This is a genomic window from Paraburkholderia sp. RL17-373-BIF-A, assembly GCF_046030175.1.
Lineage (GTDB): Bacteria > Pseudomonadota > Gammaproteobacteria > Burkholderiales > Burkholderiaceae > Paraburkholderia.
Window position 1 is genome coordinate 1 of record NZ_JARESO010000062.1, and the last position, 49,322, is coordinate 49,322.

The following is a 49,322-nucleotide window of genomic DNA, read 5'->3' on the forward strand; positions in this document are numbered from 1 at the left end:
CTGTGGGGGGGCGGCCGCCCCCCCTCGGGGCCCACCCCCGTTTTCCCCCCCGGCAGCGCGGCCGGCCCCGCGCGGCGGGTCGTGTCGTGGCGAATGCCGTGCTGTGGGTACTGACAACCGGCGATTCCTGGTCAATGTTGCCGAGCCACTATCCTTCGGCGCCGACGTGCCGGCACCGCTTCGAGGCGTGGCGTTCGAGCGGCGCTCTCGCGGAGATGTACCAGATTCTTTCAAGCACCGGACGCAAGTTTCGGTGCGGTCCGCAACTGACACTGGAACGCCGCGACGCCCTGACGCGCGGCATCGACCGCCAGACTCGGGACGCAGGTTTTCGCCGGGTGTTCTGGCGAGATCAGGCGTCGTGGCAAACATCGCGCGAGACATGGCAGTCAGGCGAAACGGCGGACACATTCAGGGATATCGCGCGGCAACTCCCCAATCCCGACAATTCCGCGCATGCCGTACCCGAGCGCGTCGAATCCCGCGCGCCGGTGACACCCTTACATTCGATTCATCGAACTGCCTCACCGTGGATGGGCCTCGCGTCGAAAGGCCAAACCGAATCCGACCCGCGCGGCTACGTCATCTACATTGCCGCCGACCGGCTGGCAAACACCCGCTTCCGAGGATGGGCCGAGATCGTGCGTGACGAAAGGCGAATCGCGCGTTCCGGGCTGATCGGTCCGAGCTTCAAGAACTGCGAGACGGCACAGCAATACGCGCTCGAATGGGCGCGGCGCTGGATCGACGAGGAAAGCAGTGAGGACAGCGACGCCGCCGAACTGGACTGCGGCGTCCCGCAACAAAAAGCCCGCTCCCGGTGAGCAACGCGTCGACGCGGCGGATGCCCCGGCGCGTCTGACGAGTCAATGCACCACGCCGAAGATCGCTTTGACGCCCTCTGCCGGCGTCAGACCCACATCGAAATAACCTTCCAGCCTCAAAGCGGTCGCGTCGTCGAGTATGAAAGGCGGCCTGATGAAGCCAGTCGCAAACGCATGGTCGTACCATTCGCTCAACCACGCGCGCAATTTCGTTTCGTGCCCCGACAGTGTCCTCAGGTTGTCTGCATTCATCGATGATCTCCTTTGTCCGGCCTCGTTCAGGTCACCCGACGAGCGGCTCGAAGCTCATTCTGCACAGGTTCTTTGCCGGCGGGAAGACGTGCCAGGTACCGTCGTCGTGCCGGAAGAAGAACAGCAGGATCGGACCATCGGGACGCCTGATTTCGACGCAAACCCGGCAAGTCAGACCGTCCTGCGAACCATGCAGCGTGAGCACACGGACCGGCAGCGTGCCTGCCGTTGCCAATAATTTCTCGCGCAGTCCGCGTAGTGAGCCTTTCGTCGCATCCACATCTGCCCCCGCACCTCAGGTTCCCATTTGACAATCGTGGGACAACGGCGGGGATTCTTCAGTCAGCAGCGCCGGATTGTTGATTCGGGAAACGCTGCTTCGAGCCTCAGGATTTCCCTAACGGCTCCGTCACTCGGTTACCAGACCGTGTCTGATCGCATATCGGATCAACTCGGCGTTGTTGTTCAGGCCGAGTTTTTGCATGAGACGCATCTTATGGGTGCTGATGGTCTTGGCGCTGAGCGAACACGACTCGGCAATCTCGTTGATGCTTTGACCGGCGGCCAGCATCCGCAATACCTGAAATTCACGGTCGGACAACACCTCGTGCGGTGGCGCGTCGCCGGAATGCGTTTCGAAGACCATCGCGTCGACCAGTTTCGGGTCGATGAACCGCCCGCCTCCCGCCAGTTTACGGATCGCCGCGAGCAGCACGTCGGGATCGCTGTCTTTCGTCACATAACCCGTCGCGCCGGCGCGCAACGCGCGCGACACGACCTGCGCCTCGTTGTGGATGCTGAGCACGAGAATCGGCAAAGGCGGCTGCTCGGCACGTACGCGCCGGATCAGATCGACTCCGCTGATGCCGGGCATCGTCATGTCCAGCAGCACGAGATCGAACCGCCTCGCGCGCAGCCGATCGAGCACTTCCGAACCCTGCGCGGCCTCGGCGGCGACGACGATATCCGTGGTCGTCGCGATAATCTGTTTCAGACCGCCACGCACCACGGCGTGGTCATCAGCAATCAGGACGTCGATCATTTTCTGCCCCGCCTGTAAGCGGAATGTGAATGGAGATGGCGGTGCCCATGCTCTGCGCACTGTCGATAGTCATCGCGCCGCCGATCAGGCGGGCGCGCTCCTGCATGCCGAGCAGTCCGTACGAATAACCCGTGCGCGCCATGTTGGGATCAAAACCGCAGCCGTCGTCACTCACGTGGAGTTCGAGCGCCGCCGCCGTGCTGGTCAGCGTCACGTCGGCCCGCGTCGCGTGCGCGTGGCGCCCGACATTGGTCAGCGAAGCCTGAACGATACGAAATACGGCTGTGGCACAAGCCTCCGGCAGCACCGGTTCGCCGCCGTTGATATGCAATTGGCAAGGAATGCCGTGGCGTCGCATGAAGTCCTCCACGAGCCACTCCAGCGCCGACACGACCCCGAAGTTCAGCGCCACCGGCCGCAAATGGTTCGCCACATTGCGGACCATCCAGATCGTCTTTTCGACGAGTTCCCGCATGTCCTCGGCTTTGCGCATGGCGTCCGGATCCTTGCCGAGGCGCATTTTCAGCAGCGAAACGTCCATCTTCAGGGCGGTCAGCAATTGGCCGAGTTCATCGTGAATCTCCATGGCGATACGCTTGCGCTCTTCCTCGCGAATCGCTTCCATATAGGCGGACAACTCGCGCAATTGATTGCGCGATTCGAACAACTCCTGCTCGATACGCTTGCGCGACGTAATATCGCTCAGACCCACGTAGATCGCCGGCGCGTCGCCGAACGTCGCCACGCGCGCGGTCGCCATGGCCCAGAACGCCGAGCCGTTCATGCGCCGCATCTGGACTTCGCTATTGTTGAAACTGCCCTCCGTGCGCAGATGCGACACGAGCCGGTCACGGTCGCCGGGATCCACATAGAAATCGACGATGTTGGTCAGCGTGCCGATGCCCGTATCGATACCGAACAGTTCTCGCAGCGGTTCATTCGCGTACAGGATCACGCCTTCGGGCATCGACGTGATGCACAGCGGAATCGGGCTGGTTTCGACAATCGTGCGAAAACGCGCTTCGCTCGCCTGCAATTTCGCCTCCGCCCGGCGGCGCTCGTCGACCTGAGCGGAAAGCCTCGCATTCGACTCCGCGAGTTGCCGCGTGCGCTGCTCGACCTGCTGCTCCAGTGCATCGCGTGCGCGCGACAATTCGGCCTCGGCCTGGTGGCGCACCGCCACCTCGTTCAGGAGTTGGCGGTTCTGCACGACAAGCTGCCGGTGCATCACGCGCAAGGCGAGATGGGTCTCGATGCGCGCCATCATTTCATTGACGCGGACGGGCTTCGCCACGTAATCGACGCCGCCGGCCGAGAAACCCTCGACCATGTCTTCCGCGCCCGTCAACGACGTCATGAAAATCACCGCGATGTCGCGCGTGCGCGCGTCCGCCTTGAGTCGCCGGCAGGTCTCGAAGCCGTCGATGCCTGGCATCTTCACATCGAGCAGGATCAGGTCGGGCTGGGAAAACAGCGCACGTTCGAGCGCCTCTTCGCCGTCGAGCGCAACGAGTACCCGAAAGCCGCGGTCCGTCAAACTCTCCACGACCACGCCGAAATTCGCCGGCGTGTCGTCCGCAATGAGGATCGTCGGCCGTTCGCCAGCCTCCACGTTGGGCTCGTTCATGACTTGGGCTCGACATTCAGATGCCGCTCGACGAGATGGAGTATGGCTTTCGACTGATAGTCGCGAGCAAGCGCGCAGAGTTGCGCCGTGAACGAGCGATAACGCGAATCGCGGGCCGCCACGTTCTCGGCCCACGCGATGATTTCATGCATATCGCCGAGGCGGGCAAGATGATGCAGTTCTTCCATCTGTTGCCGAGGCACGGCCGCAAGACTGACTTCGGGTGTAGCGGTGCGAACCGACGGCGCCGGCGATGCATGGGTCCATTTCAGCCCGAGCAGCGTAGCGATCTGGGCCAGCAGCGCTTCGAGGTCGACCGGTTTGGACAGGAATGCGTTCACCCCCGCTTCAATGCTCATCGCCTTGTTGACTCCGGATGGGCTGGCGGACATGGCAACGATCGGAACATCGGCGAACGCCTGCAATTGGCGCAGGTTGCGTGTCATTTCGAAGCCGTCCATTTCGGGCATCACGATGTCCGTGAGAATCAGCGCCGGTCGCTCGCGCTGCGCCTTCTCGAGCCCGTCGCGACCGTTTTCCGCCTCGACGGTATCGAAGCCGAGACGGCCTAGCAGATCCACAACGATCGCGCGGTTGACCTCGACGTCATCGACGACCAGCACCTTCCTGCGCGGCCCCTCATAACCCGTCACCGTGAACGGGAGCGGCGCAGGGCCCGTCGCCTTGCGCAACACCGGCGTCACGCTCGCCGCCGGCAGTTCAAAGCGGAAAGTACTCCCTCGTCCAATTTCGCTTTCCACCTCGATCTCGCCGCCCATCGCGCACACGAACTCGCGGCTGATGGCCAGGCCGAGGCCGGCGCCGCCTGCTCGCCGCTCGGCCGCGCCCAGTTGCTCGAACGGCTCGAAGATCGTATTCAACTGATCGTGACCAATGCCGATGCCCGTGTCGCGCACTTCGAAACGGACGCGGTTCGACTCGGACCTCGAGATATGCAGGCTGACGCAACCCGAATCGCTAAACTTCACGGCGTTGGCAAGCAGGTTGAGCATGACCTGCCGTAACCGTCGCTCATCGGCACGCACGCCGACGGGCGCATCCCCCGCGATTTCGCAGATGAAGTCGAGGCGCTTCTGCTCCGCTTTCACATCGATGATGTCCCGAATGACATCGACAAACCCTGCCAGCGGCACGTCACCGATTTCGACGCGCAGCTTGCCCGCTTCGATCCTCGCGAAATCGAGCGTGTCTTCGATCAACGTCAGCAGATGTTCGCCACTATTGCGGATGGCCGCCACGCGTTCGCGCTGCCGCTCGCTCAGCGTGGCATCGCGCTCGAGGATCTGCGCGTAGCCGAGAATGCCATTCAGCGGTGTCCGCAGTTCATGACTCATATTCGCCAGGAATTCGCCTTTGGCCCGGTTGGCCGCTTCCGCCAGATTGCGTGCTTCGCGTTCAGCCGCCGTGTCCTGCTCGTCGCGATACGCGCAGTACAGCCGCGCGCCCATTGCATTGAATGCGGCCGCCACGCGGTCCAATTCATCCGGATCGCGCCGTTTGCGTCGCTGGAGACTGAACGGCTGGGGCGGTTCACGGAAATCGTAATCTTCCACCGTGCGCGCGATGGCCGCGACGTGCCGCATCACAAGACGGGACAAGATGTAGACGATGAACAGCGAAACGAGAAAAGTGTTGGCGGCCTGAGTGACGAGAATCATCGCAGCGGTTCGCATCAGCTCATGGTAAAGGTCGAGCAGCGTCGCCTCGACGTACAGCTTGCCGATCTCGCGGTCCTTGCCCTGCACGTTATAGAGGAGCGGAAACTCGCGGGCAATCACGGGACCGGCTGAGCGCTGACCCGCGCTCAGGTAGGCCGATTGACCGTCTTTCCCCGCCTCGGGGATTTCCACGGCGCGAATGTCCGCGAGACGCAGAATGCCGTTCAACTCCAGTTGCAGTTGGGCGCCGTCGAGGCGCCAGAGCGCTTCCGCGAGACTGTCGCGACTGCTGCGATCAATGTCCACAAGGCGATTTTCAATCTGCTCTACGCCGCGGTAGTAGTCGCGGTAAAGCTGTAACCCGGTCAACAACACAGTGACTACGCAGCTGACGAGCAGCACCGTCACGAGAAGCCGCGACACAAGGCTACTCTTGAAGCCGCCGATCAAACTCCACCATGCATCGAACAGGTTGTGCTTCATACATCCCCGCGAGTGCTACGGTTCTTGTTTCGTCTATTCTGCACTCGTTGCCGCTGCGCGGCCCAGACCAATCGGCCGCCGCGTCGGCAGGGTGGCGATTTAATGTTTGCCTGCACCGGCCAGCCAGTCACTCTCATTTCCTGGCCTGCGCCGGCGCTCATTCCGGGTGAAACGCGCCCTGATTAATCTGACGAGAATCTACATGACGTACATGATCGGTTCGACGGACGGCGAATCGGTGATCGCCCGCGGCAGGCAGATCCGCGGATACAACAGAATCTCATCGATGCATGACGTCAGCTCGCCGAGGATCGGCCGGACGCGGCCGCCGAGGGCGTCGGGGTTCGACATCCGCAGTTCGCGCATTCCGTCCGATAGTCGCTTCACGGACGCGTATCCCCAATCCGGTAACGGCCAGCAGTGCAACAGATAGCTGAGCGGTATGACGCTTCTGCTTTCACACCAGATGTCGAACAGGCGCTCGCATGTGGTGTTGAGGAATTCAACCGCGACTTCGCGGCTTTCTGAATGACCGTTCATAACGGGTCCGCTGATATAGACGATTTCGATAAAACATCCTAGGGAGGCCTACGGAGTCACACAGTCAGGAAGCCCGGAAAAATGCACTTCCGATTTGCTGAATATGCCGTCAGGAAATCCTTAACGCCTGCGCATCGCGCATTTCAGCCGGTGTGAACACAGCATGGCTGACTTCCTGACAAAGGGATTACACGATTTGTCAGCACGGTCCGGACGTGGCACGATGAAAAACCGATCAGGCGACAATCTGCGCGGACAAGCGCCCGGTCGAGCGCGCCACTCCTGTTTCGAGAAAATATCCATTCATGCATCGCAGGCGCTTTGTACTGGCAGCGCTGAGCGCGGCGAGCGTCACGCTTCGCGCGCGTGCCGCACCTGCCGACCCTCCCGTTCACTTCGACATCGTCTATCCCCGCATTCGGCCTGCCCGCGACGTGCACGCCGCGTTTGCACTCGCGGTTCTCGATCTGGCCATGAAAACGGCCAACGCATCGTATACATTGCGCTCAGCCGACATCGAAATGGAGCGGGGTCGCGCGCTGGCGGAACTGGCCGGCACCAACAATATGATCAATCTGCACTGGACGAGCATGGAGGCGCGAGCGGAACGCGGCAGGAATGTAGTGCGGATTCCGATACATCGTGGACTGATCGGGCACCGGGTGTTCGTCATCCGAAAGGATCGCCAAGCCGATTTCGACAAGGTCGAACGCTTCTCCGATCTGAAGGCATTCATTGGTGGGCAAGGAATTGGGTGGATCGACACGGAGGTCCTGAGAGCAGCCGGCCTGAACATCCAGACCTCGACCTATGACACGCTGTTCGAGATGACCCAAGGCGGCCGGATCGACTATTTTCCACGCGGCTTAGTTGAAGCATTTACTGAGATCGATGGACGCCAGCATCAGGAGCCGGATCTCGTAGTCGAGAACAGGCTCCTGCTGAAGTATCGATCGGATTTCATTTTCTATGTCGCCTCGGGCCACGAAGCACTGGCGGAGACGATCGAAGACGGGTTCATCACTGCGTATCGCAATGGCAGCTACATGAGATTGTTCAACTCCCATCACTACGTTCAGGACGCGCTGTCGCGCGCCAAGATCGCGTCGCGGCTGACCTTCACGCTCGACAATCCCTTCCTCTCCGAACCGGACCGCAGGATTCCAGACGAGTACTGGATAAGCTGACGCAGTCCTCGGCGCGCCACGCGGTTGAAAGGGAAATGCCTGGGCCAAAATCAGGAAATCCTGACATCAAGCCGTCTGCGGCGTCGCCGTATACATGGAAAGGCGGCGCCAGTCCCGCGACGCAACTCCATTTCAAACGCAAGCGGCCCTAAGGAAAAGAAGTGAGCAAATTCGTCCACATCGTCAGGCTCGAGATCATTCATCGCGACCCACGAACGCCTGCACATGGACACTAACCGATGAAGCCGCAAACGTTCGTCCTACAGGCGCGGCTTTGCGATCGCGCCACGGCGCTCACGACGCGCATGGCCGAAGCGCATGACAAAGCGAAGGAATTGGCCCGCCGCGCGGAGGGTTGTCTCGCGGTGCTGGGTCACCTGCGGCAGGGCACGTCCGCCGCGGCAAACGTCTCTTTGGCGGATGATGCCGGACCTCTGATCGAGGCGCTATATCGGGCGGAGAGTGACTGGCAGAGTCAATTGCAGATGTTGAAGGCGCTGCTCACTGAACTCATGGATCAGAGTCAGAGTAACCGTGGCGAGATCGAGTCGCTTGCGGCGCACGCGTTTCGCTCGCAGACCACCCCTGAGGCGATTGCCGCTGCCGGGCGCGCTGTCGAAGTGCACGAGGCCCACTTTCAGGAAGTCGACGCGCAGTTGGAAGTGGCGCGGTCATGGTTCGAACACTTCGACATGCAGATCAACGCGATTGTCGCCCGCTTGCGAAAATCGTCTTGACGATTCGATCGGGTTCTCGGCTGCTACGAAGCGTCGTCGACCGGTATGCGTACGGTGATGGACGTGCCGCTGCCCGTCGCGCTGACCACCGAGATCTCGCCGCCCAGCTTCCGCGACATATTCGGCCTGGCTCCAGGCGAAGTGGCGGCAAGCCGCGTTTGCGCCTTCGACAACATGGCATTCGCCCGCAAGTGGCTGGGGGTTTACCCTCCAAAACAGCGTTAGCGCTTGCAATCTCCTCGAAGTGAAGCTCAAAATGTAAGCGCTATCATTGAGATTACTGAAGCGAAATTGCCAAGAAAATCCGATGAACAGCTCAAAAGCGCCTCAAAATGTAAGCGCTAACATGTACCACTGAACGACGCCTTCGCCGACGGTGGATGCGCAATTTCCGGCCGCCCGACATCGCATTGGCGCGGCTTGCGCACAGCAACCGAAGACATGAAACGGAGACAACGATCATGAGTGCAACACCGGGCCTCGAGCAGGCGCCACCGAGAATCCGCCGCGCCCAGATCGTGGCGCTCACGCTGCTGATGGTGAGCGGCATCGTCAACTATCTGGACCGCGGCACGCTCGCCGTCGCCAATCCGCTGATCCGTCATGACCTCGGGCTGTCGCTCGGACAGATGGGGCTGCTGCTCTCGGCGTTCTCGTGGAGCTATGCGCTCTTCCAGTTGCCGGTAGGCGGCCTCGTCGACCGGATCGGACCGCGCAAGTTGCTGGGCATCGGCCTGATCGTCTGGTCGCTCGCGCAGGCGGCGGGCGGATTCGTCTCGACCTTCGGCTGGTTCATCCTCGCGCGGATCGTGCTGGGCATCGGCGAGGCGCCGCAGTTTCCGTCGGCGGCCCGTGTGGTCAGCAACTGGTTTCCGCTGCGCGCGCGCGGCAAGCCGACCGGCATTTTCAACTCGGCGTCGCCGCTCGGCACGGCGCTCGCGCCACTTTGCCTGTCGGTTCTCGTCGTCCAGTTTCACTGGCGCTGGGCATTCATCGTGACGGGCGTGGTCGGCCTCGTCGTGGCGCTGGTGTGGCTCGCGGTGTACCGCGACCCCGTCAAGGCCACCATGACCGAAGCCGAGCGGCACTATCTCGAAGGCGACGAAGCCGACCGCAAGCCGGCACCCACGGTCACCTTCGCCGAATGGCGCTCGCTGTTTTCGCATGGCACGACGTGGGGCATGCTGATCGGCTTCTTCGGCTCGGTCTATTTGAACTGGGTGTACCTCACGTGGCTGCCCGGCTATCTGACGATGGAACGTCACATGAGCCTCATGCATACGGGCGTCGCGGCATCGATTCCGTTCTTCTGCGGCTTCCTGGGCTCGCTGACGGCCGGCTGGTTTTCCGATCTCATCACGAGCCGCAGCACGAGCCCGGTCGCGAGCCGCCGCAATGCGGTGGTGATCGCGATGCTCGGTATGGTCGCCTTCACGATTCCGGCGGCGCTCGTCGAGAGCAACACGATCGCGATCGTGTGCATCTCGGTGGTGATCTTTCTGGCGAATGCCGCGTCCGCCAGTTCATGGGCGCTCGCTACCGCGGCCGCGCCGCCGAACCGCGTCGGCTCGCTCGGCGCCATCCAGAACTTCGGCGGTTTTCTGGGCGGTGCCCTCGCCCCGATCCTGACGGGCTACATCGCGCAGAGCTGGTCGTTCGTCCCGGCGCTGCTGACGGCCGCCGGCATCGCGTTCATTGGCGCGATGAGCTACCTCCTGCTGGTGCGCAAGCCGATCGAAGACCCGTCCGCCCCAACCGAACCCGTGCGAGCGCCCGCGTGAACGCGCGCGCCGCTCCGACTCAACGAACCCTCTCCGGGAGATCACGAGCATGACCACTTCCAAACAAACCACCACGTCGATCGAAGGCATCGTCCCCGTAATGCTGACGCCGTTCGACGAGGCCGGCGCAATCGACTACGCCGGACTCGAACGCCTGATCGAGTGGTATATCGCGCATGGATCGGACGCGCTCTTTGCCGTCGCGCAGTCGAGTGAAATGCAGTTCCTGACGCTCGCCGAGCGTGGCGCGCTGGGACGCTTCGTCGTCGACAAGGTGGCGGGCCGCATTCCGGTCGTCGTCTCCGGCCATATCAGCGACGACCCCGAGGCGCAGGCCGAAGAACTCAACGTGGCCGCGGCCACGGGCGCGCAAGGCATCGTGCTGGTGACGAACCGGCTCGACCCGAAGCAGCAGGGCACGGAGACGTTCGCGGCGAATCTCAAACGACTCCTCGCGCGCCTGCCGTCCGACATTCCGCTCGGTTTGTACGAATGCCCCGCGCCCTACCGCCGCCTTCTCTCCGACGACGAATTGAAGCTGTGTATCGACACCGGCCGCTTCATCATGCTGAAGGACGTAAGCTGCGATCTCGCCACGGTCAAACGGCGCGTCGCGCTCGCCGACGGTTCGCCGCTGAAAATCCTCAACGCCAACGCGGCCATTGCGTGGGACGCGATGAAGGCGGGTTCCGCCGGCTTCAACGGCGTGTTCACGAACTTCCACCCGGATCTGTACAACTGGCTGCGCAACGATGCGGCGCAAGACCCGGCTCTCGCAGAGGAACTCGCCACGTTCCTCGTGCTCGCCGCCGTCTCCGAATCGCTCGGCTATCCGGCGCTCGCGAAGATTTACCATCAACGGATCGGCACATTCAGTTCGATTCGCTGCCGCGTGATCGACTACGACGTGCGTGAACGTTTCTGGGCGCTCGACGCGGTGCTCGACAAGATCGTAGCCGGCACTGAGCATTTTCGTGGCCGTATCGCGGCACTCGGCGCAAGCCGCTCCGTTCGCTAGCGTTTGCCGGGAGGATTTCCGGATCACAGGAACGTCCGCTGAAACTGTCACGCGCGCTCACGCTTCCCGCGCGCGCAGGCGGCGGTAAGATGGCGGGCGTTCCCCGATTCACTCTGCGCTTTCCAACCTGATGCCTGACTCCCTCGACCCGCCGGCCGCCGCCCGCACCCAGACGAACCGCGCTCGCCGCAGCACGGGCCGCAGCGTGCTTTCCGATGTCGCCAAGCTCGCGGGTGTCTCGACGGCGACCGTATCACGGGTCTACAACGAGCCGGACAAGGTCTCCGCGAACGTGCGTGAGCGCGTCGAGCATGCCGCGCTCACACTCAACTGGTTTCCGAATGCGGCGGGCCGCGCCCTCGCCTCCACGCGCAGCCACATTGCCGGCATCATCATTCCGACACTGGATGATCGCGTGTTCGCTTCACAGGTGAGCGGGATGCAGGCGGCGTTCGCGGCACGCGGCATCACACTGGTGCTCGGCTGTTCGAACTACGATCCCGCGCAGGCGCTCACGCAGGTGCGCGCGATGCTGGCGCGCGGCGTGGAAGCGATGGCAGTGGTGGGCGAAGCTCATCCGCCCGAACTGTTCGATGCGTTGCGGCTCTACCGCGTGCCGTATGCCGTCACGTACGCGTATCGCAAGGACAGTCCGCACACCTGCATCGGTTTCGACAATCACGCGGCCTATGCGGAGATCACCGAACATCTGATCGGCCTCGGGCATCGCTCGTTCGCGGTCTGCATCCAGCCGACGCGCGATAACGACCGCGTGCAGGCACGCGTCGCGGGCATCCGCGCGACGCTCGAACGGCACGGCCTCGCCGTGCGGCCGGAACATATGTTCGAAGGCGAATCGACCATGGGATTCGGGCGGCGCAGCCTGCGCACGATCTGGCAGGCGCCGGGCGAGCGTCCCACCGCGATCATCTGCGGCAACGACCATATCGCGCTGGGCGTGCTGCGCGAAGCGGAAGAACTGGGCATCGCGATTCCCGGCGAATTGTCCGTCACCGGCTTCGACGATCTGGAGATGGCGCAGGAGATTCGCCCCGCGCTGACCACGATGCGCGTCGACACCTACGAAATCGGGCGGCTCGCCGCGCAATATCTGCTCGACACACTCGACGGCAAGCGTCCGCAGCACGGACACGAGGTGCATGCCCTCTTCCAACTCAGGCACTCGACGGGACCGGCTGCGAGATAGTTCCGCGGCGGCGCTTTATCGACGGATTACAGCGTGGCTGTCACACCGCCATCCACGTAGAGAATGTGGCCATTGACGAAGTTCGAAGCGTTGCTCGCCAGGAAGACCGCGGCACCGCCGAGATCTTCCACATCGCCCCAACGCCGCGACGGCGTGCGTCCAATCAGCCACTTGCTGAAGGTCTCGTCCTTGACGAGCGTCTCGGTCAATTCGGTCTTGAAGTAGCCCGGCCCGAGACCATTGACCTGGATGCCGTGCTGGCCCCAGTCGATCGCCATGCCTTTCGTCAGCATCTTCACGGCACCCTTGCTCGCGGTGTAGGCGGCAATGTTGGGACGGCCCAACTCGCTTTGCACCGAACAGATGTTGATGATCCTCCCGCGTTGCCGCTCGATCATATGCCGCGCCACCGCTTGTCCGACGAGGAACACGCTGTCGACGTCGGTCTTCATCAGTTCCTGCCATTGTTCATGGGAGAACTGTTCGAACGGCGCCGGCGGCTGTGCTCGACCATTGCATGACCTCTCGCAGGTTGCAAGCGCTGTCTTGCGACGCGGAAAGTGTTCGCGGTAATGCCGCTTCAATGCGCAACACGATGGCACTCCGACGCCCATCAATCGCTCAGCGCGTCCCCATGATCGCCACGCGCTTTGGCCAAAGCGAAATAGGTCTGTAAGGCAGGCGCCGAGTCGTCGCTCAACGAGCAGATTCGCGCCAGCCAATCGGCCTCGGCGGGCCATTCGCCTTCCACCACGCGCGGATAGATCTGCCGCACGAACTGATGCAGCGCCTTCGCGCCGATATTGCCGCTGATGCCAAGAAGGACGTGTAAGGCTCCGTGCGTCGATTCGAGATCGCGGGCCGCCACGCTGGCGGCGAGTTGCGCCACGGTCGAGCGAATCTGCTCGATGCCGTTGAGGAACGTCTGGTCCAGCAAATCGAGCGCCACCAGTTCTTCGAGGTGTTTCTCGTCGAGCAGGGGGCCTTCCTTGATCGGCGCAGGCCTGCCCGCTTGCACGGCGGGCCTTTGTACCGGCTCGGCTTTGATCGGCGCATGCGACGCACGTTGCTGGGCAAACTGCCTAGCAAGGGACGCATAGAGGGCGCCGATCTGCACGGGCTTGATCATGACCTCGTTCATGCCCGCGGCAAGACAGGCCTGCACGGCTTTCATGTCAGATTGCCCGGTCAATGCAATGATGGGGACCTGGGCATATGAATCAGCACGAGCGCGAATCGAAGCAGTCGTTTCCACGCCGCCCATTCCCGGCATGTTCATGTCCATCACGATGGCATCGATGGGGCCCTTCTCCTCCAACCTCGCCAGCACGTCCGGCCCATGCTCGGCCTCGACGACGCGTGCGCCGCATCGCTCCAGATAACCTTTGGCAATCCGCCTGCTGTAGGTGTCGTCGTCCGCCACCAGAATCGTTTTGCCGGCAAACCCGTCGAATGGATGGCTGTGAACATGCCGATTGCCGCTTTCGAAGAGCGTCTGAAGCGCGGTGATCAGTTCCACCGCGCTGGCGGATTTGCTGATCATGTCGTCCATGCCGGCGCGGCGGGCGAGCACACGCGTCACATTGGCCGGCTCCGCCGTATAGGCGGCGATCAGCACGTTCCAGTTCGGGTCTTGATGATCGGCGCGGATCTTCTCGGCGGTGGTGTAGCCGTCCATGACCGGCATATTGATGTCCATCAGCACGAGGTCGTACGGCGCCGACAGCCGAAGCGCGCTCAACGCCACCTCGCCGTTTTCCGCTTCGCTCACGTCCGCACCCACCTTCGACAACGCACGGCGGCTTCGCGCCCGCTGAGTGGCATCGTCGTCCACGACGAGAATGCGTTTGCCGGTGAAAAACGGCGTGGCGCGCTCGAAGATCTTCTGCTCATGCTCTCCAACTTCTCTGCTGGAGACGACGGGGAATTGCAGCGTGAACTGAGTAAATTTGCCGACTTCCGAGCGGCAGGCAATCGTGCCGCCGAAGGCGCGCATCGCGCGCTGGCAATAGGCAAGGCCGAGCCCCGTACCCGCCGAATTGCCCGCGGTACGGAAAGGCTCGAACAGATGCGGCAGCAGGTCGGGCGCAATGCCGGGGCCGGTGTCATGAACCAGCACCGTTTGGCGGTCGACTGTAAGCGTAAGCGTCGCCAAAGGATGCGTGGCAATGTGATGGAGTGCGTTCTTGATCAGATTGAATAGCGTGAACAGATAGACGGTTTCGTCGACCTTGAAGATGAAATCTTCCAGCACCGCGAGTCGGACTTTGGCGCGCTCCTTCTGATCGCCGAAGCCGTATTCGTCCAGCGCTTTACGCGTGGTGGCCGCCGCGCTCAGATAGGTGAAGTGATCCGAGCGGATGGGTTTCGCACTGACTTCGTCCAGCGTCATGGCAATAATGCGCAGGCCCCGATCAATCGACAATTGGCCGTGGGCGAGATGTCGATAGAGCAACGCCGCCCTGTCATGCGACAAAGCCGGCGACGGGTTGGCCTCCGTCACCGCGGGCAGCGCCTCTTCCATGCGATCCAGTACGTGCCTCAGTTGGCTGAGAGGATTGCGCATTTCATGAGCGATCGAGCCGGCGAGCGCGCGAAACGCGACATTTTTTGCCTGTGCGACGATGCCCTTCAGGTTGCTGTAACTGAACGTAAGGCCGGCGAAAATGCCGAATGTAAAAACTGGCAGATACGTGTAGAGAAATAGCTGCCCATCCACGTGGAGGGATTGCGGAATCACGATCCTGGCACACAGGACGGCAAGGCCAATACCCAGAATCAGATTGAGTGCTAATGCAACGAAAGACGGAAATATGGCGATCAGGAAAAACACCATGCCCAGCTCGGCCATTGACCAGAGCATCGAATAGTGACCGGCAATCAGGTAGTAAGTGAAAAAGAACGGTAGCGTATAGGCTACCGTTACGAAGTAATACCACGGCAGGAAGCGCACGGCCGAAGCGGGCCAGAAACGGCGCAAAAGCAGCAGCGCACAGGCGGCTGTGCCGAAAGCGCGCATTTGCAGGCTTTCGTTGGGTTGAGGATCGATGTACGTCCACCACAGCCAGTACAGCGGATGTCCGATCGTACCGATTACGCCAACAGCCAACACGCTATAGTCCGACACCTTGGCCGAGTCGTAAACCACTCGGTTGAGGTAACGGATGCTCCCTGAAATGGCTCTCATGTCGTGCTTTATGTTTATCTATCCAGCCTCAGAATTTGAAGCTGCTGACGTTGAATGACATGCCGGCACTGCCGACCCAGCACAGCACCCGGTCGCCTCTCTTCAACTGCCCGTCGTCCTTTGCCAGTGAAATCGCAGCCGGGATCGAAGCCGACACGAGGTTTCCGGTTTCCGGATAGATGTGATACATCTTGTCGTCGATTCCGACCTTGGCGCCATAACCCTGCCATGCCGCCTTGGAGGATGCGTGGGTGAAGACGATGTCGATGTCTTTCTTCGGAACAGGCAGTTTAGTCAATACCGCGGACAGTTCGTCCGAATTCTTGTGAAGCTCATGGCCGAATGATGTGAAACGCATGTCGCCGTTTTTCCCGATCCGCTCGGTCGGGTGGCAATACCCTTCGTAGCCGGGAATCGGGATGGTGCACAGGTCCGACACTTCCGGCTTCGCGCGGAAAGCGAAGCTGAAGTTATCCGGCTCTTTTGCGACGAGCAAGGTAGCGGTCGCCGCCTCGCCTATCGTGAACGACGGCAAGGTGTATTCAATCTGAGCCTGGTTCTTCAACGCAAAATTCCCCGGATAGAGTGGACCGCCTGCAAGCATATTGAACTCGGCATTCACAATCATAGCGTTTCTGTACTGGCCCGACTTGAAAAGGCTGTCGATAATCGCCATGGCTCGGGTCCAGCTCATGCAGGCGTCGACCACATCGAAACATTCCGCATTGACGAAGCCAAGTGTGCTGGCCATCATGTGGCTGTTGCCGGGTTCGAGGAACCCTCTTCCAATGCCGACATAAATAAACAGCTCGATATGTTCCGGCTTCAGATACGTTTCCGATAGCGCCTTGCGCGTCGCCATCGCGACATGATCGATAGGCGACTCATGGCTTTCACACCAGCGCCGGTTAACCAGTCCGCTTCTGTCGAGCAACGTCTTGATGGTGCGCATCCCCCTGTCGATGTCGCCCTCGTACTCTTTGGAATGGAATCGAATCATATCGATCACTTCCTCGTTCGTAACGATCCTGGAGGGCAAGCTGACTGCTACGTTTTTAATAAGCATAAAGAATCCATGAAAAAAATTAACGCGGTGGGTAGAAGTACGTTTTGCGCCTATGGCGGCGAGTATCTGGGACGCCAGATACCCGGCCTCGCGGCGCTGGTACATTAACGCGTCCACCGCAATTCATGAAAAAAGTCCCGCTTTGGCGTGTTGCCAATGGGGTTGGGGGTGTTGGGGTGGCGGGAAGGGCCGGCGCGCCGGTGGTGGCGTTGGAGGGTAGTTCCGGCGGGAATCAGGGTGTACCGGTATTCGGGGAACGCAGCGATTGGCGGCCCCGCGAATCGGTCGTCCGGCCCGGTCTCCGACAATGGACCGGCATCCGCCTTCATCCCGCGGACGCGGCGCAGGCGCTTCCGGGAGCGACAACCCGGTCTGCGGCGCCGCGCAGGAACGCGAGAAACTCAGCGGCGGGCAACGGCCGGCTCAACAGGAAACCCTGCATCTGATCGCAGGCAAGTTCGCTGAGCGTGCGGAACTGCGACTCCGTCTCGACGCCTTCCGCCACGACCTCGATCTGCAAGGCGCGCGCGAGCGTCACGACGGCGGACAGCAAAGCGCTGCCGCGGTGACCGGCGGAGTCGAGGTCGCGCATGAACGAGCCGTCGATCTTGATCTGGTCGAACCTGAACCGCTGTAGATAGCCGAGGCTCGAATATCCCGTGCCGAAGTCGTCGATGGCCACGGTATAGCCGCGCGCTTGCAGCGCTTCGATCGTCCGGCTCGTTTTCTCGATGCTCTGCATCGCCGTGGTTTCCGTGATCTCGAACATCACGCGACAAGGATCGACGCCGGCAACGTCGAGTAGCGCGTCGATACGCGCCACCAGGTCCGGCACGTTGAACTGGATCGGCGAAAGATTTACCGCCACGGCAATCGCAGGCAGCCCTTGCGCATCCCACAGCGCGATGTTGCGGCAGACCTCACGCAGCACCCAGTCGCCGATCTCGACGATGAGACCCGAGCGTTCCGCGAGCGGGATGAATTCGAGCGGAGCAATTTCGCCGAGCTCCGGATGACGCCAGCGGATCAGCGCCTCGACGCCCGTCACCGATTGGGAGGCAACGCTGAACTTCGGCTGGAACGACACGCTGAGCTCGCCGTCGCTCAACGCGCGATTCAGATCGCGTTGCAGGATCAGCGACTTGAGCGCGGTGTGGTTCATCTGCGGCTCGAACACGCGGAACGTGTTGCGTCCGCTTTGCTTGGCAGCGTACATCGCGGCGTCCGCGCTATGGAGCAGCTCGTCGGCATTGCCGCCGTCGCAAGGATAGAACGCGATGCCGATGCTCGCGCTCACGCGCAGCGGCAGTCCGTCGACGACGATCTCCTGGGCGAGCCGCCGCAGCACGCCATTGGCGACTGCCGCCGCGGACGACGCATCGGCCACGTTCTCCACCACGATCACGAATTCATCTCCGCCGAGCCGCGCGACCATGTCGGTATGGCGCAAGTCCTGACGCAGACGCTCGGCGCACACCTGGAGCAAGTCGTCGCCGACGCCGTGGCCGAGTGAATCGTTGATCGACTTGAAGCCGTCGAGGTCGATGAAGAGCACGGCGAACATTGATTCTCTGCGCGCGCATTCGGCGACCGCCTGCGCAATGCGCAAGGCGAGTTGCTGACGGTTGGGGAGGTTCGTCAGCGCATCGTGCGTGCCGAGATAATGCAGTTGCCGGTTCGCGCGCTTCAGAGAAAGAGAAAGGCTGCTCGTATGGAAACCGAACAATGCGAGCGTGCCGACCAGCACGGTGAACGACGTCGCCGTGACGACGAGCGCCAGCCAGTTCGCGTCGAACTTCTCGCCGGAGAGACACAGGCTGCCGGCGGCGAAATTGGCCGCGCTCATGCCGAAATAGTGCATGCCGGTAATCGCGATCGCCATGATGAAGGCCGCGCCCAGCCGCTTGACGACGAGGTTCCCGGCGTCCGATGCACGCAGCGTGAAGGCGAGCCAGAGCGCCGCTATCGATGCGGCGATCGCCACGCCCACGGAAAGCGCGACTTTCCAGATCGTGTATTCGATTTCCGGCAGCATCTGCATTGCGTGCATGCCGGTAAAGTGCATCCCCGCCACGCCGAAGCCCATGATCGTCCCGGCGATGCAGAGGCGCCTGTGCGACAGCGTGCCACGGCTCGCGGTGGCGAGCGCGATCAACGACACGCTGATCGCGAGGAACAGCGACGCCGCGGTAATGAAAAAATCGTAGCCAATCGGAATCGGCAGCGAAAACGCGAGCATGCCGATGAAATGCATCGACCAGATGCCGACGCCCATCGACACCGCGCCGCCGACGAGCCATAGCGGCCGCCGTTTCGCGCTCGCGAGCGCGTTCAGGCCACCGGACAGCTCCACCGCCGTGTAGGACGCGAGGAATGCGACCACCAGCGACAGGCAGACCAGTAAGGGATTGTAGACACCAGTCATCGGCCCTCTCTCTTTTTCGTATCAGTCTTATGCGACTGTTTTTTTGCATCCGGGGCTTGGCTTCCGCGAGCCGCGCCGCGTTAGTTCGGCGGCGTGTAGTCCCCTCTGCTCTAACGGCAGAGTGGGGGATAACTTTATGCTTTTGTGGGGGGATGTTGCTTCGGGCGGGCTCCGTCTACGTCAACTGCGACTGGACCACGGGTTCGAACGGCCGGTCATATTCTCCCTCGCGCCCGTAATTTGCACCGGCCCGCTATTTTCACGTCCTGTTCAGTCAACAACTTGATCCAATCCGCCGCCTGAGTCCGCTGCCGCCCTCGGGCGATTAAACTCAAAGCCGGTCTTTCGAGGGGGCTTCTCTCAAGCAAACCCCACCCCTCGATCTTACAACCTGCCGCTCCCTCGGGCGGCAGGTTCTTTTTCGTCGATACTCCCCATTCTCTCGCCAGTTGCAGGGCAACCGCACATCGGCCCGTATGTATCAGAGTCTTTGATTGCCACTTTCGATACCAATATTCCCTCGTCGTAGCTAACGGCAATTGACCAGACCGCGGTATTTGTTGGGAAGAACTGCCAAAAGCATGGCCGCATCCGCCACGCCATGAGGTGTTTTGGACCTGAGCCAATTACCCATCAAGTCAAATCGCCATGCCATATGAAACGATCATTCCCGCCTTCGTCTTTATAGACAAGGCTTCCCATCTTTTCGCAGCGCCCCTCGAATCGCATCGATGTGATCGCAACCCCCTTCGAGGCTACCCGATGGCATCAAGCGAAATCGCCCGCAGTTGTGCGAGACTTCTAGCGAATAGAACTGCTGATCCACACGAGCGGGGCGCACATGGATGAGAAAGTAACTTACGTGTATGAGTACACCGGTGGCTTTGGTACATACCGTACTACCGGTATACGGGCAGTACACCAACTTCCCCTTGTCGGCGACAACGTAACAATGAAGGTCGACGAACTGGGATTCGATGGCGTTCTGCGAGTGAAGTCACGGCTCTTCGATTACGATAAAACAGGCTCACTAACCGTCATTCTGGGTCTGTCTCACACGGTTGCTTAGGATCGCTCGTGAGTTCGCAGCGGGAAGAGTCAACTTATTGATGCACGCAGCCTGAATCCAATACATGTGTACCGGCTCACCACACAGCAGGCACTAAAAGAGGAGTGTCCGCAATCCCGGGACATGACCGCCTTGTTCCAGAACGCTTCACTTTTATGAAAGAGTCACTGATGGAAGACATTCAACAGCTGCGGATGCAACTTCTCGCGTACCAGACGCTAATCGCAGCGCTGCTCGCCAAGACATCTCCCACAATCAACGAACTGGAGCGTATGCGACGTGCAATCCGACGCAGCGCCACGTTCCATCCGATGGACGAACAGAGTCGCGATTCGGCGGGCGAGTACGCTGCAGCGATTGAAGACGTATTTCTGTCTGCGTCGCTGGTCATTCAGGACCTTAGAGAACCACCGGCTGTGTCTTAGTGAGCGGCGTCTGCGGGTCGAGGTCTTGCAGAGAGTCTGCTGACCACCGCCGTGGTTGAGAGATGTCCGCTCCGGCGGACAAAAAATCGCGCGCCGCATTCGAGGAAACCATGCAGCTACCGAGCGTTGATAATTTTGTCAAAGACCAGCAACACGGCATCACGTACAACATTTGCGCTTATCGAAAACTTTCCTGGGACGAGATGATGCGCGCCGTGCAAGTCTTCAATCAACAACAAGGAGGACGCCCACCCAGGCAAGGAGCGGTCGTCAAAATTTTTTCAGTGATGGGACTCAACGATGGGTAGTCGCGCGATTTCGCCGCCCCGCTATGGGGCCAACCGCGTGTCCGAATGGCAAAACGTCTCTTCGGTAGCTTGTGCGTTCTAATTGGAAGCGAAAATAGCGGCTCACTGTGCAAGTGATCCGCCAATCGGAAAACGGTGAACCGGAACGAACATTTTCGTCTCCTTTATCGAACCGTCTTATGTCACGGCTCAATCCACCGCGGAATGTCCAGCCACAACCCGCGCTGTGCGTCTAATTCAGGATTGAAAGCAGATCGGCAATGCTCACATTGGGTAATTGCTTGGCGATCATGTCCCAGAAGATCACATCGTGCATCGCGCTCGCATCTTCGGCCGTTCTCCACTGCCGCGCGCCGACGATGCTATCGGCGGTTTCGCTGGCGGCATCAACGATTGTCTTAATGTGTTGTTTGTGCATGAACGGGTTATCGGCTGCGCGGCCGACTTATTTAGGCCCTCACGCAATCGTTTGCTTAATGTATGACTGGCCTTGACACAATCCCGCTTGAATCTGACGGCCGCAACCAGCCCCGTGCGGCGAACGCACCGCGTGGCGCGTCTACATGATACGGGTGTCATCCTTCAAAAATGACTCTGGAAAGCCCTACCCCGAATATTTCCGGATCAATTGGAGTCAGACAATCGCTGCGCAACAGCAAATCGAAATCAGGATGAGGCCGTGTGCCGACGGCCGGTGCGATTCTATCAATCCCGGCTCGACCTTCCTCCGAGCGGCGGCTATCGGAAACATTCTGTCCGAAGAGACACCACCGTTTCGACCGCGCTTGACGAATTGCTACCCGCCATAGGTTTCCTCGCGTCAATGGCGTTCTGAGCACCGGTCTCAAACGAGGATGAAGAATGCAAACCTCGTCCAATTCAGAATCGTTACGCCATGACAACGCTTTTTCCGCAGGCCTGGTGACGCGCGTCGAAGCCGCAGACAAAGACAGATTCCTCATTCTGTTATTGCGTGAGACGGGATTCGGAATTACAGCGAGATAGAATACTTACCGGGCATTACCCAAGCGCGCGCTGCACGGGTACCAACACCTCGAATAGGGATTTTTCTCGTGTCTGGTATAAATCATTTTTGAAGATTCCCTATACATTCCGTCTCAGTCTATCCAGGATATCGTCTCGACGTATTCGAATTTTCTCCGTTTAAACGCGTGCCCCAACTCGGTGCTCCCATACCCACTCAATGTCCTCACTGCCAATGTCTTGACTAATTCAGCCTATAATAATGGCGCCTGTATCATTTGCATAACAGGCCTCGACAAAAGAATTACAGGGTCTTGAGAGAGGCTTTACAGGCCACAACATTCCGGGGTAAAGAACCAATGGGGCTGGTACATATTCCGCCGCTCAGCTCGCGGCAAAGTGCGGTGCCGGCGCAAGTGAACGCGACGACTCACGTCGACATAGTGCTGTTCAATGGCTTTGCGCTGCCTAAGGTCGCAGCGCTCATCGAAATATTCCATAAAGCGAACGCGCTCGCCGCGTCGCAACGATCGGGCCGCGCGCGCTACGATGTCTCGCTGCTTTCGGCTGCGGGTGGCCGCATTGCGAGCTCGTCGTCGGTGTTCGTCTGGACGGACAGCGTCGATTCACACAAAGGCACGAGCGACACGCATCTGATGTTCATCGCAGGCGGCGCGGGCGCGCAAGAGGCACGCTGCGATGAGCGCCTGCGCAATTGGCTACGCCACAGGCATCCGTTCAGCGAAATCGTTCACCCAATCGCTGAGGGCCGGCTGCTTCTGGAAGCGGCTGGGCTTCCAAGCCGCTATTGCCCGCTGCTGCGCAGCGGCTCCGAAGCGTGCGACCGAGGTCCGGCACGGTCGCAAGGCGACACGCCCGCGGCCGTACGCACGGCACTGCACATCGTTGAAGAAGACCTCGGGCCTGAACTGGCGCGTCAGGTTGCCGAGTCCGTCGCGCCGCCGCATAAGACTCCTTTCAGCTCTTCCGTCGCCCGCAGCGGGGCGGCGCAGGTTAGCGAGAAGATTATGGCGTCGGCCCGGTGGCTGGAGGCAAACGTCGATCGTCCCATCTCAATCGACGACGCGGCGCGTCTCGCAGCCATGAGCGAGCGCAACTTCTTGCGGCGCTTCAAGAACGAGATCGGTATGACGCCCTCTGACTATCTGCTTCGCGCGCGTCTGAACCTGAGTTGTCAGATGCTCATTGAATCGCGTTTGCCCATCGACAAAATCGCACGGCGCTGCGGAATTGGCAGCGGCGGTCAGTTGGCCAAGCTGTTCAGAAAGTATCTGGCGACCACACCCACCGATTACCGGCTGAGCAAAGAAGCCTCTCCGAGTAGCCTGAGCTGAGCCCGCAGCGTGGCGCTCCCCTGAAAGCGAATACCTGCGCACGGTGATCCGCCTTGCGGAGAAGCGGCCGAGCTCATTCCGGGCTGCTTCCACCGACGCCCGCCGCTTCTGTTTCGATTGCCGATAGCCCTGCGACGGTGCAGTGCCCTTAGCCAGCCACCGGGCAATCCGATGCATTGATACGGCCGGCACAAGCGATACGGATCGACACCCGTCATGGGAGCGCACCCGACAAATTACACCGAAAGTAGTCAGTAACTGATGCCAATGTTTCCGGGTCTATTTTTTCCTTTCGGGTCTCAGTGGCGAACTGCAATTAGCGCAATAGCGAGCATTAATTCACCACTGCTTTTTCACATCGCGAACTTTTCACATAGAAAAAAGAGCTGGCTGAACCTGCTATAGCGACCGAAATGATGCAATGTGTATAACTCGGTTAACCACCCACACTCGCGACACCACCCTGATATATCGTCATTTCGCCATGATTTGACCGTATTTGAGTCAGCTGGCAATGAGGCTCCAGACGCGGACTATCGCGACACGGCGCCCTCTTTCGCGCCGATACCGCGCGCCAAATATTCAATTGCCGGATATGAAGCCAATATGAATTTCTTGGCGTTCGTCAGCGGCAAATCGATGCATTTCGTGTCAAAAAATTACCAGCCTGGATGTTCTTGATCAAATCCGCCAAGAGCATGGTTGAATCGGACGCCCCTGTCTGATCAGAGCACCCCCGCGAATATGATGCGCTGCAGAAAACTCATTTTCGCTAATAGTGCCGGGGGCCAGCGGTATGGAATGTGCGACTGATATAACGAGGAAAACAATTCATCTCATGATGGGCGGGAGCGTGGGGTTGGCGCGCCGCCGCAGACAGGTTGTGATTCTCCTGTTCGAAGGTTTTTCGCTCATTCATATGGGGCGCCTGGCGGAGACATTCAGTCTCGCCAACCGTTTGCGTCATCCGGACAACGCGCTACACAACTACTACGACCTGCGTCTCGTGTCCGCCAGCGGCGGAGCCATACGCTCGTCCTCGGGCGTGCTGATCTGGACCGACGCGGTCGACTCCCACTACGCGAATGATGTTCATGCGCTGTTTGCGCTCGGAGCCGTGAGCGCACCCGTCGAAAGCGACGAACGGCTGATCTCGTGGTTACGTCACGCCTATCCGCATGCGGAGGTGGTGCAGGGGATCGGCGGAGGTAATGGCGTTCTCGAAATGGCTCGACTCGAACCCAAGGATGTTGCAGTGACTGAGGTGGCAGGTGGTGCGATGACCGCAAGCGCGCTGTCCGCAACCAGAACCGCCGGCATCGACGCCGACGCTAGTGTCGCGCTAACCAGCGCGTTGTCCGTCGTCAAACGTGATTGTGGCTACGAGACGGCCAGCCAGGTCGCGCACGACCTGCTGCCCGTCACGCCGAAACAGTTCACCCACTCGGTATTCAATTCCCGCGAGGCGCGCGCCAGTGACCTGATTCGCACGTCAGCGTATCAGTTGCGGGTCAGCAGCGAGAGCCGTATATCGATTGCGGATGCCGCTCAGGCTGTGGCAATGAGCGAACGCAATTTCCTCCGCCGCTTCAAACAGGAGATCGGCGTGACGCCGACGGAGTTCGTCCTGCGGGTCCGCCTCGAAAAAGCCTGCCACATGCTGGTCGATACCGACCTGCCCGCCGACAAGATCGCCCGTCGTACGGGTCTGGGTAGTGGCGACCGACTGGCCAAGCTGTTCCGCCAGCACCTGCAAATGTCACCGACAGAGTATCGGACCAATGAGCGCAACCGGTTGGCTGATAACGGGTCGTCCGAACCGCCCACCGTCAAGCGGGTACGCCGCCCCGTTTCGTAGAAGCGAGCGATAGCTGGCTGCTTCCTCAACCGGCTCCACGGAGATTCTCATGAAACAAGCTGTCGCACGCCTGATCGATAGCGGGTGCATTGCGCTCGCGGCTGTCATCGCAGCCCATATCGCTCCTGCGCAGGGCCACGAAAGCGGCCCACTTCAGTTGCTGTTCGCAATCGTTATCCTGATGTCGTCAGCGGCTCTTTTGCCGATTGTTCGCGTTTACGCCGTATCGCCCATGCGCTCGTTGTATCGCCTCGGGACCCGAGTTCTGCCGGCATGGCTGGCCCTGCAGTTCGCCGGCTTGCTGCTCCTGCTGTCCATTCAGCACCAGGATGAGACGCTGGTGTCCTGGATCGCATGGTGGACCTGCATAGGCGTCGTACTGCTCGCGGCATGGCGAGTGATCGCCTCCACGATGCGTTCCTCCCCGCGTGTTGTCGGGTTGCGCGCCCGTAACATTGTCGTCGTGGGCAACGGCGAATACCTCAAGCTGATCGTTGCGAAGGTCGACTCCAGCAATCACCCGGATTTTCGTGTCGCGGAAGTTGTCGAGTTGCACGACGCCGGCGACCGCCCCGGCTCCGCCATGGGCGAGCATGGCCAGACCAAACTGGCCCGTCTCGCAGGGCTAGCGGAGTCCGGCGGCATTCACGAGGTATGGCTCGCGTTACCGCTGTCGGCCCACGCCGCGGCGGCCCATTGCATCGAAGCGCTCAAGAACACGCTGGTGGAAATTCGGCTGATGCCGGACTTCATGCCGCTCGGACTGTACGCCGGCGTCGCGTCGCTCGGCACACTCGACATCCCCTCGCTCAGTCTTTCTCCGTCGGCCATTTCTGATGAGGCGATGACCGGCAAGGAGATCTTCGACAGGGCCTTTGCACTGGTTGCGCTGATCGGGCTTGCACCGCTATTCGTGGTGATCGCGATCGCCATCAAGCTCTCGTCGCCGGGTCCGGTTTTCTTCCGGCAACGCCGCAAGGGCCTGAAGGGACGGCCGTTTTCAATCTACAAGTTTCGTTCGATGCGAGTTCATGCGCAAGAGCGTGGCGTAGTGCGTCAGGCGACACGCAACGATAACCGTATCACGCCCGTAGGGCGCTTCCTGCGCCGCACGAGTCTCGACGAGATTCCGCAGTTCATCAATGTCCTGCGCGGCGAAATGTCGATCGTCGGTCCTCGTCCCCATGCGCTTGAACACGACGACCTGTACGGACCGCTGATCTCGGGCTATCTCGACCGCTATCGCATCAAGCCGGGCATTACCGGCTGGGCGCAGATCAACGGCTTTCGAGGCGAAACGGACGCGCTGGAGAAGATGGCTGGCCGCGTCGAGTATGACCTGTACTACCTGCGTCATCGATCGTTCTGGATGGATATCAAGATCGTGCTACGCACGGTGGTCCGTGGGTTCTTAAGCAAGCAGGCGTACTAGTCATCGTGCGGAGCCGCGGACCGCGAGAAGGAGGTCGGCGAGCCCAATAAAAAGGAATCGGAGTGAAGCAATTGAAAGTCAGGTCCAACGCGCTGCGTCGCGGCGGTGTCAACATGTTTTCGATGAATCGGGTTGCATGGATTGCGGCGCTCCAGTTCGCCTTGTCCGCCTGTTCGGTTGCGCCCGGCATGAAAATGCAAAAAGCGTCTACGTTGCCGATAACCAGTGCGAGTGAGCAAGCGCCGGCCGAGCAGTTGCCCGTACCGATGACCGAAGTGACCCTGTCGTCAATCGACGAGATCCGCAGTGAAGCTGAGCGCCGTAACGATGCCAGCGCCAGCGCCCTGCTCGGCCGCGGCCAGGCTTATACGATCGGTGCTGGCGATGTGCTCCAGATCACGGTCTGGGACCACCCGGAACTGGCCGCGGCTTTGGGCGCGCAGCCACCTGCGAACGCGCGCACCTACGACCCGCCGCCGGGATTCGTCGTCGACGACACAGGCTATCTGCGGTTTCCCTTCGTCGGAAATATTCACGTCGAAGGCATGAAAGTCGACGAAGTCCAACGCAAGCTTGCGGCGGAACTGAGCAAGTCGTTCCACGATCCTCAGGTGACGGTGCGTATTGCGTCGTTTCGCGCGAAGCAGGTGTACGTCGACGGCGAAGTACGTACGCCGGGAGCGCAATCCATCAACGATATTCCGACGACACTGTACGACGCCATCAGTCATGCCGGCGGGTTCAGCGCGGCTGCGGATCAGAGCCGCATTACGTTGACTCGCAACGGTCAGTCGTACGACATCAATTTCACGGGGATGCTGCAGCGCGGTTTGAATCCTTCGAAGATCATGCTGCGACCCGGCGATCTGATTCGCGTCTCCGCCAGAGAAGAAAACGGCGTGTTCGTCCTGGGCGAAGTGACAAAACCCATTACCGCGCTGCCGCTACGCAGCGGTCAGTTGACGCTGAGCGACGCGCTTTCACAGGCGGGCAGCATCAGTTCGACGACCGCGGACGCCGCGCAACTGTATGTGATCCGCGGGCTCGGCAAGGACGCACGTGTCTTCCACCTCGACGCCGCGTCGCCCGTCTCGATGATTCTCGCCAATCGGTTCGAACTACAACCGAAGGACATCGTCTACGTCGACGGAAACGGGCTGGTTCGCTTCAGCCGTGTGTTGAGCCTTCTGCTTCCTGGTATCAACGCCGGACTTACGGCGGGGTTGGTGACGAAATGACCATGACATTGCGATTTCTCCGAAGCCAGCGCATGACGGTGCGGTCATGGTGAATCGCCGTTCCGCAATGGGTCTCTCAGCCGGCGCCGCAATACTGGGCGCCACGGCTGTCTCGCGTGGGTGGGGCGAATCCATTGAGAATCGATCACCGAGCGGATTTCGCTGGATCAGTGACTTCGCCGCCAAGGGCAAGGGTGCGACGGACGACACCGGCACGTTCCAGCGCGCGATCGACTACGTGCGCAATATCGCACTGCGCACGCGCGACACGTCGTGCTTACCGGCCTTGATGATTCCGGCCGGTCGATACGTACTCACGGAGACGATCGACACCGCGCCCTGGATCAAGCTGTGCTCGGTGGGCGGCGTCCTGCTCGACTTCTCCCAGTTGCCTGTGGGTTGGGACGGCTTGACCTGCAGAAACGAAACCACGCTTCCCGCGACAGAGTTGCGTTTTCCGGGTGACCGCTCGCCGTTCCTCGACGGCACAGGCGGCACGATCTCGATACTTGGCCCCGGGAAGGCGCGGGCCGAAGGATGGGGCATCGTGATGGGCAACCGGCAAGCCGGATTTTCGGGCGCCGTGAGAGACGCGGGTGGCCGCAATGTCGTGGTCACGGGCTGGCGTGGCGCGCTCCGGATCGATCCGCTCAATACGTACCTCACCGCGTGGTTCTCGTCGCGGTTCGAACAGAACCGCGAGAACGGCATTTACGTGGCTGCGGGGGTGGGCAGAAGCGTGAATAGCGGCGAACGGATGACCTTCGTCGATTGCACGTTTGCCGGGTCCGCGCGTGCCGTCGACATCAACTCGGACAGCATGGATTTTGTCTTCGATGCCTGCTCGTTCGATTTCAACGGCGACGTGGTGTATTTCGGCCGTCAGGCTCGTTTCGGCACGGTGGCGCTCAACCACTGTCACATCGAGGGTATCGACGGACTGCTGGTCAACGCCACGGCTTCGGGTAAGCATCTTCGCGCCGTGTTCCGCGACTCGATCGTGCTGCCGAGACGCTGGAAGCGCAAGGACCTGAACAATGCGCCTCGTCAATTGGTCGCGGGCACTGCGAAGTTCTCCGCCTCCGGCGTCGAGTGGCGTTTCGAGTCTCCACCGCAGGGGGCGTTGACGGCGTTGATCGGTGACGAGGTGCCGGTCGAGTCGGTGACCGCGATGAGCTTCCAGAAGGTTCAGGCGCTGCCGTGGCGGGGAGGCGTGATCAACGCCGACAGTCTCTTCACGGTGGATCGCCCGGGCACGCGCGTGGACGCGCTCACGCACTGGAACATGTCAGTCGCCACGCCCGGTCAGACTGCAGGCCAAATCGTCGCTTCGGACCCGGTTGCCGGAAACAGCGCAGTGGCCAGCTCGAGGCAGGCCTTGCGGCTGGCGTCGAACGACCAGGATAACGCGCCATTCTCGGTGATCACACGTACACCTTTCCCGGTCAGTCCCGGCGAAACCGTTCTGGCCGCGTGTACTGCCACAGCGACGGGCATAACGGGCCGCACGGCATTCGCGTTCCAGTTTTTTGCCGCAGGGGGCGTTCCGCTGAGCGTGAGTGAATCGCAAAGCGCGGCGAATGAACTTCCGTCTGCACAAGCAGCCGTTCCAGCCGGCGCCGTTCAGGCTGTCCTCAAGACGACCTTCACCGGCTGGACGGGAAAGCTCGAGATCAACGAACTCGCGGTATGGCGCTCGTCATGACGTTGGATGCGCGAACGCCCATTCGAGTCAGCAACGTCTCAACACAAAGAAAGAACAACCAGATGATTTCCAACGTTCTAATGGTTTGCCACGGAAACCTTTGCCGCAGCCCGATGGCTGCTGCCCTTCTTCAGCAACGCGTCGAAGGTCTGCGCGTCGGTTCCGCCGGTCTGGCAGCCGAGGTGGGACAACCGGCGGCGACCGAGGCCGTCGCGGTACTTTCCGAAATGGGCATCGACATCCAAGCGCACCGCGCCACGCAGTTGACCCGACAGATCGCGAACGACGCGGAGCTGATACTGACGATGACCGCAGCACAGACGCGAAGTCTGCAGTCGCTTTATCCGCTGATGCGCGGCCGCATCTTCTCGATACGCGGCTTCGACGATGCGGATATCGATGATCCGATGGGCATGCCCATCTCCGCATTCCGCGCGTGTCGCGAGGCATTGACAGACGGTATCGACTACTGGGTACGGCGACTGAAAAGCCTGAATGAACCAACGGGCGACCGCGTCTATCCGGAAGCCGTCTGCGTTGGCGGAGGTGCACAGTGAACCCGCCGTATGCTCCGCACGAAGCAGCCGCCACTGAGAAAGAGTTCAACCTGGCGGCGATGCTCGATGTCTTCATGCTCTATCGCCGCATGATGCTGTGGATTTTCGGAACCGTCTCGATTCTCGGCATCGCGGCGGTACTGCTATCGGATCCGCAATATCAGGTCAACATCATCACTCAGGTCGACGAGGGCTCTGCCGCAACCACCGCGTCGTCGCTGCTGGGCCAGGATCTTTCGTCGATGCTCGACGTCAAGTCGTCCGCCGACACGGAAATGCAGGTGCTCCAGTCGCGGCTTGTCGTGGCTTCGGCCGTCGATAACCTGCGTCTGGATATCGAGGCGGAGCCCGCGCGTTTTCCGTTCATCGGTCGCGCCATCGCGCGATCCAGCAAGGGGCTGTCCCACCCTGGCTTCCTCGGCATGGGCGGATACACGTGGGGTGACGAGAGCGCAAGCGTCCAGCGCTTCGACGTTCCCACCGGATTCGAGGGAGAACAGTACCGCTTGACGGTTCTGGGCGCCGGGAGCTACCGGCTTTCGGGCGCCGGCCTCGAACAGGACGTTGTCGGCCGGATCGGCAAGACCGAGACTTTTGTCAGCGACGACGGTCCGATCACCTTGCACGTGAGCGCGATCCGCGCGGCACCTGGCGCGCGCTTCAAGCTCACGCGGCAATCGCGTCTGGAGACGATCGACAAGCTTCAACGCAGTCTTTCCATCAGTGAGCTGGGCAAGGATTCCAATGTTCTTCAGGTCAAGCTGCGCGGCAGCGACCCGGTGCTGATCACGGCAATCCTGAACGATATCGCCCGCCACTATGTCGGCCAGAACGAGGACCGCAAAGCGGAGCAGGCCGCGCGATCGCTGACCTTCCTGCGCGGCCAGGTACCCGACTTGCGTGCGAAACTCGATGCCGCCGAAAGTGCCTATGCCGCGGTTCGAAGCAAGCTGGGATCGGTGGATCTCGACGGTGAGGCGCGCGCCATCCTGCAGCAATCCGCCGACAATGAGACCCAGGTCAGCACACTCCTGCAAAAGCGCGCGGAGGCGCTGACCCGCTTTGAGCCGACGAATCCAACGGTGGTCGCGCTCGATCGCCAGATCAAGGTGCTGCAGGCGCAATCGGCCGGGTTCAGTCAACGCATCGATCGTCTGCCGGAGACCCAACGTCGGGTGGTGACGGCACAACGTGACGTCAAGATCAGCAATGACCTCTACGTCGGCTTGCTGAACAACATCGAACAGTTGCAGATTCTGGAGGTGGGACGGATCGGGAACGTCCGCGTTCTCGATAACGCGTTGTTGCCCGACCAGCCGATCCGGTTGTGGCGCCCCGTGTTGTGTCTCGTCGTGGTCGTGCTCGCCGTGTTTGCAGCGGCCGCTACCGCGTTCATCCGCGATCTGCTGTTCCGTGGGATTTCCGATTCACACGAGATCGAAGAACAGACCGATCTCAGCGTGTTCTCCGTGGTGCCGATGGCGAACCGCAGTGGCTTCCGGTTGTCCGGGTACTTGCGTCGAAAAACCCCCCCGCGACGGCCACTGGCGTTCGTCGATCCGGCCGACCCCGCGATCGAGAGTTTGCGCAGTCTTCGTACGGCATTGCAGTTTTCGCTGTCCGACTCGGGCAACAAAGTCGTGATGTTCACCGGGCCGTCACCCAACATCGGTAAATCGTTCATCGCGTCGAACGTGGCCGCGGTTCTCGCACGGACCGGCAAACGTGTCCTGTTGATCGACGGTGACCTTAGACGCAGCGGACTGAGCCGTGCCTATGGCTGCCACTCGGCCGTTGGGCTATCTGACGTGATCGCCGGTGCCAGTGGGCTCGACGCGTCGATCCGCAACGTCGAGCGCTCGACGCTCGACTTTCTCCCAAGCGGGTCGATGCCGCCTAATGCTGCCGACCATCTGAGCAGCCCGAGCGTGTCCGATCTTTTCCAGACGCTCTCCGCGCGGTACGACGTGGTGATCGTCGACACCGCACCGCTCCTTCCTGTACCCGACGCCGCCATTCTTGCGCCCTATTCCAATGGCAATGTGTTCCTGGTGGCGCGCGCCTCCATCACGAAGCCGGCGGAACTCGAAGAGTGTGCGCGCCGCCTGCGGCAGGTCGGCGTCGACGTGAAAGGCGTGGTACTCAACGGGATCGATCGGCACGCAGGACGATTCCGGTATGGCACGACCTACGGAAGCTATCGCTACGCGAGCTCGCGAAGCAAAGATGCTCGCCCCGTGCTGGACGAGGTCGCGCAATGACGCAGCGAGGCCGCGATGCCTGGGCGGCATCTTTGCTCTCCGTCAGCGCGCTGGGATCGGCCGGGCTGGCGTTCGCCGTACAGGCGATGCTGGCGCGGTCGCTGTCACCTTCGGAGTACGGACAGTTCGCCGCCGCGCTCGCCGTCGTGACCATCATTGCCCCGGCGGTCGGCTTCGGCGTGCCGTCCTTCTGGCTAAAGGCCTACGGCACCGAAGGCTGGGCGGCAAAGCGCTGGATGGAGGCATCGGTCCGTTTCATCACTCGCAGCGCGCTCGTGTGCCTCGTCGCCGCCGCGCTCTGGGCATGGGTCGGCACGGCCGACGCGCGCACCAGCCAACTGCTGCTGTCGATGCTCCCCGTGGTATTGACGCAGGGCGTAATCGAAATGGCCTCGGCGAAACTGCAGCTCGAAGAGAAGTTCGGGCGGGTTGCGATGTGGCAGGCATTGCAGCATGCCGGACGTCTCGGACTGGTGCTGGCTTGCTGGCAGTTGGGGGCAAGCAGCGAGGCGATTGCGCTCGGCTTCGGCTGCATGGGCGCAATCGTAACGCTGTGCGCCTGGCGGTCGGTCTCCGCGCTGCGGCGTGGTGCTGTGGAACTGATTGGACATGGGGCGAAATCCGCAGCGCGACGGATGAGCGGGAGTTTGCCAACGCCGTCAATCTATGAACTCTGGCTCAACGCCATGCCCTTTGGCGTCTCCAGTCTCCTCTTCTATGCGTACGGACAATGCGGGCTGGTGATCGTCTCGCACCTCGGCACGTCGCAGGACGTCGGCGTCTATAGCGTCGCCGTGACGATCCTGACCGCGCTCTATCTATTGCCAACCGTTTTGTTCCAGAAGCTCCTGATGCCGCGCCTTCACCGTTGGGCTGCGTCGGGCGACGAGCGTCTCGAACGAGTGTACCGGGACGGCAACAAATGGATGTTCGCCTCCGGTGTCGCACTGGCCGGCATCGCAGCATTGCTCGCGCCGTTCGCAATCCCACTGGTATTTGGCAGGCAATACGAGCAATCAGTGAATGTGGTGATGCTCATGACACTGAGCACGCCATTCAGATTCCTGACCGTCAGCGCCTCTTCCGTGATGACGACCCGCAATCTGATTCATGTGCGTAACCGCTGCGCCTTCGCTGCGTTGTTATTCAGCGTCGTTGCTGGCGTGATCGGCGTGTTGCTCGCAGGCATCGTCGGCGCCGCGGTTGCGTCGGTCGCAGGCGAGGTCGTCTGGGCTGCGCTGTCCGTGCTGTGCGCCCGTCGTTTCCTGGCCGGTGCACGGCGCAAGCCGGCACCGGTCGCTGACGTTCAGCAGGATGCCCAGATTGCGCCCTCCTTGCTATCCGAACAGATTCCGGTAAGCGTGATCATTCCATGTTTCAACTGCCGCGCTACGATCGGGCGAGCCGTCCAGTCGGTATTCCTGCAGACGTGCCGCCCACGTGAGTTGATCCTCGTCGACGATTGCAGCACCGACGGCACACTCGACCTTCTCGGCCAACTGGCGCTGAGGTATCCAGCCAACTGGATCCGCGTACTGCCGCAGCCTCGCAACGCCGGACCGGGTGCAGCGCGTAATGCCGCATGGGCGGTTGCAACACAGCCCTACATCGCGTTTCTCGACTCGGATGACAGTTGGCATGCCGCCAAGATGGAGATCCAGTACGGATGGATGCGTGCTCGTCCGGAGGCGGCGATCACTGGCCATCCTGTGGCGCAACTCGAGCCCGGCGAGCATCCCGAATCGCAACCATGGCCTTCTGCCATCGCGCCGCGCCGCATGTCGCGACGGCGCATCCTGTTCTCGAACCGCTTCACGCCGTCCAGCATTCTGATGCGCGCAGATGTCGGCGCCCGGTTCGACGAGAAGAAGCGGCACGCTGAAGACTATTTCATGCTGCTTGAAGCTGTTCTGGTGGAGCAAGGCGAGGCCTACCTGTTTCCGATTGCCCTTTCATACGTCTACAAGGCGCAGTTCGGTGCGCAAACCGGCCTGAGCGCTCAACTCTGGAAAATCCAGAAAGGTGAACAGGATAACTACCTCCACTTCCGCAGACGCAGAGTCATCAGCAACGTCGAATGGCTATGTTTTTCCCTGTTGAGCGCAGCCAAGTATTTTCGGCGCTGCGTGCTGTCGCGGAGATTTACGTGAGAAAAGTACCCGCATCCAGCGCACAGCACCAACCGGCGAGGCGTTCAGAATGACTTACTACCTCGTTCCCCTACTAATCTTTTACTTCGGCGTGGCGCTGTGCATTGCCTATGGCGGCACCAATCCTGCCGTCGTTCTCACGTGTGCGTTGCCGATGGTCGCTCTAGCCGTTTTGCGTGGCCATAGCGGTACTGACACGGCTGCGTATTACCAGGCGTTCACGGACCTCGGCCAAGGCAACGGCTATGGCGCCGAGCCGCTATTCAACGCGTATGCGCAGTTTCTCTGGGCCATTGATCCCGACCCGCGGTTCGTCGTCAACAGCATTTCGATGACAACTGCGCTGCTGTTGCTGTGGTCCATTTCCCGTAGCCGCTTCGGCATCTGGTTCGGTGGACTGGTGCTCGTGCCCGGCATGTTCTACGAGCTGACCATGAATGTGATGCGATTCGGTCTCGCATCGGCGATTTTCCTGCTCGCGACCCGCGTTTCGCCACACCAGAAGCCGCTTCGATACTTCATTTACGCTTTGATCGGCACCTGCGTGCATTTCTCTTCAGCGCTCCTGTTCCTGCTTTTCATTGCGACGACCCGGCGCGGACACACGCTGATGTTTGTCGGCGTTGCGGTTGCCGTCATCGGCGGTTCACTTTTGATGCCGGACTACTTCGCCGACAAGACCAGTCTCTACACCGGCATAGCGGCCCCGAATGCGTCGTCCGGACTGCTCTTTCTGATGATCCAGATGCTGATGCTGGGCGTGATGATCGTGTACCGGCGGCAGTTCGCCATTCCACCTATCGGCTGGCTGATCTGCGCGTTGCTGGCGGCAGTGCTTTACGGCATGACTCAGGTGACTTATGCGGGCATCCGCTTTCAGTTGATCCTCGTGAACCTGATGTTGGTCGTCCTCTGGCGTCAGTTCGCTCCGCCGACTGGACGCATGCAGACAAATCTGGCGACGTGGCTATTCCTCATTGGACTGATCGCGCTCGCGGGACGCATCCACAACATGACTGATGAAGAAGGACACGGGGAATCTCCGTTCTTGCCTTATCAGATGGCTCCAGCAATCCAGGAACTAGGGTAAGCGATCATGCGACAAAAAATCGTACACGTAACGGAAGCTCTGGGCGGCGGCGTGCTGCATTGCGTTGCCCTACTGGCCAATCGTCAGGCAGCCGCAGGTGACCAGGTCGTCGTGCTGCATTCCATGCGGCAAGACACGCCGCCGACTGCGAAGCTGGATCAGTTGTTCGATCCGAGGGTGCATCGTCAGGTCGTCGACATGCACACCAGCATCGGAGCCCACGATATCGTCAGCGTGTTCCGGCTCCTCATCGCTCTGTTTCGGGAGCGGCCGGACATCGTTCATCTTCATTCGTCGAAAGCCGCGGCGTTGGGGCGGATCGCGGCACGCTTCCTCGGCATCACGGCGCATACCATTTATTCACCGCACGGGTTCGCCTTTCTCAAGGAGGACATTTCGCCGCTCAAGGCAAAGCTGTTTTTGCTGATCGAGCGGATGCTGCATGCAACGGGTGGACACATCGTTGCCTGTTCGAAGAGCGAATTGCGTTATGCACGAATGCTGCTTTTGGGTGCGGAGCGCACAAGTCTGGTCGAGAATGCGGTGAAACTCGATGGGTTCGATCCGGGCGGTCACAGACAGGCAGGCGAAGCCGTGGTCGTATGCACGTCGGCGCGGGTCACCTATCAAAAGGCTCCATGGCGATTCACGCGTCTTGCGCAAAACATTGCGGGAACCTCGAACGCGCACTTCGTGTGGATCGGTGATGGCGAAGCCGACGCAATCGACCGTTGGATCGATCGCGACGCGATTCAGTTGACTGGCTGGATTCCCGCGGGGGACCTTCGGCGACGACTTCTGCAATCCGACATCTTCGTTCTGCCTTCGCTATGGGAAGGCATGCCGATCGCACTAATAGAAGCACAAGCCGCCGGGCTTCCGGCGGTAGCCAGCCGCATTGTCGGCAACCGCGATGTCATCGTCCACGGCGTCACGGGCTTCCTCGCGAATGATGATGAACAGTTGGAACATTACACCCGCCAGTTGATCGACGACGCTGAACTCCGTCAGCGGATGGGTGCCGCTGCGACTGCGCACGCGCGCGCCCGCTTCGGCGACACGCAGTTTTTCCGTTCTTACGTGGGAGCCTACCGGCGATTGCTGACGCCGGTACAAGGCCGCCGCTTGCCGGCCGTGACGCACACACTTTCACATGAGGTCCTGAAATGAGCGCGCCCGAAACCGAAGCGCCGTCCGCAGTCGCATCAAGCCCTCGCTCCGCTCGCGAGTCGCAACATGGCGACGTCCATCCAGCGTCTATCCGCCGCGAGACACGCATCGCTTTCTTTGGATTCTATGGGCGACACAACTTCGGCGACGATTTGTTCGGATACTTGCTGCAGTCGATATCGGTCAGAACACCGGGGATTCGTCCGCTGATAGTAGGTGCGTCGCCCGCGCAAGAATTGACGCATCGGTTCCACTTGCCGCTTGCCCGTGCATTGTGGGGGCGTCCTGGCGCAATGGGCGCGGCGGCGCGGTCAGTGACCTATGTGGCTGCCGTCATGCGTGCGCGGGCAGCGATCTTCGGCGGAGGCTCGCTATTCGGCGCCCACGCATCACTGCCCTTTGCAAAGCTGATCGTCAACGTGGGGCGACGGTTCAACAGGCCCGTCGCCGCGCTTGGCGTGTCAGTCGGGCCATTCGCAACGGCGGAGCGGCGCCACGCGTTTGCGAGCGTTCTTAGAGCGATCCCGTGCATCGCGGTCCGCGACGAAGCGTCGGTCCGCGCGGTCGCAGACGCAACAGGATTGGCACCTGTCAACCTCAAGGACCTCGCTTTCGCGTTGCCTGCTCTCTATACGCCAAAGCGCAGGAGCGGTGATCGACGTACTCTGGTCGTGTCCATTCATCTGCGGCAATACATGGATGCCGTGCTCGCCATACTCACCAAAGTCGACAGCCAACGCCTCGTCGACGAGGTGCTGTTCGTCTCGCTCGACGACGAAAGCGTCGCTGTAACAGGAGACATTGCTCGCCTGTTCTCGCCATCGAACGTTTCCGTGGGGCGCTTTCAATACGGCGATTCGATTACCGAGGTGGTTGATCTGCTTACTTCGGCAACGTGTGTCGTCACCTCGAAACTGCACGGCGCGATCGTGAGTTTTGTGTATGACGTCCCTATCATGCTGTTCTGCTATCAGCGCAAGTGTGCGGAATTTCTGCTGGACAACGCATTGCCGGGACCACAAGAACCACAGCCGCCGGACGACGTGTGCGTTAGACATGTCGCTGAGCTTCTTTCACGCGGCAGCCGTGAGCAGCGGTATTCGCGCGCCGGGTGGCATCTCGACCAGTTCACGCAGTTCATCACCTCTATCGGCAACGTCCAGACACGCGCCGGCGCTGTTTGAGGCCTTGTGGGACGGTGCGACGACACTATCTGACGCCGCACCGGTTTTGTTCCTTGCGGCGAGGCACAGCCCCGCCGCTCGGTATCGTTTATGTTTGCAGCTCCGTCATGCGGGCGGCGAGATAGTCGCTGAAGTCAGCCGACACCTCGGGATGGCGCAACGCGAACTCCACCGTCGCCTTCAGGTAGCCAAGCTTGCTGCCGCAATCGAAACGCGCGCCGTCATACCGATAGGCTAAAACCTGCTCATCGTTTAGCAACGACTGGATTGCATCCGTCAGTTGCAACTCGCCTCCGCTGCCCGGCCGCAATGCGCGCAGATGCTCAAAAATCCGTGGCTTGAGCACATAGCGGCCGACCACGCCGTAGCGCGAGGGCGCGTCCGCGGGTGCCGGCTTCTCGACGATACCCGACAGCTTGAAAATATTCTCTTCCCATTGCTTACCGTCGATGACGCCATAAGACTTCGACTCGTCCTGCGCAATCTCTTCGACACCTAATACCGACGTATGGTAATGGTCGAACACATCGATCATCTGCCGCAACACAGGTGGCCTGCCGTCCAGCAGATCGTCGGCCAGCACCACGGCAAACGGGCTGTCGCCAACGAGCTTTTCCGCGCATAGCACGGCATGCCCCAAACCCAGCGCTTCGGCCTGGCGAACATAGAAGCAATCGACATGACTCGGCTTGATACTGCGTACGAGCGAAAGCAACTTCTCCTTTCCACGCGCCTCGAGTTCCGCCTCGATCTCGTACGACTTGTCGAAATGGTCCTCGATAGCGCGCTTGCTGCGGCCCGTCACGAAGATCATTTCGGTGATACCTGCTGCGATGGCTTCTTCGACGGCGTATTGGATCAGCGGTTTATCGACAATGGGCAACATCTCTTTCGGGCTGGCTTTAGTTGCCGGAAGAAAGCGGGTACCGAGCCCCGCCACGGGAAAAACGGCTTTCGTTACTTTAAGCATGGGACTTGAATCTCGCGTGTGGAATGATCAGGCTTTAATCCGGAAATGTCGGTGCTCGGTCCGTAAAAATAACCTGCCCGCAAGAATCCAGAAGCCGGGCAGGTTTAACCGAGGCCTTTCGGGTTTGCCGAGAATGGCAACCCCGCATAAGTATCGTCTTCCATTAGTCGAGTCGGGTGTGGTCTTGTCGGATCACGCTGATCAATTGACCGAACGCTACAGTAATGTCATTTACCAGCGGCGGCATTTACAGCCAAAAACGTTTTGGCTGTAAATGGACCGCTGAAACAATCACTGTTGATATGGCGTATTGGCGGAATGAATCAAGGTTTTGTCACAAACGGCAATATCCGCGCGAGTAAGCTTTAGGAAAAGCATATCACCGGGAAACGATCGGTGATGAAACGTCAACCTTCGCATGCAAGATAGACCATTGACCAAGAAATCAGATAGCCTGCAGGCGATCGCCGCATTTAACCAATCGTACCTCCTGCTCGCGCAGCGAATGCTCAAGGAAGACCGGGCGCAGGCAAAGCGCGCACTCGGTCTGTCCGATTCTATGGCTACACGGATCTGCTCATTGACGCAGGCCGAGATCGAAATACTCGCCGATAGCTCGGACCTGATCTGCCAATTCCGAGCGGACGCGGCGCCGGGCCGGGCGTGACACCTGCCGGCTATCCAAACGCCAATGCATCACGACACGGCCGCAGGACGCGTGCCGACGAAATCACTACCGCAACAGATTGACCTTCGCGCGGTTGGCAATCCGCTGGCCTCGCCCGTCGATTACTGCGCGCAACATGAATAGCCCGAAGCGGCAGGCCTCGTCGATAGTCGTCACAGGCGGCATCACGAGTTCTTGACATGCGCCCACGACATTGGCGAGCGCCGGCTCGGGATGCGTGAATGCGTCGAGCAGCGACTTTCAGTTCCACCCGATGCTCGACGAGCACGCCTTTGATACCCATCACATTCCCCATCGCGGCGAAGTTCGGATCCGTACAGGTCAGAGGCCGTATCGACGACCCCACCCATCATCATCTTGAAGCCGTCGTCGCCGGATATCGAAACACATGCCGGTCTCCTGAAGGCGGCTCGCCGAGCGTGCCTTTAACCGTAACCCTATCGCAATCACACGGTCTCTATCCGCACGCACGAGTGCGAACATCCCTACCAAAAGAGGTGCGCGGCTGACCGGTCGGCGCCTGCGGATGCGATTAGACAAAGCAGCGTGCAAGCGCGAAAGAAACTACCGGTCCACACGACGATACTCGATCGCATGTCCAATCCCATCCTTGCGCGCCCTGCATGTACTCCAGAGCGCACCGCGGAGAACGCACGATGAACGCGATCAGATTTCGGTGGTTCCGAACCGGCTACCTCACTGCAGCCGCTTGCCTGTCGATCGGCGCATCGTGCGCGCTGCAGGGACCCGGCCTGATGCGGGCGGTCATGACTGTCGGGACGGACGTGCAACTGCCGCTCGAACGCATCGCCACCGATAACCGGGCGCACGCGCAATCGCCGGTTCATTCGTGGAAGCAGAGCAGCCACCGCACGGACGCCAATACGCGCGCGCCCCGTCCTACGCCCGGCTATCTGCGAACGATCACGGATTTCAAGTACTGGACGTAATGGTGCCGCGAGTGGGCGTCGATGGGCGGATTGAGGCCCATCATCCGCCACCCGGTAAGAACACAATCGCTCGATAATAAAGCTGGCGATACTCGCGCAGAGAATCGCCAGCCTTCATCTGTGCTTTACGACTGCAGGAATTCCAGCGAGTCCGCATTCACCCGATCCGCATGCGTCGTGCACATGCCGTGCGGCGCGCCAGCATAGGTTATCGGATGCAATCGTAAGCGCGCTTGATCGACACTTGCATACCGGCCAACCAGAACCAGTCGATCGTGCCTTGCGACACCTTCGCATCCGGCCGGTTGAAGCCGAAGAATGGCAGCGCCCGAGATATCGCACGCACGCGAGGTGAGCCCGGTGGCAACGCCAGCGAGCACGACGACGTCCAACCAGCACAATCCGCGCGAAAAAGAAGGGAGGTCAGGTTTGCGTTGCGTCGTCGAGAGCGGACGTCAGGATCATTGCGTCGGCATTGCGCGGCGCAGGCCGGCAGGGACGCGGCTTGTACACGGCGTCGCCGCGACGAATCGGGCGCCCGCTCATCGCGCAGACGCCCTCGGTGCGAGCCCGCGACGCGCACCAGACCTGGTCGCCATAGCAGCAGCGCGTCGAGTCGCGCCAGGAGATCGTCGCGGTCGAAGACGTCGGCCGGTCCAGCAAGCTCACCGTGACGCAGTGAAGCGCCGTGTCGTCCACGTGACGCGCCCGGGTGCCTTCATTCAACCCACTGCCGCGGTCTTTCGACCCGCTCGCAGGCACGGACAACAGGCCAATGGTTTGCATCCACGGATCAATCAAATTTGCGTTTGCCAGCATGTCGCGACTCCGGTTGAAGAGTTAACTGGTTGAATGGCTTTGTATGGGGATCTATCGCAGCGCGTCGACGCATTCACAAAGCGCTTCGCCGTGCGCGTAGACCGTCACAGGGGTTTTGTCGGCTTTAGGGCCGTCGTTGACGGACAATGAATCGCCGGTGTGCTTCAGAAACGCCTCGCTGATCCTGAGAAATGACTGAACCTGCTTATCGAGCGCCATTCGCTTTCGCCCTCCAGCAGTAAGGCGTCTCACCGACAAAGCGTTTGAACACAGTGGTGAAATGCGCTTGCGAGCGAAAGCCGCAGCTCAGCGCGACATCGAAGACGTTGTGCTTCGAGCTCAGCAACAGTTGTTGTGCGTGTTCGATCCGGCGGCGCAGCAGGTATTCATGCGGACGCAGGCCCGTCGCGCGCCGGAATTGCGCGGCGAAATGCATGCGGGTGAGGCCGGCGCTCGCGGCAATGTCGGCGAGACCAATCGACTCCGACAGATGCGCGTCGATGTACTCGATCACGCGGTTCATGCGCCACTGCGGCAGCGCGGCCGCCTCACGGTTCTGCGCGTTCGATGCAGTGAATTGACGCGCGACAATGCGCGACACGATGGCGAGGCTGACACTCTCCGTAAAGACCTTGCCCAACGCGGCGTCGTTGGTCTGTGAAACGACCAGCGCCTGACCAAGCCGATCGAGTGCGGCATCGCGGACCAGCTTCGGGTCGCCAAGCACGATGTCGCCCGCATGCGGCTGCTGGAACAGATCTTCGTAGCACTCCGCGAGAACTTGTTGCGACGCGAACAGATGCAGCACGTCGACGGACGACTCGAACACAGCGCTGACGGACACCGCGGGCGCCGTCACCTGAACCACACCCGCCGTCACCCGCCCTTGCATGAGCCTGCGGCCCGCGTGATTGAAGGTCAGCGACACGCATTTCAGCGCCAGGCCTATGCAGTGATCGGACCCGTTGCCGTGACTGACGACTTCGAGCGGCGTGGTGATATTGCGCGTCCAGCGCGACACCTGCACATCGCCGCGCTGCCGGTGTGGCTGCGCTTGATGCGCGCGCGGGCTGCGCCATTGGTGCTCGGCGTCGATTGAGCTGGCGATGCGTTGCGGCGCAATGTCGGCACCGGGTTCAGGATACGAGAGCAGCGAGCTGGTCATGATATGTCCGTCCGATAGAGTGATCTGCCTGCGGTCGAAACACTTGCACCGCGATGACTCAAAGTTAATCAAACGGAGCTCACGCGCCTAGCCGTACATACGGTTGCCTACGACGCCAAATGGTTGGGTCAACCTATATGAAGGTTTAATGCGGGCGGGACATGCGCAGATGAAATAGCCGCGCAACGCGTCCGTCCGCGCGCGGAGGCGTCGCATTGCAAGGGATTCGAGCGAGAAACGAACGACGATGCGATTTTCGCCGTTCGGGAGGCAAAGATGCCCGCGCGGTTCAGCCGCGCTGAACGCGCGGCGGCGTAGTGGTGCCTTGGGGCGATTTGACGCCGAGAGCTTCCGCCTTCAGCACGAAATCGGCAAGCGAGCGAGACTCCATCTTCTTCATGGCCTGACCGCGGTGAATCTTCACCGTGATTTCACTCAGCTTCATTTCAGCGGCAATCTGCTTGTTCATCAGGCCGCTCGCGACAAAAGCCATCACTTCGCGCTCGCGCGGCGTGAGCGACGCGTAGCGGCGGCGCAGATCCGCGACCGAGCGGTCCGCTTCGCGCCGTTCCTCGTCCTTGCCGAGCGCGGTCGCCACGGCGTCCAGCATGTCCTGGTCGCGAAACGGCTTCGCGAGAAAGTCCATCGCGCCGGCCTTCATCGCCTTGACCGACATGGCAATATCGCCATGCGCGGTCATGAAGATAATCGGCACACGCACTGCGCCCGCCGCAATCTGTTCCTGCACGGCAAGGCCACTCTGCCCTTTGAGCCGCACATCCAGAATCAGACAGCTCGGCACATCCGGCATCTGGAACGCAAGAAATTCATCTGCGGACGCGAACAGTTCAACCTGCAAGCCCACTGAGCGCAGCAACATACCGACCGCTTCACGCATCGAGTTATCGTCGTCGACGACATAGACAATCGAGTGAGTCGCGGTGTTGCCCGTTTCACTGCTCATGACAGGTTCCCTCATCGAGCGGCAGAATGAACTGCAGCACTGCACCCTTTCCCTCTTGCGACTCCGCCCAGATCCGGCCACCGTGCGCCTCGACAATCGAACGGCAGATCGACAATCCCATTCCCATGCCCTCCGCCTTCGTTGTAAAGAATGCGTTGAAAAGCCGCCCGGCGTTCTCTTCGCTGATACCCGTGCCGGAATCTTCTATGACCACCTGCGCGTGCCGCGCATCGAAGCGGCGCGTGCGGATGCGCAATTCCCGCGGCCGTCCCGTGATGCCCGACATTGCCTGCACACCGTTCATCACGAGGTTGATGATGACCTGCTGCAATTGCACACGGTCGGCGCACACCTGCGGCGGCGGACATGCGTAATCGGCATCCACTTCGACACGGTGCCCATCCAGTTCGCGTCGCACCAGTTCGATGGATTCTCTCACTATAGCGTTCAGATCGAGTATCGCCTGACTCGGGTCGCGCTTTTGCGCCATCGCCCGGATCTGGCGGATCACGTCGCTCGCGCGCCTGGCGTCGCGAATCATCTGGTTAATGGACTGTCCGACTTCCTTCAGATCGATCTGCGGACGATTCATCCAGCGCAGAGCGGCGTCGCCGCACGTGACGATCGCCGCGAGCGGCTGCGTGACTTCGTGCGCGATCGACGCGGCCAGTTCGCCGAGCATTGTCACGCGCGTCACGTGCGCGAGTTCGGCCGTCGAACGGTCGAGCGCTTCCTGCGCCACCCGCCCTTCCGTCACGTCCATCAGCGCGCCGACGTACTCGGGATGCGCCGACTGCGATGCTGCGAGATGCGCGACGTAGTGCACATATTTGACGCTTCCATCGGGCATCGCGAGGCGATGTTCGATGTCGACGAACGGCGCGCCCGCGAGGCTCTGCTGATAAGCTTGCCTGACGAGCGCGATGTCTTCGGGATGCGAGCGCTCGAGGATCAGCCGGAAAGTGGGCGTAACGTGCTTCGCATAGTCGAAGATCTGATACGTTTCGTCGGACCACCACATTTCGCCGTCGGGCAGTTTCGTCGCGATGCTTCCGGTGCGGCTCAGGCGCTGGGCGTCGGAGAGGAACGCTTCGCTGCGCTCGAGCGCCTGCTCTGCCTGCTTGCGTTCTTCGATATCGGTGTTCACGCCGTACCAGCGCAAGATGTTGCCGGCGTGATCGCGCAGCGGTTCCGCGCCGATATGCATCCATCGGTACACTCCATCGCTGCGCCTGATGCGCGAGACGTTTTCGAACGGCATGCCCGTGGCAATGGCCTGGTTCCAGGCGTGCTGCGCCGCGGAGTAGTCGTCGGGATGAACGATCGAGCGCCAGATATCGCCATCATTGTCGGCAAGCGTCACGCCCAGTTCGTTCCAGCGCCGGTTGATGAAACTTAGCCGCCCGTCGCTCGACGAACTCCAGACCATGCCAGGAATCGCATCGATCGTCGCGCGCAATTCGTCCTTCTGGCGCTGCAACTCGCCTTCCATCTGCTTGCGGACAGTGATGTCGTTGTTGGTGGCGAGCACGGCGCGCGGCTTGCCCTTCGCATCGCGCCACAGGGCCCAACGGCTGGAAATGATAACGGTGGTGCCGTCATTGCGCACGCGCTGCAATTCACCTTGCCAGCGGCCCGAACGCAACATCTCACTGCGAATCTCGTCGAGTGAAACTGAGGAATGGGTTTGCGTCAACTCATGAATCGGCTGGCCGATTGCCTGTTGCGCGGTCCATCCGTAGAGCGCTTCCGCGCCGTGATTCCAGAACGTGATCAGATCGTTCATGTCGTACACGACGATTGCGTCATGCGTCAGATCGAGCAACTGCAGTTGCTCTTGCAGCGTTGCGGTGTTCTTCTGATTGCGCAACGCCAGCACCGACGTCGTGGCGATGGCGAGCAGGCTGACGGCACAGCGCGCCAGCGCGCCGCCCGAGTAGTGCTCGTCATGCGACATCGCAAACGCAATCACCGTGAGCGCCGCGCAGCTCCACGCGGTGAGGATCGCCGCAGGCCGCGACCCTGTTGATGCGACGAGCAGCACCACGACCACATACAGCACGGCAATCGCGATATCGAGTGGCGTGAACGCGTCGATCAGGAAGACGACCAGCGCGATGACGGCCGCGAGAACGGACAGCACGCGCGCATCATGCCGCAGCGGTTCGCCAGCACGCGAGCGGAATATCATGACGACGATTGAACGCGCCGCGCGGGAAGGCGGGGGACTAAACGGCGCGATGTTGGCATAGGCATTCCAGGCAAACGTTCGTTGACGAGCACCGGAACCCTGTCTTGTGCCGCAAGAACGGCACATCAAAGTCAGACATGCAGGACGCCGACTCATAATCCGATACTTATTTTATCCGAATTTTTTAAAATTCAACTATTGAGGCCCGCTGCGAGCGGGCTTCAATGAAGCTCGCCGCCTTCGGCCTGGAGCGTTTCGAGGCAACGCGACACGGCAGCGCCATCGACAGGCTTGCTCAGCACGCACATCGCTCCGTCTTCCAGGGCCTGGCGGCGCACCGTTTCCGATGCGAAGGCGGAGATAAAGATAATCGGCAGCGCAATCCCGCCGTCGAGCAGACGCCGCTGCATCTCGAGCCCGGTCATGCCCGGCATCTGCACGTCGGAGATGACGCAGGCGACATCTACGATCTGGCCGGCGGCGAGGAAATCTTCGGCCGACGCATAGAGCCGGACGTCCCAACCCAGTGAACGAACCAGGCTCGATGTGGCGATGCGGACGGATTCGTCGTCGTCGATGATGGAAACAATCCGATGGGTATGCAAGCGACTATCCTCTGCCATACATGCGGTTACGACGGCACGTTGTTGTCTTGTCCGCCGTTCAGGTGTTTCTATCTTATGGACAAAACCCCGCCGCGAAAATCATATGTGTGTATAGGGAAGGCCGGGAAAGTTGGAATCAAGGCCGCATGTCGGCGTCGCGCGGCGCATGCGTTTAGTGCCGGCCGTTACCCGTCGTGCGTATTCGAAGTCGGGCGTGCCTTCACTAAACGATGCTTGGGGCAAAGCCGCTACATTGGCGAAATCGATAATGCATTCGCGGCCCACTCTTCTCGGTCCGCACAATAGAATTCACGCCCAGGAGCGACCTATGTCGACACTCATTGAACGTCTTGAAGGAGAAGCGCGCGAGCGGCTGATCTGTTGGCTCAGGCGTCGCATGATGGAAAGCGAGATCACGATCGAAGCGCTGGAACACGCGCTCAATCGCGATGTCGAGGATGAGCGGATGATTCGCTATCGCGATGCGTACGGCAACGTGTGGACGGGTCTCGGCGAGATGCCCGAGTGGCTGCGCCGCGCAGTGGCGGCGGGCCAGAGCATCGATCACTTCCGCTGCGGCTGAGCGTCCCGCTTTGCGCAATGCGTGTGTGTCGCCATCTGCTTGCCGACTGCATCGGCGAAGCGCTCGAGCGCAGCGAGCGAGCCTTGCACGCTGCGGTATTCCGTTTTGCCGATCATGCCGTCCAGCACGACCAGCAGGCCTGAGTCTGTTGCGAGCTTGACGATGTCCATTGCAGTCTCCCGATCTTCGCTGTCCTGTTCATGACGATATCCTCGCGCCGCGGATGAATCGTTTGTCACGATTTAAAGGTACGCGCGACTCGCGTCCAAAACCATTCTACGAACGGCCATCTGGATGGTGCATTCGCATGGGTCACTCATCCATCTGTATAGGTCGATCGAAGACGTGCGATGCGCAGCGCCGTCGCCCCAAGGTTCCAGCTTTATGTAATAGCCACCCCGTGTCGCGCTCACTACCATGAGTAACGCTGGTGGCGACGCCACGGTCAGAGGAGAGCGGGATGGGTTCCGGCGAGAAGTGCTTGCGAACGCCGGTCGGCAAGTGGTTCGGACCGGGCGTCGCGCCGAGGTCGAGTTGGCCGACCGAAGAGCCGCCGGAGATGAACAAGGGCTCTGCCCGGCCTCTTCCAGAGACCAAACATGCAATACATCGTTGATCCAGGCGGCTGCAAACGCGCATCCAGCGCCGTAATCCTGGGTATCCGGACCGACATCATCCTTTGAGGCGGCATGAACAAAGACGCCATCGCTCGCCGCGACCACATCGACGAAGTGGACACCGTCGCCTTGGCAGCCTCGCTCCTGTACACGCACGGACAGACCACGGAAAAGACTGTGGTCGCGGCGCAGCAACTCGGACGCACTCTCGGCGTACCGGTCAGGGTGTTGCCACACTGGGGCGAACTCGTGGTCGAGCTTGACCACACCTCCTTCTCGGAGATTGTCCCCGCCGCGCCGCTAGGCGTAGACATGGGCAAGGTCCTGGCCGTCGAGACCATCATGCATCAAGTGTGCGACGGCGCCATGTCGACCGCAGCCGCGCGCCCGGCGCTCATAGCGGCAGAGCGCATGCCACCCGTTGCGATTCTTCGCCTCGCTGCCTTCGCGGCCATCGGTGCGGCGTCTCTCGGCGTGATCTACGGCGTGTACGATGTGGCGAGCCTCGCGCTGATCGCCATAAGCGCCGCCGCCGGAGCCTTTGTCCGCCGCTGGCAGGTGAAGCTCGGCGGCAATCCTTTCCTCGAACCGCTGTCCGCGGCCACGCTCGCCGGCGTGATCGGCGCCGTCGCAAGTCGCCTCCACCTTTCAGACGCGCCATCGCTCGTCGCGTTCTGCCCCTGCATGGTGCTGGTTCCCGGCCCGCATATCCTCAACGGTGCGGGCGACCTTGCGCGCACACGGATCACGCTGGGCGTCGCACGCCTGACCTATGCCGCTCTGATCGTGCTGATGATCTGCACGGGCCTGCTGATCGGGACGGCCGCTGCCGGCGGCGCGCTTCAGGCCGCACCGTCCGCGGCCGCGCCCTTCGCCGCCGATGTCATCGCCGCAGGATGCGCTGTCGCGAGCTTCGGGACTTTCTTTTCGATGCCGTGGCGCCTGCTGCCGCTGCCAATCGCCGTCGGCATGCTGGCGCACGCGGCGCGCTGGGCGCTCGTCTCGATCTTGAGCGCCAACGTCGCGACAGCGGCGTTCTTCGCCTGTCTTCTGGCCGGCCTGATCGTCGCGCCGATCGTCGATCGCCTACGCCTCCCCTTCGCAGCCGTCGGCTTCTCCGCAGTCGTCTCGATGATGCCGGGCTTCTTCCTCTTCCGTGCCGCAAGCACGCTGGTCGAATTGGTCGCCATCGGACCGGGCGCGTCGGCCGACCTTGTCTCGGCCTTCGTTGCGAACGGCGCCACGGCGTTCCTGATCATCCTGGCCATGACCGTTGGACTGGTCCTGCCCCGTATGCTGTTTGAGCGGTTCGCGACAGCACGCCCGGCCTCTTGACTGATCTTCAGACAGGGGTCGCCGTTCGCCTGCCACAACGCTGACCAACCGCCGCACCCCAATCCCCGAGCCGCCCTCCGGGGCTTCGACGTCATCCACGTCTTCCCGCTCGCGCGAGACGCGCGGGCCACCCGCCCCACCGGCGAACGGCGCGAACTCCAGCTTTATGTAATAGCGGTTCTTCATCCTGCTCACTATCATGAAGACAAAGTAGGGTCCCGAAGTGAACCCCAGCTCGGTGAGCGTTCAATGCTCCAGCCGGTGGTATGTCATTGCCCGGGCATTGCGTGCCTCCGCACACGGCGGGACTGATTCGTACCGCGCGCGATAGTAGGTACTTCTGGAGCCGGTGCCAACATCATTGCTAACGCAATCCAATGACTGTCCGGGAGCGCATTTGCGGCCCGACCTGCGGACTCGAACAACATGCCTCCATTTCCCCTTACGTCGCGCCGAGGCTTCTTTCGCTCGGCCGTCGCGCTGGTTCCGGCAGGAACGCTCGCCGCGTGCGATCTGAAGTCGTCCGGCACGTCCGCGCCAGATTCGAACGCGGCAGCATCCGGACCGCAAGCTTCCGGCGCGGACTACAAGCCA

General features: G+C 61.0%; 41 protein-coding genes and 2 pseudogenes. 23 read left to right on the forward strand and 20 right to left on the reverse strand.

Annotated elements, in window-relative coordinates:
- The coding region (locus P0D80_RS40695; protein WP_408292189.1) for a DUF6566 family protein at positions 1–824 on the forward strand (824 nt) is incomplete at its 5' end.
- A gap of 42 nt (positions 825–866) precedes the next feature.
- On the opposite strand, the gene P0D80_RS40700 is transcribed toward P0D80_RS40695, so the two are convergent.
- From P0D80_RS40700 to P0D80_RS40725, 6 genes are all read right to left on the reverse strand, one after another.
- A complete protein-coding gene (locus tag P0D80_RS40700) occupies positions 867–1,076 on the reverse strand; it encodes a hypothetical protein (RefSeq protein WP_408292191.1) in 210 nt (69 codons plus the stop codon).
- A gap of 31 nt (positions 1,077–1,107) precedes the next feature.
- A complete protein-coding gene (locus P0D80_RS40705) occupies positions 1,108–1,356 on the reverse strand; it encodes a hypothetical protein (protein ID WP_132381559.1) in 249 nt (82 codons plus the stop codon).
- A gap of 129 nt (positions 1,357–1,485) precedes the next feature.
- Complete coding sequence (locus tag P0D80_RS40710; RefSeq protein WP_106312758.1) at positions 1,486–2,118, reverse strand: response regulator; 633 nt, start codon at positions 2,116–2,118, stop codon at positions 1,486–1,488.
- On the reverse strand, positions 2,096–3,745 hold the full coding sequence (locus P0D80_RS40715) for a response regulator (protein WP_408292194.1): 1,650 nt from the start codon (positions 3,743–3,745) through the stop codon (positions 2,096–2,098). The genes P0D80_RS40710 and P0D80_RS40715 overlap by 23 nt, the downstream gene beginning before the upstream one ends.
- Positions 3,742–5,907, reverse strand: a complete 2,166-nt coding sequence (locus tag P0D80_RS40720; RefSeq protein WP_408292196.1) for an ATP-binding protein — start codon at positions 5,905–5,907, stop codon at positions 3,742–3,744. The genes P0D80_RS40715 and P0D80_RS40720 overlap by 4 nt, the downstream gene beginning before the upstream one ends.
- Before the next feature lie 198 nt (positions 5,908–6,105).
- Complete coding sequence (locus P0D80_RS40725; RefSeq protein WP_132381553.1) at positions 6,106–6,447, reverse strand: hypothetical protein; 342 nt, start codon at positions 6,445–6,447, stop codon at positions 6,106–6,108.
- Positions 6,448–6,920: 473 nt separating this feature from the next.
- Between P0D80_RS40725 and P0D80_RS40730 the strand changes: the two genes are divergently transcribed.
- The 5 genes from P0D80_RS40730 (at position 6,921) to P0D80_RS40750 (ending at position 12,377) form a co-directional block, all read left to right on the forward strand.
- Positions 6,921–7,634, forward strand: coding sequence for a transporter substrate-binding domain-containing protein (locus P0D80_RS40730; RefSeq protein WP_408182053.1), 714 nt, complete (start codon positions 6,921–6,923; stop codon positions 7,632–7,634).
- Between the two features lie 239 nt (positions 7,635–7,873).
- Entirely contained in the window at positions 7,874–8,371 is a 498-nt protein-coding gene (locus P0D80_RS40735) for a hypothetical protein (RefSeq protein ID WP_408292199.1), read from the forward strand.
- A 461-nt stretch (positions 8,372–8,832) separates the two neighbouring features.
- Positions 8,833–10,152, forward strand: a complete 1,320-nt coding sequence (locus tag P0D80_RS40740) for an MFS transporter (RefSeq protein WP_132381549.1) — start codon at positions 8,833–8,835, stop codon at positions 10,150–10,152.
- A 49-nt stretch (positions 10,153–10,201) separates the two neighbouring features.
- Positions 10,202–11,170, forward strand: coding sequence for a dihydrodipicolinate synthase family protein (locus tag P0D80_RS40745; protein ID WP_408292201.1), 969 nt, complete (start codon positions 10,202–10,204; stop codon positions 11,168–11,170).
- Between the two features lie 130 nt (positions 11,171–11,300).
- Positions 11,301–12,377, forward strand: coding sequence for a LacI family DNA-binding transcriptional regulator (locus P0D80_RS40750; protein ID WP_408182045.1), 1,077 nt, complete (start codon positions 11,301–11,303; stop codon positions 12,375–12,377).
- 26 nt (positions 12,378–12,403) lie between these two features.
- Here P0D80_RS40750 and P0D80_RS40755 read toward each other — a convergent pair.
- The 4 genes and pseudogenes from P0D80_RS40755 to P0D80_RS40770 all read right to left on the reverse strand — a co-directional run.
- A pseudogene (locus P0D80_RS40755) lies at positions 12,404–12,880 on the reverse strand (SDR family oxidoreductase); the annotation flags it as partial.
- A 110-nt stretch (positions 12,881–12,990) separates the two neighbouring features.
- The gene (locus tag P0D80_RS40760; RefSeq protein ID WP_408292204.1) at positions 12,991–15,564 is read right to left on the reverse strand and encodes an ATP-binding response regulator; all 2,574 of its coding nucleotides are present in this window, start codon (positions 15,562–15,564) and stop codon (positions 12,991–12,993) included.
- Positions 15,565–15,592: 28 nt separating this feature from the next.
- Positions 15,593–16,735, reverse strand: a complete 1,143-nt coding sequence (locus tag P0D80_RS40765) for a 3-oxoacyl-[acyl-carrier-protein] synthase III C-terminal domain-containing protein (RefSeq protein ID WP_243658503.1) — start codon at positions 16,733–16,735, stop codon at positions 15,593–15,595.
- A 220-nt stretch (positions 16,736–16,955) separates the two neighbouring features.
- A complete protein-coding gene (locus P0D80_RS40770; protein ID WP_408292206.1) occupies positions 16,956–19,055 on the reverse strand; it encodes a putative bifunctional diguanylate cyclase/phosphodiesterase in 2,100 nt (699 codons plus the stop codon).
- A gap of 1,239 nt (positions 19,056–20,294) precedes the next feature.
- Between P0D80_RS40770 and P0D80_RS40775 the strand changes: the two genes are divergently transcribed.
- Complete coding sequence (locus tag P0D80_RS40775; protein ID WP_132381546.1) at positions 20,295–20,549, forward strand: hypothetical protein; 255 nt, start codon at positions 20,295–20,297, stop codon at positions 20,547–20,549.
- Positions 20,550–20,611: 62 nt separating this feature from the next.
- Positions 20,612–20,857 carry a hypothetical protein gene (locus P0D80_RS40780; protein ID WP_243658501.1) on the forward strand — a complete coding sequence of 82 codons (246 nt, stop codon included), beginning with the start codon at positions 20,612–20,614 and terminating at the stop codon, positions 20,855–20,857.
- Positions 20,858–21,089: 232 nt separating this feature from the next.
- On the opposite strand, the gene P0D80_RS40785 is transcribed toward P0D80_RS40780, so the two are convergent.
- On the reverse strand, positions 21,090–21,275 hold the full coding sequence (locus P0D80_RS40785) for a hypothetical protein (RefSeq protein ID WP_132381545.1): 186 nt from the start codon (positions 21,273–21,275) through the stop codon (positions 21,090–21,092).
- Between the two features lie 925 nt (positions 21,276–22,200).
- Between P0D80_RS40785 and P0D80_RS40790 the strand changes: the two genes are divergently transcribed.
- The 11 genes from P0D80_RS40790 to P0D80_RS40840 all read left to right on the forward strand — a co-directional run bounded on the left by P0D80_RS40790 (position 22,201) and on the right by P0D80_RS40840 (position 37,841).
- A complete protein-coding gene (locus P0D80_RS40790) occupies positions 22,201–23,196 on the forward strand; it encodes a GlxA family transcriptional regulator (protein WP_408292210.1) in 996 nt (331 codons plus the stop codon).
- Positions 23,197–24,079: 883 nt separating this feature from the next.
- Entirely contained in the window at positions 24,080–25,054 is a 975-nt protein-coding gene (locus P0D80_RS40795; RefSeq protein WP_408292212.1) for a GlxA family transcriptional regulator, read from the forward strand.
- 49 nt (positions 25,055–25,103) lie between these two features.
- Positions 25,104–26,486: an undecaprenyl-phosphate glucose phosphotransferase gene (locus tag P0D80_RS40800; protein ID WP_408292215.1), complete on the forward strand. Its 1,383-nt coding sequence runs from the start codon at positions 25,104–25,106 to the stop codon at positions 26,484–26,486.
- A 113-nt stretch (positions 26,487–26,599) separates the two neighbouring features.
- Positions 26,600–27,724 (forward strand): polysaccharide biosynthesis/export family protein, encoded by a 1,125-nt coding sequence (locus P0D80_RS40805; protein ID WP_132383201.1) that lies wholly within the window; start codon positions 26,600–26,602, stop codon positions 27,722–27,724.
- 46 nt (positions 27,725–27,770) lie between these two features.
- Positions 27,771–29,429: a glycoside hydrolase family protein gene (locus P0D80_RS40810; protein WP_408292217.1), complete on the forward strand. Its 1,659-nt coding sequence runs from the start codon at positions 27,771–27,773 to the stop codon at positions 29,427–29,429.
- Positions 29,414–29,986, forward strand: a complete 573-nt coding sequence (locus P0D80_RS40815) for an arsenate reductase/protein-tyrosine-phosphatase family protein (RefSeq protein WP_121311450.1) — start codon at positions 29,414–29,416, stop codon at positions 29,984–29,986. Before P0D80_RS40810 ends, P0D80_RS40815 begins: the two co-directional genes overlap by 16 nt.
- Positions 29,983–32,247: a polysaccharide biosynthesis tyrosine autokinase gene (locus P0D80_RS40820; protein WP_408292220.1), complete on the forward strand. Its 2,265-nt coding sequence runs from the start codon at positions 29,983–29,985 to the stop codon at positions 32,245–32,247. Before P0D80_RS40815 ends, P0D80_RS40820 begins: the two co-directional genes overlap by 4 nt.
- Positions 32,244–34,397: a glycosyltransferase gene (locus P0D80_RS40825; protein ID WP_408292222.1), complete on the forward strand. Its 2,154-nt coding sequence runs from the start codon at positions 32,244–32,246 to the stop codon at positions 34,395–34,397. Before P0D80_RS40820 ends, P0D80_RS40825 begins: the two co-directional genes overlap by 4 nt.
- 49 nt (positions 34,398–34,446) lie before the next feature.
- Positions 34,447–35,487, forward strand: coding sequence for an EpsG family protein (locus tag P0D80_RS40830; RefSeq protein WP_132381533.1), 1,041 nt, complete (start codon positions 34,447–34,449; stop codon positions 35,485–35,487).
- Between the two features lie 6 nt (positions 35,488–35,493).
- Positions 35,494–36,657, forward strand: a complete 1,164-nt coding sequence (locus tag P0D80_RS40835) for a glycosyltransferase (protein ID WP_408292224.1) — start codon at positions 35,494–35,496, stop codon at positions 36,655–36,657.
- Positions 36,654–37,841: a polysaccharide pyruvyl transferase family protein gene (locus P0D80_RS40840; RefSeq protein WP_408292226.1), complete on the forward strand. Its 1,188-nt coding sequence runs from the start codon at positions 36,654–36,656 to the stop codon at positions 37,839–37,841. The genes P0D80_RS40835 and P0D80_RS40840 overlap by 4 nt, the downstream gene beginning before the upstream one ends.
- Positions 37,842–37,929: 88 nt before the next feature.
- On the opposite strand, the gene galU is transcribed toward P0D80_RS40840, so the two are convergent.
- Positions 37,930–38,811 carry a UTP--glucose-1-phosphate uridylyltransferase GalU gene (galU, locus tag P0D80_RS40845; RefSeq protein WP_408182026.1) on the reverse strand — a complete coding sequence of 294 codons (882 nt, stop codon included), beginning with the start codon at positions 38,809–38,811 and terminating at the stop codon, positions 37,930–37,932.
- Between the two features lie 433 nt (positions 38,812–39,244).
- Between galU and P0D80_RS40850 the strand changes: the two genes are divergently transcribed.
- Both P0D80_RS40850 and P0D80_RS40855 read left to right on the forward strand, forming a co-directional pair.
- Positions 39,245–39,478, forward strand: coding sequence for a flagellar transcriptional regulator FlhD (locus tag P0D80_RS40850; protein ID WP_132381526.1), 234 nt, complete (start codon positions 39,245–39,247; stop codon positions 39,476–39,478).
- A 677-nt stretch (positions 39,479–40,155) separates the two neighbouring features.
- Positions 40,156–40,449: a hypothetical protein gene (locus P0D80_RS40855; protein ID WP_408292229.1), complete on the forward strand. Its 294-nt coding sequence runs from the start codon at positions 40,156–40,158 to the stop codon at positions 40,447–40,449.
- A 125-nt stretch (positions 40,450–40,574) separates the two neighbouring features.
- Here P0D80_RS40855 and P0D80_RS40860 read toward each other — a convergent pair.
- From P0D80_RS40860 to P0D80_RS40890, 7 genes and pseudogenes are all read right to left on the reverse strand, one after another.
- Positions 40,575–40,777: pseudogene (locus tag P0D80_RS40860) on the reverse strand (alpha/beta fold hydrolase); the annotation flags it as partial.
- Between the two features lie 95 nt (positions 40,778–40,872).
- Complete coding sequence (locus P0D80_RS40865) at positions 40,873–41,268, reverse strand: DUF3331 domain-containing protein (protein ID WP_408292231.1); 396 nt, start codon at positions 41,266–41,268, stop codon at positions 40,873–40,875.
- A gap of 51 nt (positions 41,269–41,319) precedes the next feature.
- Positions 41,320–41,487, reverse strand: coding sequence for a hypothetical protein (locus tag P0D80_RS40870; RefSeq protein WP_408292233.1), 168 nt, complete (start codon positions 41,485–41,487; stop codon positions 41,320–41,322).
- Positions 41,474–42,433, reverse strand: coding sequence for a helix-turn-helix domain-containing protein (locus tag P0D80_RS40875; RefSeq protein WP_408292235.1), 960 nt, complete (start codon positions 42,431–42,433; stop codon positions 41,474–41,476). The genes P0D80_RS40870 and P0D80_RS40875 overlap by 14 nt, the downstream gene beginning before the upstream one ends.
- Positions 42,434–42,722: 289 nt before the next feature.
- Positions 42,723–43,397: a response regulator transcription factor gene (locus P0D80_RS40880; protein ID WP_408292237.1), complete on the reverse strand. Its 675-nt coding sequence runs from the start codon at positions 43,395–43,397 to the stop codon at positions 42,723–42,725.
- Entirely contained in the window at positions 43,387–45,588 is a 2,202-nt protein-coding gene (locus P0D80_RS40885; RefSeq protein WP_408292239.1) for a PAS domain-containing sensor histidine kinase, read from the reverse strand. Before P0D80_RS40885 ends, P0D80_RS40880 begins: the two co-directional genes overlap by 11 nt.
- Before the next feature lie 221 nt (positions 45,589–45,809).
- On the reverse strand, positions 45,810–46,193 hold the full coding sequence (locus P0D80_RS40890) for a response regulator transcription factor (protein WP_408292241.1): 384 nt from the start codon (positions 46,191–46,193) through the stop codon (positions 45,810–45,812).
- A 328-nt stretch (positions 46,194–46,521) separates the two neighbouring features.
- On the opposite strand from P0D80_RS40890, the gene P0D80_RS40895 reads away from it, so the two are divergent.
- Positions 46,522–46,776, forward strand: coding sequence for an H-NS family nucleoid-associated regulatory protein (locus tag P0D80_RS40895; RefSeq protein ID WP_408182014.1), 255 nt, complete (start codon positions 46,522–46,524; stop codon positions 46,774–46,776).
- Here P0D80_RS40895 and P0D80_RS40900 read toward each other — a convergent pair.
- Positions 46,758–46,946, reverse strand: a complete 189-nt coding sequence (locus tag P0D80_RS40900; RefSeq protein ID WP_132381510.1) for a hypothetical protein — start codon at positions 46,944–46,946, stop codon at positions 46,758–46,760. The genes P0D80_RS40895 and P0D80_RS40900 overlap by 19 nt on opposite strands.
- Positions 46,947–47,465: 519 nt before the next feature.
- Between P0D80_RS40900 and P0D80_RS40905 the strand changes: the two genes are divergently transcribed.
- Complete coding sequence (locus tag P0D80_RS40905; RefSeq protein ID WP_408292244.1) at positions 47,466–48,728, forward strand: threonine/serine exporter family protein; 1,263 nt, start codon at positions 47,466–47,468, stop codon at positions 48,726–48,728.
- Positions 48,729–49,322: the final 594 nt, after the last annotated feature.

What these genes read in the sequence shown, in the direction of transcription:
- P0D80_RS40700 (WP_408292191.1), bottom strand. Translation starts at nt 1,076, where the DNA reads ATGAATGCAGACAACCTGAGGACACTGTCGGGGCACGAAACGAAATTG.
- P0D80_RS40710 (WP_106312758.1), bottom strand. Translation starts at nt 2,118, where the DNA reads ATGATCGACGTCCTGATTGCTGATGACCACGCCGTGGTGCGTGGCGGT.
- P0D80_RS40715 (WP_408292194.1), bottom strand. Translation starts at nt 3,745, where the DNA reads ATGAACGAGCCCAACGTGGAGGCTGGCGAACGGCCGACGATCCTCATT.
- P0D80_RS40720 (WP_408292196.1), bottom strand. Translation starts at nt 5,907, where the DNA reads ATGAAGCACAACCTGTTCGATGCATGGTGGAGTTTGATCGGCGGCTTC.
- P0D80_RS40725 (WP_132381553.1), bottom strand. Translation starts at nt 6,447, where the DNA reads ATGAACGGTCATTCAGAAAGCCGCGAAGTCGCGGTTGAATTCCTCAAC.
- P0D80_RS40730 (WP_408182053.1), top strand. Translation starts at nt 6,921, where the DNA reads ATGAAAACGGCCAACGCATCGTATACATTGCGCTCAGCCGACATCGAA.
- P0D80_RS40735 (WP_408292199.1), top strand. Translation starts at nt 7,874, where the DNA reads ATGAAGCCGCAAACGTTCGTCCTACAGGCGCGGCTTTGCGATCGCGCC.
- P0D80_RS40740 (WP_132381549.1), top strand. Translation starts at nt 8,833, where the DNA reads ATGAGTGCAACACCGGGCCTCGAGCAGGCGCCACCGAGAATCCGCCGC.
- P0D80_RS40745 (WP_408292201.1), top strand. Translation starts at nt 10,202, where the DNA reads ATGACCACTTCCAAACAAACCACCACGTCGATCGAAGGCATCGTCCCC.
- P0D80_RS40750 (WP_408182045.1), top strand. Translation starts at nt 11,301, where the DNA reads ATGCCTGACTCCCTCGACCCGCCGGCCGCCGCCCGCACCCAGACGAAC.
- P0D80_RS40760 (WP_408292204.1), bottom strand. Translation starts at nt 15,564, where the DNA reads ATGAGAGCCATTTCAGGGAGCATCCGTTACCTCAACCGAGTGGTTTAC.
- P0D80_RS40765 (WP_243658503.1), bottom strand. Translation starts at nt 16,735, where the DNA reads ATGTACCAGCGCCGCGAGGCCGGGTATCTGGCGTCCCAGATACTCGCC.
- P0D80_RS40770 (WP_408292206.1), bottom strand. Translation starts at nt 19,055, where the DNA reads ATGACTGGTGTCTACAATCCCTTACTGGTCTGCCTGTCGCTGGTGGTC.
- P0D80_RS40775 (WP_132381546.1), top strand. Translation starts at nt 20,295, where the DNA reads ATGGAAGACATTCAACAGCTGCGGATGCAACTTCTCGCGTACCAGACG.
- P0D80_RS40780 (WP_243658501.1), top strand. Translation starts at nt 20,612, where the DNA reads ATGTCCGCTCCGGCGGACAAAAAATCGCGCGCCGCATTCGAGGAAACC.
- P0D80_RS40785 (WP_132381545.1), bottom strand. Translation starts at nt 21,275, where the DNA reads ATGCACAAACAACACATTAAGACAATCGTTGATGCCGCCAGCGAAACC.
- P0D80_RS40790 (WP_408292210.1), top strand. Translation starts at nt 22,201, where the DNA reads ATGGGGCTGGTACATATTCCGCCGCTCAGCTCGCGGCAAAGTGCGGTG.
- P0D80_RS40800 (WP_408292215.1), top strand. Translation starts at nt 25,104, where the DNA reads ATGAAACAAGCTGTCGCACGCCTGATCGATAGCGGGTGCATTGCGCTC.
- P0D80_RS40805 (WP_132383201.1), top strand. Translation starts at nt 26,600, where the DNA reads ATGTTTTCGATGAATCGGGTTGCATGGATTGCGGCGCTCCAGTTCGCC.
- P0D80_RS40810 (WP_408292217.1), top strand. Translation starts at nt 27,771, where the DNA reads ATGGTGAATCGCCGTTCCGCAATGGGTCTCTCAGCCGGCGCCGCAATA.
- P0D80_RS40815 (WP_121311450.1), top strand. Translation starts at nt 29,414, where the DNA reads ATGGCGCTCGTCATGACGTTGGATGCGCGAACGCCCATTCGAGTCAGC.
- P0D80_RS40825 (WP_408292222.1), top strand. Translation starts at nt 32,244, where the DNA reads ATGACGCAGCGAGGCCGCGATGCCTGGGCGGCATCTTTGCTCTCCGTC.
- P0D80_RS40830 (WP_132381533.1), top strand. Translation starts at nt 34,447, where the DNA reads ATGACTTACTACCTCGTTCCCCTACTAATCTTTTACTTCGGCGTGGCG.
- P0D80_RS40835 (WP_408292224.1), top strand. Translation starts at nt 35,494, where the DNA reads ATGCGACAAAAAATCGTACACGTAACGGAAGCTCTGGGCGGCGGCGTG.
- P0D80_RS40840 (WP_408292226.1), top strand. Translation starts at nt 36,654, where the DNA reads ATGAGCGCGCCCGAAACCGAAGCGCCGTCCGCAGTCGCATCAAGCCCT.
- galU (WP_408182026.1), bottom strand. Translation starts at nt 38,811, where the DNA reads ATGCTTAAAGTAACGAAAGCCGTTTTTCCCGTGGCGGGGCTCGGTACC.
- P0D80_RS40855 (WP_408292229.1), top strand. Translation starts at nt 40,156, where the DNA reads ATGAACGCGATCAGATTTCGGTGGTTCCGAACCGGCTACCTCACTGCA.
- P0D80_RS40865 (WP_408292231.1), bottom strand. Translation starts at nt 41,268, where the DNA reads ATGCTGGCAAACGCAAATTTGATTGATCCGTGGATGCAAACCATTGGC.
- P0D80_RS40870 (WP_408292233.1), bottom strand. Translation starts at nt 41,487, where the DNA reads ATGGCGCTCGATAAGCAGGTTCAGTCATTTCTCAGGATCAGCGAGGCG.
- P0D80_RS40875 (WP_408292235.1), bottom strand. Translation starts at nt 42,433, where the DNA reads ATGACCAGCTCGCTGCTCTCGTATCCTGAACCCGGTGCCGACATTGCG.
- P0D80_RS40880 (WP_408292237.1), bottom strand. Translation starts at nt 43,397, where the DNA reads ATGAGCAGTGAAACGGGCAACACCGCGACTCACTCGATTGTCTATGTC.
- P0D80_RS40885 (WP_408292239.1), bottom strand. Translation starts at nt 45,588, where the DNA reads ATGATATTCCGCTCGCGTGCTGGCGAACCGCTGCGGCATGATGCGCGC.
- P0D80_RS40895 (WP_408182014.1), top strand. Translation starts at nt 46,522, where the DNA reads ATGTCGACACTCATTGAACGTCTTGAAGGAGAAGCGCGCGAGCGGCTG.
- P0D80_RS40900 (WP_132381510.1), bottom strand. Translation starts at nt 46,946, where the DNA reads ATGGACATCGTCAAGCTCGCAACAGACTCAGGCCTGCTGGTCGTGCTG.
- P0D80_RS40905 (WP_408292244.1), top strand. Translation starts at nt 47,466, where the DNA reads ATGAACAAAGACGCCATCGCTCGCCGCGACCACATCGACGAAGTGGAC.